General features: G+C 68.2%; 47 protein-coding genes, 1 tRNA gene and 1 pseudogene (1 of these 49 running past the window's edge). 28 read left to right on the plus strand and 21 right to left on the minus strand.

What is annotated here, in order from left to right; genetic code table 11:
* On the plus strand, window positions 1–1589 hold a 1589-nt coding region (locus BM249_RS04380), incomplete at its 5' end, for a VapE domain-containing protein (RefSeq protein ID WP_091969376.1).
* A gap of 695 nt (window positions 1590–2284) precedes the next feature.
* Window positions 2285–2725: a ribonuclease H family protein gene (locus BM249_RS04385; protein WP_091969378.1), complete on the plus strand. Its 441-nt coding sequence runs from the start codon at window positions 2285–2287 to the stop codon at window positions 2723–2725.
* A 192-nt stretch (window positions 2726–2917) separates the two neighbouring features.
* Here the strand turns inward: BM249_RS04385 and BM249_RS04390 are convergent, their stop codons facing one another.
* The 4 genes from BM249_RS04390 to BM249_RS04405 form a co-directional block, all read right to left on the minus strand.
* Window positions 2918–4126 carry a diguanylate cyclase domain-containing protein gene (locus BM249_RS04390; RefSeq protein ID WP_091969381.1) on the minus strand — a complete coding sequence of 403 codons (1209 nt, stop codon included), beginning with the start codon at window positions 4124–4126 and terminating at the stop codon, window positions 2918–2920.
* Between the two features lie 295 nt (window positions 4127–4421).
* Window positions 4422–4964 (minus strand): DUF6894 family protein, encoded by a 543-nt coding sequence (locus tag BM249_RS22200; protein ID WP_425284789.1) that lies wholly within the window; start codon window positions 4962–4964, stop codon window positions 4422–4424.
* The gene (locus tag BM249_RS04400; protein ID WP_091969383.1) at window positions 4876–5745 is read right to left on the minus strand and encodes a DUF4336 domain-containing protein; all 870 of its coding nucleotides are present in this window, start codon (window positions 5743–5745) and stop codon (window positions 4876–4878) included. The genes BM249_RS22200 and BM249_RS04400 overlap by 89 nt, the downstream gene beginning before the upstream one ends.
* A 132-nt stretch (window positions 5746–5877) precedes the next feature.
* On the minus strand, window positions 5878–6267 hold the full coding sequence (locus BM249_RS04405) for a hypothetical protein (RefSeq protein ID WP_091969385.1): 390 nt from the start codon (window positions 6265–6267) through the stop codon (window positions 5878–5880).
* A 187-nt stretch (window positions 6268–6454) separates the two neighbouring features.
* Here BM249_RS04405 and BM249_RS04410 point away from each other — a divergent pair, with 187 nt between their 5' ends.
* The 5 genes from BM249_RS04410 (at window position 6455) to BM249_RS04430 (ending at window position 9764) form a co-directional block, all read left to right on the plus strand.
* The gene (locus BM249_RS04410) at window positions 6455–7570 is read left to right on the plus strand and encodes a sensor histidine kinase (protein WP_091969703.1); all 1116 of its coding nucleotides are present in this window, start codon (window positions 6455–6457) and stop codon (window positions 7568–7570) included.
* The gene (locus BM249_RS04415; RefSeq protein ID WP_091969386.1) at window positions 7567–8031 is read left to right on the plus strand and encodes a response regulator; all 465 of its coding nucleotides are present in this window, start codon (window positions 7567–7569) and stop codon (window positions 8029–8031) included. The genes BM249_RS04410 and BM249_RS04415 overlap by 4 nt, the downstream gene beginning before the upstream one ends.
* 101 nt (window positions 8032–8132) lie before the next feature.
* Complete coding sequence (locus BM249_RS04420; RefSeq protein ID WP_091969388.1) at window positions 8133–8408, plus strand: hypothetical protein; 276 nt, start codon at window positions 8133–8135, stop codon at window positions 8406–8408.
* Window positions 8405–9220 (plus strand): class D beta-lactamase, encoded by an 816-nt coding sequence (blaOXA, locus tag BM249_RS04425; protein WP_091969390.1) that lies wholly within the window; start codon window positions 8405–8407, stop codon window positions 9218–9220. The genes BM249_RS04420 and blaOXA overlap by 4 nt, the downstream gene beginning before the upstream one ends.
* A gap of 100 nt (window positions 9221–9320) precedes the next feature.
* Entirely contained in the window at window positions 9321–9764 is a 444-nt protein-coding gene (locus BM249_RS04430) for a DUF3291 domain-containing protein (RefSeq protein WP_091969391.1), read from the plus strand.
* On the opposite strand, the gene BM249_RS04435 is transcribed toward BM249_RS04430, so the two are convergent.
* Together BM249_RS04435 and ispD are read right to left on the minus strand one after the other, a co-directional pair.
* Window positions 9736–10248 carry a CinA family protein gene (locus tag BM249_RS04435; protein ID WP_091969393.1) on the minus strand — a complete coding sequence of 171 codons (513 nt, stop codon included), beginning with the start codon at window positions 10246–10248 and terminating at the stop codon, window positions 9736–9738. The two genes, BM249_RS04430 and BM249_RS04435, sit on opposite strands and share 29 nt — an antisense overlap.
* Window positions 10245–11569, minus strand: a pseudogene (ispD, locus tag BM249_RS22170) (2-C-methyl-D-erythritol 4-phosphate cytidylyltransferase). The gene BM249_RS04435 and the pseudogene ispD overlap by 4 nt, the downstream one beginning before the upstream one ends.
* A 128-nt stretch (window positions 11570–11697) precedes the next feature.
* Here ispD and dusB point away from each other — a divergent pair.
* The 5 genes from dusB (at window position 11698) to BM249_RS04470 (ending at window position 17332) form a co-directional block, all read left to right on the plus strand.
* On the plus strand, window positions 11698–12744 hold the full coding sequence (dusB, locus tag BM249_RS04450; RefSeq protein WP_091969399.1) for a tRNA dihydrouridine synthase DusB: 1047 nt from the start codon (window positions 11698–11700) through the stop codon (window positions 12742–12744).
* Complete coding sequence (locus tag BM249_RS04455) at window positions 12741–13880, plus strand: two-component system sensor histidine kinase NtrB (protein WP_091969402.1); 1140 nt, start codon at window positions 12741–12743, stop codon at window positions 13878–13880. Before dusB ends, BM249_RS04455 begins: the two co-directional genes overlap by 4 nt.
* 9 nt (window positions 13881–13889) lie before the next feature.
* Window positions 13890–15353 carry a nitrogen regulation protein NR(I) gene (gene ntrC, locus BM249_RS04460; protein ID WP_091969404.1) on the plus strand — a complete coding sequence of 488 codons (1464 nt, stop codon included), beginning with the start codon at window positions 13890–13892 and terminating at the stop codon, window positions 15351–15353.
* Window positions 15354–15579: 226 nt separating this feature from the next.
* Window positions 15580–16953, plus strand: coding sequence for an adenylate/guanylate cyclase domain-containing protein (locus BM249_RS04465; RefSeq protein WP_091969405.1), 1374 nt, complete (start codon window positions 15580–15582; stop codon window positions 16951–16953).
* 121 nt (window positions 16954–17074) lie between these two features.
* Window positions 17075–17332, plus strand: a complete 258-nt coding sequence (locus tag BM249_RS04470) for a hypothetical protein (protein WP_091969406.1) — start codon at window positions 17075–17077, stop codon at window positions 17330–17332.
* 168 nt (window positions 17333–17500) lie between these two features.
* On the opposite strand, the gene oxlT is transcribed toward BM249_RS04470, so the two are convergent.
* The 3 genes from oxlT to BM249_RS04485 all read right to left on the minus strand — a co-directional run bounded on the left by oxlT (window position 17501) and on the right by BM249_RS04485 (window position 21419).
* Window positions 17501–18775: an oxalate/formate MFS antiporter gene (oxlT, locus tag BM249_RS04475; protein ID WP_091969407.1), complete on the minus strand. Its 1275-nt coding sequence runs from the start codon at window positions 18773–18775 to the stop codon at window positions 17501–17503.
* Window positions 18776–18915: 140 nt separating this feature from the next.
* Window positions 18916–19788 (minus strand): class I SAM-dependent methyltransferase, encoded by an 873-nt coding sequence (locus BM249_RS04480; RefSeq protein WP_091969408.1) that lies wholly within the window; start codon window positions 19786–19788, stop codon window positions 18916–18918.
* A gap of 32 nt (window positions 19789–19820) precedes the next feature.
* Window positions 19821–21419, minus strand: coding sequence for a gamma-glutamyltransferase family protein (locus tag BM249_RS04485; protein ID WP_091969409.1), 1599 nt, complete (start codon window positions 21417–21419; stop codon window positions 19821–19823).
* A 180-nt stretch (window positions 21420–21599) separates the two neighbouring features.
* On the opposite strand from BM249_RS04485, the gene BM249_RS04490 reads away from it, so the two are divergent.
* The 3 genes from BM249_RS04490 (at window position 21600) to hfq (ending at window position 25780) form a co-directional block, all read left to right on the plus strand.
* Window positions 21600–23972, plus strand: coding sequence for a sensor histidine kinase NtrY-like (locus BM249_RS04490; RefSeq protein ID WP_244528588.1), 2373 nt, complete (start codon window positions 21600–21602; stop codon window positions 23970–23972).
* The gene (gene ntrX / locus BM249_RS04495; RefSeq protein ID WP_091969410.1) at window positions 23969–25339 is read left to right on the plus strand and encodes a nitrogen assimilation response regulator NtrX; all 1371 of its coding nucleotides are present in this window, start codon (window positions 23969–23971) and stop codon (window positions 25337–25339) included. Before BM249_RS04490 ends, ntrX begins: the two co-directional genes overlap by 4 nt.
* 180 nt (window positions 25340–25519) lie before the next feature.
* Window positions 25520–25780, plus strand: coding sequence for an RNA chaperone Hfq (gene hfq / locus BM249_RS04500; protein ID WP_091969412.1), 261 nt, complete (start codon window positions 25520–25522; stop codon window positions 25778–25780).
* A gap of 321 nt (window positions 25781–26101) precedes the next feature.
* On the opposite strand, the gene BM249_RS04505 is transcribed toward hfq, so the two are convergent.
* Window positions 26102–28159, minus strand: coding sequence for a methyl-accepting chemotaxis protein (locus tag BM249_RS04505; protein ID WP_091969414.1), 2058 nt, complete (start codon window positions 28157–28159; stop codon window positions 26102–26104).
* A gap of 577 nt (window positions 28160–28736) precedes the next feature.
* Here BM249_RS04505 and uvrA point away from each other — a divergent pair.
* Complete coding sequence (uvrA, locus tag BM249_RS04510) at window positions 28737–31718, plus strand: excinuclease ABC subunit UvrA (RefSeq protein WP_091969416.1); 2982 nt, start codon at window positions 28737–28739, stop codon at window positions 31716–31718.
* 563 nt (window positions 31719–32281) lie between these two features.
* The gene (locus BM249_RS04515; RefSeq protein WP_091969418.1) at window positions 32282–33256 is read left to right on the plus strand and encodes a transporter family protein; all 975 of its coding nucleotides are present in this window, start codon (window positions 32282–32284) and stop codon (window positions 33254–33256) included.
* Between the two features lie 199 nt (window positions 33257–33455).
* Here the strand turns inward: BM249_RS04515 and hflX are convergent, their stop codons facing one another.
* From hflX to BM249_RS04540, 5 genes are all read right to left on the minus strand, one after another.
* Window positions 33456–34868: a GTPase HflX gene (hflX, locus tag BM249_RS04520; protein ID WP_091969420.1), complete on the minus strand. Its 1413-nt coding sequence runs from the start codon at window positions 34866–34868 to the stop codon at window positions 33456–33458.
* Between the two features lie 508 nt (window positions 34869–35376).
* Window positions 35377–37218, minus strand: a complete 1842-nt coding sequence (locus BM249_RS04525; RefSeq protein ID WP_091969422.1) for a hypothetical protein — start codon at window positions 37216–37218, stop codon at window positions 35377–35379.
* A gap of 115 nt (window positions 37219–37333) precedes the next feature.
* Complete coding sequence (gene flgK / locus BM249_RS04530) at window positions 37334–39160, minus strand: flagellar hook-associated protein FlgK (RefSeq protein ID WP_091969424.1); 1827 nt, start codon at window positions 39158–39160, stop codon at window positions 37334–37336.
* Between the two features lie 179 nt (window positions 39161–39339).
* Window positions 39340–40734, minus strand: coding sequence for a flagellar hook protein FlgE (locus tag BM249_RS04535; protein WP_091969426.1), 1395 nt, complete (start codon window positions 40732–40734; stop codon window positions 39340–39342).
* Between the two features lie 599 nt (window positions 40735–41333).
* Window positions 41334–41409, minus strand: a tRNA-Glu gene (locus BM249_RS04540).
* A gap of 157 nt (window positions 41410–41566) precedes the next feature.
* On the opposite strand from BM249_RS04540, the gene rlmB reads away from it, so the two are divergent.
* Window positions 41567–42364 (plus strand): 23S rRNA (guanosine(2251)-2'-O)-methyltransferase RlmB, encoded by a 798-nt coding sequence (rlmB, locus tag BM249_RS04545; RefSeq protein ID WP_177232320.1) that lies wholly within the window; start codon window positions 41567–41569, stop codon window positions 42362–42364.
* A 9-nt stretch (window positions 42365–42373) separates the two neighbouring features.
* Here rlmB and BM249_RS04550 read toward each other — a convergent pair whose 3' ends face one another.
* Window positions 42374–43915, minus strand: coding sequence for a CYTH and CHAD domain-containing protein (locus BM249_RS04550; RefSeq protein ID WP_091969428.1), 1542 nt, complete (start codon window positions 43913–43915; stop codon window positions 42374–42376).
* Between the two features lie 244 nt (window positions 43916–44159).
* Between BM249_RS04550 and BM249_RS04555 the strand changes: the two genes are divergently transcribed.
* The 9 genes from BM249_RS04555 (at window position 44160) to BM249_RS04595 (ending at window position 50087) form a co-directional block, all read left to right on the plus strand.
* Window positions 44160–44906, plus strand: a complete 747-nt coding sequence (locus BM249_RS04555; RefSeq protein WP_091969430.1) for a TlyA family RNA methyltransferase — start codon at window positions 44160–44162, stop codon at window positions 44904–44906.
* Window positions 44903–46168 carry a class I SAM-dependent RNA methyltransferase gene (locus BM249_RS04560; RefSeq protein ID WP_091969432.1) on the plus strand — a complete coding sequence of 422 codons (1266 nt, stop codon included), beginning with the start codon at window positions 44903–44905 and terminating at the stop codon, window positions 46166–46168. The genes BM249_RS04555 and BM249_RS04560 overlap by 4 nt, the downstream gene beginning before the upstream one ends.
* Window positions 46169–46209: 41 nt before the next feature.
* Complete coding sequence (locus BM249_RS04565; protein ID WP_091969434.1) at window positions 46210–46656, plus strand: hypothetical protein; 447 nt, start codon at window positions 46210–46212, stop codon at window positions 46654–46656.
* A gap of 132 nt (window positions 46657–46788) precedes the next feature.
* On the plus strand, window positions 46789–47487 hold the full coding sequence (locus BM249_RS04570) for a glutathione S-transferase family protein (protein ID WP_091969436.1): 699 nt from the start codon (window positions 46789–46791) through the stop codon (window positions 47485–47487).
* A gap of 286 nt (window positions 47488–47773) precedes the next feature.
* Complete coding sequence (locus BM249_RS21130; RefSeq protein WP_143103682.1) at window positions 47774–48157, plus strand: hypothetical protein; 384 nt, start codon at window positions 47774–47776, stop codon at window positions 48155–48157.
* Window positions 48154–48555 (plus strand): hypothetical protein, encoded by a 402-nt coding sequence (locus BM249_RS04580; protein ID WP_091969440.1) that lies wholly within the window; start codon window positions 48154–48156, stop codon window positions 48553–48555. The genes BM249_RS21130 and BM249_RS04580 overlap by 4 nt, the downstream gene beginning before the upstream one ends.
* A 24-nt stretch (window positions 48556–48579) precedes the next feature.
* Window positions 48580–48840, plus strand: a complete 261-nt coding sequence (locus BM249_RS04585) for a hypothetical protein (protein WP_091969442.1) — start codon at window positions 48580–48582, stop codon at window positions 48838–48840.
* Window positions 48841–48969: 129 nt separating this feature from the next.
* Window positions 48970–49485, plus strand: coding sequence for a DUF2934 domain-containing protein (locus tag BM249_RS04590; protein WP_091969444.1), 516 nt, complete (start codon window positions 48970–48972; stop codon window positions 49483–49485).
* 392 nt (window positions 49486–49877) lie between these two features.
* Entirely contained in the window at window positions 49878–50087 is a 210-nt protein-coding gene (locus tag BM249_RS04595) for a hypothetical protein (RefSeq protein WP_091969446.1), read from the plus strand.
* A 112-nt stretch (window positions 50088–50199) separates the two neighbouring features.
* On the opposite strand, the gene BM249_RS04600 is transcribed toward BM249_RS04595, so the two are convergent.
* From BM249_RS04600 to BM249_RS04610, 3 genes are read right to left on the minus strand one after another with little or no spacing between them, the layout of a single operon-like run.
* Window positions 50200–50505, minus strand: a complete 306-nt coding sequence (locus BM249_RS04600) for a hypothetical protein (RefSeq protein WP_091969448.1) — start codon at window positions 50503–50505, stop codon at window positions 50200–50202.
* On the minus strand, window positions 50502–50906 hold the full coding sequence (locus tag BM249_RS04605; RefSeq protein WP_177232321.1) for a hypothetical protein: 405 nt from the start codon (window positions 50904–50906) through the stop codon (window positions 50502–50504). Before BM249_RS04605 ends, BM249_RS04600 begins: the two co-directional genes overlap by 4 nt.
* A gap of 43 nt (window positions 50907–50949) precedes the next feature.
* Window positions 50950–51450 carry a peptide deformylase gene (locus BM249_RS04610; RefSeq protein WP_091969449.1) on the minus strand — a complete coding sequence of 167 codons (501 nt, stop codon included), beginning with the start codon at window positions 51448–51450 and terminating at the stop codon, window positions 50950–50952.
* Between the two features lie 105 nt (window positions 51451–51555).
* On the opposite strand from BM249_RS04610, the gene BM249_RS04615 reads away from it, so the two are divergent.
* Window positions 51556–51744, plus strand: a complete 189-nt coding sequence (locus BM249_RS04615; RefSeq protein ID WP_091969450.1) for a hypothetical protein — start codon at window positions 51556–51558, stop codon at window positions 51742–51744.
* 94 nt (window positions 51745–51838) lie between these two features.
* Here the strand turns inward: BM249_RS04615 and BM249_RS04620 are convergent, their stop codons facing one another.
* Both BM249_RS04620 and BM249_RS04625 read right to left on the minus strand, forming a co-directional pair.
* Window positions 51839–56218 (minus strand): translocation/assembly module TamB domain-containing protein, encoded by a 4380-nt coding sequence (locus BM249_RS04620; protein WP_091969451.1) that lies wholly within the window; start codon window positions 56216–56218, stop codon window positions 51839–51841.
* Window positions 56218–57671: the 3' portion of an autotransporter assembly complex protein TamA gene (locus BM249_RS04625; RefSeq protein ID WP_425284793.1), read on the minus strand. 478 nt of this gene lie beyond the right edge of the window; only the last 1454 of its 1932 coding nucleotides appear in the window; its start codon lies beyond the right edge, outside the window; the stop codon is at window positions 56218–56220. The genes BM249_RS04620 and BM249_RS04625 overlap by 1 nt, the downstream gene beginning before the upstream one ends.

Here is a 57671-nt window from a genome sequence, read left to right on the forward strand (position 1 = left end):
CACCGGCGTCCTCTGCCTCGCAGCCGCCCTCGATTGGCTCAAGCGATGACACGCCCTACAAGGCCCACCTGGACGACCTGTCGATGAAGATTATCCAGGGCATCACGATTGATCAGCCGCTTTCGGTCGATGACATTGTCGAAGGCATGATCCCGAACCATCCGGAGAACCGTCGTTTCCGGGACAAGATTTGCAAAGCAGCGAAGCTCGATCGGCGCGAGTTCGATCAGGCGGTGCACCGGAAGGAAGTCCGAAGCCAGCTTGGGACCGTGCCGAAGACGGCCTCCGATCTCGTCGCTGCGATCGCTTCCATCGAGCAGATCGGATGCCGCTGCAACGGTACGATCTTCAGGTCCGGTCCCACGAAGGTGCGATCTCCACAGGGGGATATGATCTTGATCACGGATGAGCACCGAACGGACCAACAAATGGTGACCTTCGCTCACATCGTGGGCGGTAGGACGATTCGCTTTTCGGAGTACCTTCGGGACGTCCGCCTGAAGCGCGACGCACTCGGCCTTTCGTTCTCGGACACGCAGATCAGCGATGCGGCCGACCACTGGTACGGCGAGACGAAGCGCCAGCGCCTCTTTGCCCTTTACAGCGAGATCGCTGGTCCTCTGGACAGCCCCATGGTCCAGGAAAATGCCGAAACGGCGCTGCTGGACCTTGCCAAGCACTGCTTCGACACCACGGATACGTCTCCCGAGTTCGTCGCAGCGATGCTCAAGAAGTTCATCTGGCAGGTGAAGCGCAAGCTGAAGGGCCTTCCGGTGACGGACCACCTGATGGTGGTTCTGCTCGGACCGCAGGGCTCAGGCAAATCAACGTTCATCCGCGCGATGTGCTCCGTCCTCGCGGAAGTGATGGCCATGGTCGATTTCAAGATGATTTCCGACGATCGGAACATCGACATCTGGGGTAATTTCATCATGTTCATCGATGAGATGGGCTACGCCACGAAGACCGATGTTGACGTCGTCAAGAACATCATCACCTCGGAGACGCTGGCCCGCCGTCCGATGAGGACGAACACGGTGGACACCGTTGCACAGAACGCGACCTTCATCGGTGCCTCGAACAAGGAGCTTCGCGAACTCGTTCGCGATCCGACCGGCGCTCGACGCTTCGTGGGGCTGCGGTTCCGTGCCGACGCTGCTTGGGCGTTGATCAACCACACCGCGTGGGCCGACCTGTGGCGCGCGGTGGATGCTGATGCGGAAGACCCGGCGGCGTTCTTCAGGGAGGAGTTGAAGGCGCAGCAGGAACTGAGCCGCTTCCGTTCTCCGGTCGAATCTTGGGCTGACCAGTTCGAGCGCCGTAACGTCGAGACCTGCCTTTGGGACGGCAACGCCGTTCGCGCGTCGGACCTCTACCTTGCCTTCCGGGCGTATGGAGAGGTCTTCCACCCTGGCAAGCCCACCAGCATGACCGAATGGGGAACCGAGATGACCCGCCTCATGGAAAACCAAGGGTCTGCCCGGCTGTTCGAGAAGTTCCGGAATGCTCGGGGTAACTGCTATCGGCACCTTCCGAGCGTGAACTTCAAGAAGATGGTGCTGATTAGCGGAGCGGCAGCCCAGGGCTGAAGTTCACTGGCGCGGGGTCGAGGGTGGCCCCGCGTTTCCCCTTCCCAGGGAGGCGGGTGGCGCCGGTTTCGATGTAGGGATGTAGGGTCTGTAGACCTATTTCGTTCCTATAGAAAAAGCGCATCCTTGAAGGCAGCCCGATAGTGGATTGGGCTGCACCCGCCTACACACCCTACACGCCCCACGCAGGGGGCACGACCGACCTTCTCTCCGATCGGCGGAGTGGCATGGCCGAGCCGAGGTTCTCGGCTCGGCAGTGGCACTTCGACGCCAGCGGGTAGGCGCGCTCCTCGCGCCTACCCCTCGAACGTCCTTAGTTGGCCATCAAGAGTTTCATCGCGCTCGGCGACGGTCATCATCCCGACGATGGAGCGAGGATGTCCAGAACGGCCGGGGCCGGACGTTTGTCTGGATCGCAGACCCCTGTGACCACCTCCGTCTCCGAGCAGCACAGCGCCTTCGGACCCTAAATTCAGCTAACTAGCTGAAGGAACGATGGAATTTATCGACCCGCAAGGAAAGCCTGAAGATTAAAATCTTGCGGCCGCAAGGCTGTGCGGGTTCGAGTCCCGCCGTCCGCACCAACCCATTGAAATCGTGAACGGTGCCAGTAAGATGCTGGCACACAGGTGTTTTTCGGCGCCCCTCGCTACAAAGGGCGCTACAAATGGTCGTTCCGATGACCTCCCTCAGCCGTGCCCCCCAACGGGGACTGGTTCGCCCGTAAGGGCATCCCGAAGGACGTTCGCGAAGCCTACGGGGCCATCCTCGTGAACACCCGCACAGGCCTGAGAAGGTCGTCAAAGGGTTGTGAGGCCAACACCACGAACAACCGGATGGAGCTGACAGCGGCCATCGCGGGCCTGGGAGCCCTCAGCCCCGGTGCCGTCGTCACCATGCTGGGAGACAGTCAGTACGTCATCAAAGGCGTGACCGAATGGCTTCCAGGGTGGAAGGCCAAGGGCAGGAAGGCAGCCGGGGGAAAGCCAGTGGCGAACAAGGAGCTATGGCAGGCACTGGAGATGGCCGTAGCGCGTCACGAGAGGGTTGAGTGGGTGTGGGTGAAGGGGCACGCTGGGCACGAGCTGAACGAGCGCGTGGACGGGATCGCGAGCGGGGAAGCTGAACGGGTCTAATGAAGCAGTGGCTCCCAGGCTGGAAGGAGAAGAGGCGGCGCGCAGCGAGCAAGAAGCTGGTCCAGAACGCGGACCTCCGGGGGAAACTCGATGCCGCAGCGAAGAACCATGAGAGTGCCCGCTGGGTGGTCGGTGAGCGGACTGGGTGGCCAAACCAGCACGCGAAACCACCATTGGGCAGATAGGCCAGTGTCATGCCGTCAGAGGCAGAGCCTGCTGGGATTGAACAGGTTTGGCACGCCGCATGTGCATCTTGCGCGCGTACATAGCCGTGTCTGCTGCGGCGATCAGGGACGCTGCCGAGGTGCCATCCTCCGCACTGAAGGCACTTCCGACACTGCCGCCAATCCGGTGCTGTTGCAAACCCGGCAGGCTGATGCTCTCTAGTGCCGCCTCAACCCGAGCAGCCAGGACATCCAGCGCAGAGCGGTCGGAACAGTCCTCGACAAGGATGACGAACTCATCTCCCCCAAGCCGGGCGGCTGTATCCCCCGGACGCATCGTGGCACGAAGGCGGTAGGCAACCTCCATCAGCACACGATCCCCCATGGCGTGACCCAGTTCGTCGTTGATCGCCTTGAACCCATTGAGGTCGAGGTAAAGGACGCCGACAGCTCCGGGACGTTGGGCAAGTGCTTCCTCAAGGCGGGAGAGCAGTTCTACGCGGTTCAGCAAGCCCGTCAGCGCATCGTGGCTCGACACGTGAGAGAGATGCACGCTTTGACGACGACCACGCCGCGCATCGCGAACCGCTAGAAGCAGGCAGAAGGCGATGGGGGGCATCACCACGCACGCCGCGCCGAGCCAAAGCCCAACATTCCGTTCTGCGATGCTTCTTGTCCGAAGAAGGTTCCGGTCGATGATGGTTTGCTCCGCCTCAAGAAGATGACGCATCTCCTGACGGATATTATCCATTACCCGCTTGCCGTTTTCCTTCACCACCAACTGGAGAGCTGGCTCAAACCCTTGCTGACGGCGGACTTCTACAGTCTTCCTCAGCAATGCAATCCTCACATGCGCCTTTTCTGTGATTGATATCACAGTCACCATGCCCAGATTGGACCCCACATATTCCGCCTGAAGGTTGGCAAAGGTTCTGTCGACCATTTGAAGGGCGCGATCATACGGCTCAAGGTAGTCGGTGCGTCCTGTTAGGAGAAAGCCGCGCTGTCCTGTTTCCGCATCCTGTAGAACAGAAAGCGCCTCGGTGAGGCGACGGGCGCGTACGTTTGCACGCAAAAGGGTTTCAGTCGCGGTCTGCGAGGTGTCCAACTGAACGTAAAGGCCGTAACTGCCCACCCCGCACAGCACCGCCAGCAGGATAGCGACAAGCGCTATTTTCGCTTCCAGATAGTGGACAAAGCTAGGCAACTTGCAAACCACCGTTTCGTGCAGGCGCACACAAGTGATCCGTTTGCAGCATCGCCCTTAATTTCTATGGAACTCCGAAAATCAACGCTTGAAAGAGTTAATCATAGCTTATCAGTCAGGCGAAACCTGAGCGATCTCAAAGCGGTGGCGGCGGCCTACGAGTGGCACACTCAACCCGAGTGGGCTTTGGGTGACGGATAATCTAACAGGCACTGGTGATGGAGATTGGTGGAACGGCCGAGGTCGATCTCACCGCGTCCGTAGCGTCGTCTTCACTGTTGAGGCATCCTTACGTGAGATCACCACGGACCAAAGCGTTTACCCCTCAAACCTGAGATGCACCAGCTAGGCGAGATGCTTCAAGCATGGCCGACGTTTCTACCACTTGGAAGCCAAGACGGAAGAGGATGAGGCCCCGCTCGTCTGGCACCTCCATGCGCCAGTCTTCGCCAACGGCGATACGCACTGGATATTCCCTCAACAGTGCGCCACACAACTCTGTTGCTTCTAAACGGACAACTTCACAGCTCTCTAGCTCGCTGCCCTCTTCGTCTTTTCTCGCGACACTATCCAGCGCATGACCTACGATGGCATCCGCAACGCTGTCATTGATCCTCGCAGCCCGTGCGAGGGTCTTGAAGCGGTGCCTCCACGCATGGGACGGGTCTCGCCAACCGCTACAAAGGCCACTACAAAGGGCCGTGAGAGCAGCCGAAAAACACCAATTTTTCAATGAATTGCACTGGTATGACGGGTCTCCCGCCGTCCGCACCATCTCCTCAACGCCGCTTCCCCGCATAGGCCAGAGCCGCGATGACGCCCACGAGGGCGAGGCTCGCCATCGCTGCCGTGGAGTGCGGCAACGCATAGGTCGGGCGGTTCGCGGACGAGCCGCGCCGGGCTTTCGAGCCCTCCGGGCCGATGAGCCATCTCAGTGACCGCCGTAACTCACCCGTCGCATCGCGGTCGAACCATTGTCCGTGCGCGAAAATCACCCGCTCGGGCGCGAAGGCCACGAGGCGGCGCGCGGCCTCGGCCGTGGCGGAGCGGTTCAGGCGCAAGAGGAGGCGGAGGTAGAGCGGGGCCTTGCCGTCCGGGGCGACGATGCCGAGGAGGCGGGCGAGGGCGCGGGCCGGGAGCGGCAGGAGGTCGGCCTCGAGGTTGATGACGAGGTCGGTCAGGATCAGGGTCCGGCTCGGCCGGTGGAACAGCGCCACCTCCTTGAACACAGGTCCGGCGACGAGGACACCGGCGATCTCGTCGCCCCATGAGCGGGGGGCGCCATCCCCGAGTTCGGCATCGATCCGCACGCTGGAGCGGCGAACCTGACCCCGGTCCTTCAGGCCCGGCACCGCCCAGGTGATGGCGTTGGGGCAGGCGGCCTGCCAGTCGCGCAGATACATCCAATGGCCGACGCTCGGGGCGACGAGATGCCCGATGCGTCCGAGGCGTTCGAGGGCCCGCCGAAGGCCCGGCTCATAGGAAATCGGCGCGTGCAGCAACAATTCGCCGCCCGCGAGGCGCAGCACGGTCATGCGCAGGGGCAGAGGTAGGCCGCCCGCCTGGAGCGGCGGCGCGTCGACGATCCAGACACCGTCGGCGATGGGTTTGAGGACGTTGAGGGGAGGATAGCTGATCGCGTGCGTCATGCCGGGGCTCCGTCCGTCCGCGAAGGGGTCGAGGAGAGAACGTGCGCCCCATCGGTGAGGTCCCAAGGCATGTCCCAAAACGAAAAGGGCCGCCTCGCGGCGACCCCTCGTCGTGCTTCGATGTTCTTCGGCTCAGTAGCCGTAACCGTAATAACCACCGCCATAGCCATAGGCCGGAGCATAGCCGTAGCCGACGGCGCGCGGACCACCGTAGGAATAGCCACCATAGGCTGGGTAGCCGTAGCCGCCGTAAGCCCCGTAGGAATTCGCCGCGATGGCGCCCGCCGCGAGGCCCGCGATGCCGAGGCCGACGATGGCGCCGGTACCGATGCCGCGACGTCCGTAGCCACGACCGTACCCATAGCCGTGGCGTCCATAACCCGCGCCATAGGCGCGACCATAGCCGCCGTAGCCATACCCGCCGTGACCGTAGCCGTAGCCGTAGCCGCGGGCTTCGGCCGGGGCGGAGGCGAGAATGCCAAGGCCGAGAACGGCCGTCGAGACGAGTGCGAGGGTCCGCATTCGGTAACTCCTGCAGTTGTGATGATTGTCTCGATAACCGCCCGAGCCGCAGACCGTTCCGTTAACGACGGCTGGCTACGATCACGGGATCGGGAGCGCAGGCCTCGATTCGACAGGCACGCCATAGGAGGCGGAAGCGCTTCGGTGTAAGCCCTTTTCGCAACGCTACATGGAAAGGATCACCGCCGTGCCGCATTCCCGGCAACCCTTGCGATCGTCGGCCGAGGCGGCCGCCTCGCTGGCGACCCTGCGCCGGGGGAATCAGCTGTTCGAGACGGAGCGCCGCCTCAACGCGGTTCTGAACAACGCGTCGGTATCGATCTTCCTCATGGATGACCGGCAGCACTGCATCTACATGAACCGGGCGGCGGAGCAGCTCACGGGCTTCACCCTGACGGAAGTGCTGGAGCGCGATTGCCCGCTTCACGACATCGTGCACCACACCTATCCGGACGGACGTCCGTTTCCCCTGTCGGAATGCGCCATCGACCGGGCTTTCCCACAGAACAACCACGAGCGGGGCGAGGAGGTGTTCGTTCACGCCGACGGGCATTTCTATCCCGTGGGCTTCACCGCGAGCCCGATCCGGGACGATGAGGCCAACATCATCGGCACCATCATCGAGGTGCGGGACATCAGTGAGGAGAAGGCGGCGGCCGAGCGGCAGCGCCTCCTCCTCAACGAGTTGAACCACCGGGTGAAGAATACGCTGGCGACGGTGCAATCCATCGCCGCCCAGACTTTTCGGGGTCAGACCGACGCGGCGGCGCGGAGCGTGTTCGATGCCCGGATGGTGGCCCTGTCCACGGCCCACAACGTCTTGGTGGCCGACAATTGGGAGAGCGCCAGCCTGCGCAGCGTGACCGAGCGCGTGCTGGCGCCGCATCTCCTCGCCGAGATCGACCCGCACCGGTTCCGGATCGCGGGGCCGGACGCTCGCCTGCATCCGAAGGTCGCCGTCACCCTATCGATGGCCCTGCACGAACTCATGACCAACGCGGCGAAGTACGGTGCCCTTTCGGTGCCCGAGGGCCACGTGTCGATCACCTGGACCCTCGCGCCCTTGGACGATGGGCGGCAGCGTCTCGACCTCACCTGGGAGGAGAACGGGGGGCCCGAGGTCACCCCTCCCTCGCGGAAGGGGTTCGGCTCACGGCTCATCGAACGTCAGCTGCCCATGGAATTCGATGGCACGGCGGAAATCGATTACCGCCGCGCGGGGCTGGTGTGCAGGCTCGAGATACCCCTGATCGCGTTGGGTTGGATGGGACAGGAACTGATCGCCGGGCAGGCGAGCCTATGACGATGCTCAACGGACGGCGGGTGCTCCTCGTCGAGGACGAAAGTCTGGTGGCCATGCTGGCCGAGGACATGCTGACGGATCTCGGCTGCGAGGTCGTCATCGCCATGCGCCTCGACAAGGCCCTCGATCTCGCGCGCACGGGGACGTTCGACGCCGCCGTGCTCGATGTGAACCTCGGGGATGCCCGCAGCTATCCCGTGGCGGACGTGCTGTTCGAGCGCGCCCTGCCGTTCCTGTTCGCCACCGGCTACGGTGTTCAGGGGCTGGAGCCGGTCTATCAGGACGTCCCGGTGCTGCAGAAGCCCTACCAGCAGCGTCCGATGCAGCATCTGCTTTGCCGTCTGCTCGCCTGCGAGACGCCGCCCCGGAAGCGGACCGATCCCTTGCGGAGTCTCGGCTGCGCCTGTGTCGCGCAGACATCGCCCTCCGCCCCGACGTTTCGTGCGGATACGCCGATCTGAAATCTCGACCGGGACCGGCGCTTCCTTCCGTCGCCGGATCGCCCCCTGTCAGGATCGGCGACGATTGCTATCCTCCCGGGCTTGAAACCACGGGATACACCATGAGCGTCACCCTCCTGGGGGTTACGACCCTCGCGTTCCTGTTTCCCGCCCCGGCGGAACGGCCGGCTTTGCCCGACCCTCCGCGCGGGACCGGATGGGCCATCGCCGCCGTGGCGGTGTTCCTCGGTCTCGTCACCCTGGTACCCTTGAGCCTCGCCCTCGCCGACAAGTGGATGATGGAGGCCCATGCCGCCGAGTGCCGGGCAAAGGGGGGGCGCATCGTCCACGCCTCGGCCGATGGCCGCGCCTATCGCTGCGAACCGGCGACGCCATGAGATTTCACCGCCTCGTCCTAGCCGCCCTCGCCGGGCTGGCAGCCCCGGCCCCACTCGCGGCCCGAACGCTCTGCACCCTGGTGACGGATGCCGCCAACGGCGCGGTGTTGCGGGAGGAGGGCGATTGCCGGACACGGGTGACGCCGGCCTCGACGTTCAAGATTCCCCTGGCGGTGATCGGCTTCGAGGCGGGCGTGCTCACCGACGCCCACATGCCGGTCTTCGACTTCAAGCCGGGCTATCCCGATTGGGGCGGCCCAGCCTGGCACGCGCCCACCGACCCGACGCGCTGGCTCGCCTATTCCGTGGTCTGGTATTCGCAGATCGTGGCGCACCGCCTCGGCCGCGCCAAGCTCCAAGCCGAGACCGCCCGCCTCGGCTTCGGCAACGCCGATTTCTCCGGCGATCCGGGGCAGGATAACGGCCTCGACCGGGCCTGGATCATGTCGTCGCTCAAAGTCTCGCCGACCGAACAGGTCGCCTTCCTGCGCCGCCTCGCCACCCGAACCCTGCCGGTCTCGGCCCATACCCTCGACGAAACCTTGAAGATCGTGACCATGAGCCCCGCCGGGGACGGCTGGACCCTGCACGGCAAGACCGGCACGGCGTTCCCACGCAGGGCCGACGGCGATTTCGACGAGGCCCGCGCCTATGGCTGGTATGTCGGCTGGGCGGAGAAGGACGGCTGGACCCTGGTGTTCGCTCGCCTCGATCAGGACGAGGTCAAACTGCCGGTCCCCGGAGGCACGCGGGTCCGGGCGGAATTCATGGCAGGCTGGCCGGCGCTCGCGCGGTCCCTGGGGTATCCCTGATTCTTCCATTGAACAGAGAAAAACTTCTTCACGACACGTTCTGCGTGCGACCAAGGCGAAGGTTTGGGTTGGCCCTCGCCTCAAAGATCGAAATTCGTTCATGACCTTCATCAGCGTTACACGGCTGCGCCTGCGGTCGATCCGCCATCTGCCGGGCTTCGCATGGTTCGCCGTCCGATCCCGCAATCAAGCCAGCGGCGCCGCCGGCTTTCGCGGTGGAGCGGTCCTCGCCGACCGCCGCTGGACGTTCTGGACCGTCACGGCCTGGGACAATCGCGACAGCATGCGGGACTACATGACGACGGGGCCGCATCGCAGCGTCATGCCGCGTCTGGCGGCTTGGTGCGACGAGGCCTCCATCGTGCACTGGGATCAGGCACACGCAGAGCTTCCAACCTGGGCAGAGGCCGACCGGCGTATGCGAACCGAGGGGCGCCCCTCGAAGGTGCATCGGCCCGGCGAACACCATGCGGCCCTGAGCTTCCCCCCGCCCCGTGAAACCGGGGCGGCGCCGATCATGCCAGCGGGGCGCGCGAAGGCTTAGCGGATTCTAACAGCCCCAGGGCATCCGCGACCGCACGCCGCCGGATCTCGGCCCGGTCCAAGTCGCCATAGCGGCGTTCCAGATGCCGCGTCGGTTCCCCCGTCGCCGCGAGGCCGAAATGTACGAGCCCCACAGGCTTCTCGGTACTGCCGCCGCCCGGACCCGCGATACCGGTGATCGCCGCCGCCACGGTCGCGCGAGACCGGTCCAATGCGCCCTCAGCCATGGCACGGGCCGTGGCTTCGCTGACGGCGCCGTAGGCATCGATGAGTTCGAGCGGCACGCCGAGGCAGTCGGATTTCGCCGCGTTCGAATAGGTGACGAAGCCGCGCTCAAAGACGGCGGAGGAGCCCGGCACGGCGGTGATCAGCCCGGCGACGAGGCCGCCGGTGCAGGATTCCGCCGTCGCGATGGTGACGCCCGCCGCCGCGCAGGCGGCGACCAGCCGCTCCGCACGCGCCAGGAGGGCGGGATCGTCGATCACGAACGGCGCTCGGAGGTCTCGGCGGCGGTGTCGATTTCGATCTCGGGCAGGCGCACGGTGGCGGCGGCCTGGGCGGCCAGGCCCTCGGCGCGACCGACGAAGCCGAGCTTCTCCGTGGTGGTGGCCTTGATGGAGACGGACGAGAGCGGCACGCCAGCGATCTCGGCGATGCGGGCACGGATCGCCTCGCGGTGGGCGCCGATGCGGGGAGCTTCGGCCAGGACGGTGATGTCGAGGTGATCGATTCTACCGCCGCGTGCCCGCACCAACTCGCAGGCATGCGCGAGGAAGCGGTCGGACGACGCGCCGCGCCACTGCTCGTCGGAGGGCGGGAAATGGGTTCCGATATCGCCGTCCGCGATGGCGCCCAACAGGGCGTCCGTCAGGGCGTGCAGGGCAACGTCACCGTCCGAATGGGCGAGCACGCCCCGGTCGGCGGGAATGCGGATGCCGCCGAGCCAGACATGGTCGCCTTCCGTGAAGGCATGAACGTCGAAGCCGGTACCGAGGCGGGTGAGGTAGCTGGTCATGGGGGCTCCAGTTTTGGGGGCTCCAGCCGGGCCGGTCTCGCGGGAACGGACGTTCCTTACGCGGGGACGGCCCCGGAGAAATCACGGTCGGCGTCGATGAGGTCGGAGGGTTGGGTGATCTTGCGGTTGCGCGGGTCGCCATCGAACACCACCACGGGGAGGCCGGCCCATTCGGCGAGCGCCCCGTCGTCGGTGAAACCGTCGAGCCCCGCCGCGCCCGCCGCGCGGTGGGCATCGAGGAGGCTCCGGAAGGCGAAGGCCTGGGGCGTCTGAACCGCGCGCAAGTGTGCCCGGTCGGGCGTTTCCACCACACGGCCGATGCCCGGCGCCACGGCCTCGACGCGCTTGACCGTATCGGTGACGGCGATGCCCGGCACCGCCGCGCCGTAATCGTTGCCAGCCGCCAATGCCCGGTCGATGAGGGCGGTGTCGACATGCGGCCGGGCCGCGTCGTGGACGAGGACGAGATCGGGCGCCGAAGTCGTCAGGGCTTCGAGGCCGGCCCGCACGGAAAGCTGGCGCGTGGCGCCGCCCGGCACCGGCGTCCGCAGCTTGGCACGGGCGGCGGGCGTCAAGTCGGCGACGCATTCGTGGTAGAACGATTCGGCGTCCGGCGCGATCACGGGCTGGATGGCGGCGATGCCGTCATGGGCCGCCAGGGCCGCGAGGGTCCGCGTCAAGACAGCCTGCCCGCCGACGCGCCGATATTGCTTGGGCACGTCGCCGCCGATGCGGATTCCGCGACCGGCCGCGACCACCACTGCCGCCGCCTGAAACGCGGTGCCGGACATCGTAACGCTCCCGCGCGAGGGTGGGGTCCCGAATTGGACCGAGCCCTGCGTTTAAGCGGGGCATAGCCTGAAATCAAATCGCGTCGGGCGCTTGCGCCCGACGCGGTTTTGTCTATTCGTTGAGCACAATGGTCGATGATGATTATTTGAGCGTTCTGCGCTCGCCCCGAACGGAAGCGTACGCCGCTGGATCGCGGCCGACGCCGGTTCTCCTCGCGCCCCTCTCCGGCGTCACCGACGTCCATATGCGGCGCATCGCGCGACGCTGCGGCGCCAGCGCCGTCGTATCCGAGATGGTGGCGGCGGCGGAGTTCGCGCGCGGCAGCGTCGAAGCCACCTTGCGGGCCGAGGGCGGCGGGGTCGATCCCCACGTGGTCCAACTCGCCGGCTGCGCACCCGAGCCCATGGCCGAGGCCGCGCGCCTCGCGCAAGGCGCCGGCGCGGCGATCATCGACATCAACATGGGCTGCCCGGCCAAAGCCGTGACCGGCGGCGCCGCGGGTTCGGCGCTCATGCGCGACCTCGAGGGGGCCACCCGCATCCTCGCCGCCGTGCGCAACGCGGTCTCCATCCCGGTGACCGTGAAGATGCGCCTCGGCTGGGATCATGCCAGCCTCAACGCCGCCGAACTCGCGCGGCGGGCGGAAGGTCTCGGCCTCGACGCCGTCACCGTCCACGGTCGCACCCGGCAGCAATTCTACAAGGACAGTGCCGATTGGGGCGCCATCCGCGCGGTGGTGGAGGCGGTGTCGATCCCCGTCATCGCCAACGGCGACGTCACCACCCTCGAAGAGGCCCGCACCTGCCTCGCGCGCTCGGGTGCCGCCGGGGTGATGATCGGTCGCGCCGCCGTGGGCCGCCCCTGGCTCGTCGGCGTCATCGCGGCCGGGCTCGCCGGTCGCGACGCCCCGAGCTTGCGCGCGGCCGACAAGGCGGCGCTCGCCATCGCGCATTACGAGGGGCTGCTCGCCCTCTACGGAATCCGCATGGGTGTGCGCCACGCCCGCAAGCATCTCGCCGCCTATGCGGAAGCCGGCGGTGGCCTATCGGCGGAGGCCCGCACGCGGCTCCTCACCACCACGGACCCCGCCCTGGTGGTCGCCCTCCTGGCGGCGGCCTTCGATGCGGACGCATGGGATCGGCAGGCGATGGAACGGCGAGGGGAGGCGGCATGACGGGCCGGGACGAGTTCGACGCGCCGCCCAAGGGCGCCCCCACGAGCGCGGCGGTCATCAACGCCCTGCCGCTGCCGGTGCTCACCATCGGGGCGGACGACCATATCCTGCACGTGAACCATGCGGCCGAACTGTTCTTCGACCATTCGGCGCGGCTGATGCAGCGGCGGCGCTTGACCGATATCATTCCGTTCGCCTCGCCGATCTCGGCCCTGGTGGCGGAGGTGCGTCGGCGCCGCGCCAGCGTCAGCGAATACGGGGTCGAACTCGTGCAGCCGCGCTCGGGGCAGGAGCGCAGCGTCGACGTGTTCGCGACGCCCCTCGGAGACGATGCCGGCCCGGTGGTCCTCATGCTCCAAGAGCGCACCATCGCCGACAAGATGACCCGGCAACTCACCCACCGGGGAGCGGCCCGCTCCATGGTGGCGCTCGGCGCCATGCTGGCCCACGAGATCAAGAACCCGCTGGCCGGCATCCGGGGGGCCGCCCAGCTCCTCGAGCAATCGGCCAACGACGAGGATCGTCTCCTCACACGCCTCATCTGCGACGAATCCGACCGGATCGTCCGCATCGTCGAGCGCATGGAGCTGTTCGGCGACGAGCGCCCCGTGGAGCGCACCGCCGTCAACGTCCACGGCGTCCTCGATCAGGTGAAGCGCTCGGCCCAGTCGGGCTTCGCCCGTCACATTCGCTTCGTCGAAACCTACGATCCGTCCCTGCCGCCCGTGCGGGCCAACCGCGACCAATTGATTCAGGTGATCCTCAACCTTGTGAAGAACGCCGCCGAGGCTATCGGGGCCGATACGGTCGACGGCGAGATCACCCTCTCGACGGCCTTCCGCACGGGTCTGCGCCTGCAGATTCCGGGCTCGCGCGAGCGTGTCAGCCTCCCCATCGAGGTCGCGGTGCGCGACAACGGTCCAGGCGTCACCGCCGACCTGCTGCCCGACCTGTTCGACCCGTTCGTCACCACCAAGGCGCAGGGCTCCGGCCTGGGACTTGCCTTGGTGGCCAAGATCGTCGGCGATCACGGCGGCATCGTGGAATGCGATCCCGCCCCGCGCCGCACCACCTTCCGCATCCTCCTTCCCATGTCGAGCGCCCGCGACGGGCGCGAATCCAGCGCGGAGCTGTAGAGCAGCCTCATGCCCAACGGCCACATCATCGTCGCGGACGACGACGCCGCCATCCGCACCGTGCTCAATCAGGCGCTGTCGCGGGCTGGCTACGAGGTCCGCTCCACCGGCAACTGCGCCACCCTCTGGCGCTGGGTGGCGCAGGGGGAGGGCGACCTCGTCATCACCGACGTGATGATGCCCGACGAAAACGTGTTTGACCTCCTGCCCCGCATCAAGCGGGTGCGGCCGGAACTGCCGATCATCGTCATGAGCGCGCAGAACACCTTCATGACGGCGATCCGCGCCTCCGAGCGGGGCGCCTACGAGTACCTGCCGAAACCCTTCGACCTGAAGGAGCTCATCGCCATCGTCGGGCGGGCCCTGTCGCGGCCGCGCGGCACGCCGGCCCCCGGGGCGGACCCCGGCAACGAGGACATCCCCCTCGTCGGGCGCTCCCCCGCCATGCAGGAAATCTACCGGGCGCTCGCCCGCCTGATGCCTACGGATCTCACGGTGATGATCACGGGCGAGTCCGGCACCGGCAAGGAACTCGTCGCCCGCGCGCTCCACGATTACGGCCGGCGCCGCTCCGGGCCGTTCGTGCCCGTCAACATGGCGGCGATTCCCCGCGACCTCATCGAGTCCGAGCTGTTCGGCCACGAAAAGGGCGCCTTCACGGGCGCCCTGACCCGCTCCGCCGGTCGGTTCGAGCAGGCCGAAGGCGGCACCCTGTTCCTCGACGAGATCGGCGACATGCCGATGGAGGCCCAGACCCGCCTCCTGCGGGTGCTGCAGCAGGGCGAGTACACCACCGTGGGCGGCCGGGTGCCGATCAAGACCAACGTCCGCATCATCGCGGCCACCAACAAGGACCTCAGGGTCTCGATCCAGCAGGGGATCTTCCGCGAGGATCTGTTCTTCCGCCTGAACGTGGTGCCACTGCGCCTGCCCGCGCTCCGCGAGCGCTCCGAGGACGTGCCCGATCTCATCCGGCACTTCTTCGTCCTCGTCGAACGCGAGGGCCTGAGCCGCAAGGAACTCGACGGCGAGGCCATGGAGCGGCTGAAGCGCTACCGCTGGCCCGGCAACGTCCGCGAACTCGAGAACCTCGTCCGGCGCCTCGCCGCCCTCTACCCGCAAGAAACTATCACGGGGCCGGTCATCGAGGCCGAACTCGACACCCTGCCCCTGGCGCCGAGTGCGCCGGCCAATGGGGCCGCTCCGCGCAAGGCCGGGGCCGAGGGCGAGAGCCTGTCGGGCGCCGTCGAGCGGCACCTCGCGGACTATTTCAGCAACTACCGCGATACCCTGCCGCCGCCGGGCCTGTATCACCGTATCCTGCGCGAGATCGAAGGCCCGCTCATCGGGGCGGCCTTGGCCGCCACGCGCGGCAACCAGATCCGCGCGGCGGAACTGCTCGGCGTCAACCGCAACACCCTGCGTAAGAAGGTGCGGGACCTCGACCTGCAGGTGTTTCGCAATTCGCGCTGAGGCTGTGGCCGGCGTTCGGGCAACGATGCCGTGATCGCGTATCCGCGTCGGGATGATCGACCCGCGCGGACGCGTTCATAACAGGTCGGGTCGAAGGGGCTTTACCGCTCCCTTTCGTATCGGCACGGGTCGGCCCCATATGGGGGATGGTGCTTCGGCGCCACGCCTCCGGCCCGGCTCGAACCCGTGCCGGGGGCTGCCCCCCGACTTCTCCATCTGGAGCCTCATGCGTCTTCCCACACGCCGCCGCCCGGTCCAGGGCGACCAAACCGTCATGCGGCTGGCGCAGAGCGCCTCCGGGCGGCGTTCCCTCGTGCTCCACCTCGTCATCGTGCTGGTGCTGCTCGCCACCGCCCAGGGGTTCGACGGCTCGACCCACACGGTCAATCACTGGATCGTCCTCGTCATCTACGCCGTGTGCTCCATCTGCCTCGGCATCGCCGATTGGCGGGAGGCCTATCGCGGCCAGCGCCTGGAATACGGCGGCACCGATCCGGAAACCTCGGCCGACCCCGAATGGCTCGCCTGGACGGCGACGCTGCTGAATGCCGGTGTCGCCCTGTTCCTCGTGGTCGAGCACATGCTCGTCGGCGCCGTGGAGACCGGGGAGACCGCCACGGCGGTAAGCCGGCTTCCCGCTTTCCTGCTCCTGCTCCAGACGGGCCTGAGCATGCGGGTCCTCCACACGGCGGTGTTCGCCTGCCTCGTCAGCCTCGCCTGGGGCGGAACCATCCTCCTCGTCCTCGTCGACCCCGACAGCGCGCTCCTCGGCCCGCACGTCACCCTCGCGGAGGAGGTCCCGGGCCTCCTCACCTTCATGGCCGCGAGTCTCGTGGTCATAGACGGCGTGCGGCGCCTACGCTCGGCCGTGACCACCGCCCTGCGGATGGAACGGGAGCGCACGGCCCTGGCGCGGTTCGTGCCCACCCGCGTCGTCGGCGACTTGGAGAGCCCCGGCGTCGAGACGGTGCGCTCGCGCCATGCCTGCCTGTTCGCCCTCGACCTGCGCGGCTTTTCCGCCTTCACCCGTGCCCATGCGCAGGAGGAGGTGGTCCGCGCCCTCCTCGACGTCCGCGCCCTGACCCACGAGACGGTGACGGAGCATGGCGGCATCGTCGACAAGTACGTGGGCGACGGCATCCTGGCACAGTTCGTCACCGGGCGGCCGCAGGCCCAGGCCCATGCCGCCCTCGCCTGTGGCCGCGCCATTCTCATGCGCCTCGCCACCCTGAATGAAGAGCGTGCCCGCGAAGGCCGGCCGATCCTGCGGATCACCATGGCGCTGCATTGCGGCGAAGTGCTGGTCGGGGTGTTCGACGACGGTCACCGCGCCGAATTCACCGTACTCGGACAGGCGATGAACACACTTGCGCGGATCGAGTCTCAGGCCAAGGCCCAGAACCTGAGGCTCGCGGTCTCCAACACCTTCCTGCAGCTCCTCGGCCCGGCGGTCCGCTCGGAACTGACCCTGACGCCGATGCCGCCTTCCGACTGCGAGGACACCCGCGATCTCACGCTCTTCGCCGTGAGCTGGCCGGAGGCGCAGCGTCAGCCCCAGCGCGTTCCGGCGGCCTGGGGCAGTGGCATCGGTGGGTTGTAATCCCGCATGTCGCGTGCGGGGCGACACGTCGTGCCGGGAAAAGGCACCCTATATCAGTATCACAGAGAGACAAACGCACCGGATTGCCGGCGCGGACTGATTAAGGGACAAAGACAAAGCCATGACGAACCGTATCGCTACCCTCGCCACCGCCCTCGTTCTTGGCGTTGCTTCCATCTCGTCGGCCATGGCCTTCGAGCGGCCGGCCCGCTACACGGGCTTTGCCAACGACATCGAAACGACGGGCACGATCGACGTCGCGCCGCAGTCGCGGTCGCCCTATAGCTGCCCGATGAGCTCGGCCGCCGAGGGCAACGCCAACCAGCAGAACTTCCCCGTGCAGCAATACGGCCAGACCTCGGGCGGGAACCGCTGCTGATCGGATCCGCGCGGGAAGCCCCTCGCCGCTGAAAGTCTTCCCTCAACGCCACCGGGGCCGCCTTCCAGGGCTCTGCTGAGCCCCAAGGGCACCGGCGATCATCGAATCGGAAACGGCGGGGCGCGAGCCCCGCCGTTTCGTCATGAGAAATCGAAAAGGGCGCGCCGCTCAAGCCAGGGCGGGCTTGCCAAGGGGCGCCGGGGCACGGCCAAGCCCGAGCCATTCCTGCCGCATGGGTCGCAGGACGAACCAGGCAAGGGCCGCCGTGACGAGATCGAGGCCGATGGCGATGCCGAAGACCGGAATCCACGAGCCCTGCGCGGCGTAGATCATCGCCGCCACGGGGCCGCCGAGGAGCGAACCGACGCCCTGCGCCATGTAGAGGAAGCCGTAATTCGTGGTGGCGTGCTTCGTCCCGAACGTGTCGGTGAGGAGCGAGGGGAACAGGGAGAAGATTTCGCCCCAGGCGAAGAACACCACGCCCGACAGGAGCGCGAAGGCATAGGCGTTCTCGCGGAACACCAGCATCAGCGCGATGGCGCCGGCCTCCGCTGCGAACGCGATCGCCATGGTCTTCTCGCGACCGATCCGGTCCGACACCCAGCCGAAGAAGGGCCGGGTGAGGCCGTTGGTGATCCGGTCGAAGGTCAGGGCAAAGGGCAGGGCGGCAAAGCCGAACACCAGGGCGTCGGCGACGCCGAAGTCGCGGGCGAAAGAGGCGAACTGCGCCACCACCATGAGCCCGCCCGTCGACATCATCGTCATCATGACGAACATGAGCCAGAACAGGGGCGTGCGCAGCATCTCCTTCGGGGCGGTGTCGCGGGTGCAGGTCGAGAGGTTGCGGGCCGGGGCCGGCAGAACCTCGCCGGGGCGCGGCGCGCGCAGCCCCAAGGCCGCCAGCACGCCGACGAGGCCGAGGACGAGGCCGAAGGTGGTCAGCGTCTCGCGGTAGCCCGACGCCGCCATCATGTTGGTGATCGGGAAGGTGGTGAGCAGGGCCCCCATGCCGTAGCCCGCTGCCACGACGCCGACGGCAAAGCCGCGCCGATCGGGAAACCACTTCACCATCAAGCCGACGATCCCGACATAGACGATGCCGGTGCCGAGCCCACAGAACAGGCCGTAGGTGGCGTAGAGCCCCCAGAGGGTATCGACCCGGGCGGCCAGCACCCAGCCGAGGCCCGACAGGGCGGCGCCGAGCGCGATCATCACCTTCGGGCTGAACCGCTCGATGAGATAGCCCTGCACCGGCGAGAAGAACGTCTGCAGCACGATGACGAGGGTGAACGTCACCTGGATGGCGGCGAGCGTCGCCCCCGTGGTCGCCATCAGGGGTTTCGTGAAGAGTGTCCAAACGTATTGCGGACTCGAGATCGCCATCATGGCGAGGAGGCCGAGGCCGAGTTGCAACCAGCGGTGTCGAGAGACGTTCGTATCCATAATACACTCCTGAACCGGAGTGCCTTACGCATCGCCCGTGCCAACCTCTTCACGACCGTCACGATTGCTTCGCGCGCTCCATACGTTCCTTGGGCGGGCGCGCGAAAGCGTCTGCGCTGCTCACCGATCGGGCAATGGGATCATCGGGTGGCGGTGACGAGCCAGCAGGCGGCATCGAGCCGCACGACGCCGTCTTGCGCCCGTGCCTCGAACGCGTGCTGAACGCGGGCGAAAGCCTGGGCACGAATCTCCGGCGCCTGGTCGCGCACGAGGCGGGAGGCGGGACCGAGGTCGAGGGAGAAGGTGGCTGCTTCCTCGGCCGCCGCGCGGGCATCGCCGGTTTCCGAGCGGCCGAGCATCAAGGCTTCATCGACCGCCGCGAAGGCGATGTCGCGAAAGCCGGCGGCGGCGAGGATGTCCGCCAACCGTTCGGCCGCGGCGAACCGGAACGGGCCGGGGGCATCGGGCGGCGTCGGCGCGGGCTCGGGCACTAGGGACTGGACGAGGTCGAGGGGGTGGGCGATCCAGGCGTTCTCAGGCAGCGTCCGCCAGCACAGGACCGCGAGGCGGCCGCCCTCGCGAAGGGCGCCGAGCAGGTTGGCGAAAGCGGCAAGCGAGTCGTCGAAGAACATGATCCCGAAGCGGGAGATCACCCGGTCGAAGGTGCCGGGTGCGAAGGCGTGGGTCTGAGCGTCGGCCTCGACGAGATCGATGGCCGCGCCCCCTGCCGGACGGGCGGCAACCCGTTCCGCCGTCACCGCCAGCAGGGGCGCGGACACGTCGGCGGCGGTGACGCGGCCGGTCGGCCCCACCGCCTCGGCGGCCCGCAGGGTGGTGGCTCCGGCGCCGCAGCCGATATCGAGGACGATGTCACCGGACTGGAGATCGGCCCGCCCGAACAACCGTTCGGTGAGGGGCGTGAACACCGCGTCGAAGGTCGCCTGATGCCTGGCCCATCGCCGCCCGGCCTCGCCGTTCCAGTATTCGGCCTGGGTGAGGTCGGGTGCGGCCATGGGTGTTCCTTCCGGTGTCGAGCCCCCCGCTTCTACAGCCCTTCCGAGCCGCCGTCCGAGCGCGGATCGTGCACGGCCTCGATGCGACCGTTGCCGGGGTGACGCACCAGCATGCCGGCATGGCCCAAAGAGTCGATGTAGGCGCCGCCGAGTTCCTCGACCTCATGCCCGAGGGATCGCAGGGCCGCGATGCAGGCCGGATCGAAACGGTCCTCCACCTTCACGGTGAGGGATTCCGCCCCCCAGGTCCGCCCGTAGAGCAGGCGCGGCGCATCCACCGCCGCCGCCGGGCTCATGCCGTAATCGGCATACCGCGCAAAGATCTGGGCCTGGAACTGGGGCTGGCCGTCGCCGCCCATGGACCCGTAGGCCATCACCCGGCCGTCATCGAACGCGGCCAGCGCCGGGATCAGGGTATGGAACGGGCGCCGCCCCGGCTCCAGGGGATTCACGGCGTTCGGATCGAGGGAGAACGACGTGCCCCGGTTCTGCCAGTGGATGCCGGTCTTCGGCAGCACCAGGCCGGAGCCGTACTCCCAATAGATCGACTGAATGTAGGAGACGGCGAGCCCGTCGCCGTCGATGGCGCCCATCCAGACGGTGTCGCCCTCGCCGGGGTTGCGCAGGGGCACGGTGGCGGCGCGCGCCATATCGATGGCGGCGGCCTCGCGGTCGAGGCGGGCGGCGTCGAGGAAGGCTTGCGGATCGACGGTGAGCCGGTCGAAATCCGTGACGATGCGGTCGCGGACGGCGAAGGCCCGTTTCGTCGCCTCGATGAGCCCGTGATAATGCGCCGTGCTCTCGGGCCGATCGATCTTCAGACGGTCGAACAGGCCGAGGATGAGGAGCGCGGCGATCCCCTGGGTCGGGGGCGGGAAGTTGTAGAGGGTGGCGTCCCGCCGGCGCAGGGTGAGGGGCTTTCGCTCGCGCGGCGCGTAGGCTTCGAGATCGGCCCGGGTCACGGGCGATCCGAGCCGGTCGAGGTCGGCGGCGATCTCACGGCCGAGATCGCCCCGGTAGAAATCGTCGAGCCCGGCATGGGCGAGTTGCGCCAGGGTATCGGCCAGGGTCGGCAGGCGCCGGATCGCCCCGGCCGCGTAGGGCTTGCCGTTGTCGAGAAACGTTGCCGCGAAGTTCGGCTGATCGTGGAGGGTGTCGATCTCCTTCGGGACATAGCGGGCCTCCGAGGGCGAGACCGCGACACCGTCCCGGGCGTGCCGGATGGCGTCGGCGAGGAGCACGTCGAGGGGCAGGCGGCCGCCGAGCGCCTTCGCGAGGTCGAGGGCGAGGCGCCAGCCGCCGATGGCACCGGCCACGGTCAGGGCCGCGTCGGGACCACGCGACGGCAACACGTCGTAGTCCTTCTCCCGGTAGCGCCGAATGGTCGCGTGGGCGCCGGCCGGGCCGCAGGCCTCGATGCCGCGCACCCGGCCGCTGCGCTCGCGCACGAGCCAGAACCCGTCGCCGCCGATGCCGTTCATGTGCGGGTAGACCACCGCGATGGTGGCCGCCATGGCCGCCATGGCCTCGATGGCGTTGCCGCCCTGCGCCAGGACGTGCTGCCCGGCCTGGGCCGCGAGCCGATGGGGTGCCGCCACGGCGGCGTGCGCGAAGACGGGTGTGTCGAGCATGGGGGTCTCTGAGCAGGGTGAGTTAAGAATAATGTATTCTTCGGGAGGGTCGAGGGCGGCGGATGCAACGCAGATGCCGGATCGATGGGGTCTCTTGAGGCGACGGAAGGGCGCCGGTGAACCGAACCCGTTGCCCTATTCGTATTAATTTCGCCACACTGTTGTGGCGTTGCATCAGCCATGCCGTGGCTGCAGCGTTTCCGCCCTTCGAGGGTCCATGACAAGGTGTCCGGGGAAACCGGAGCGCCGCCGAAGGCGGATGCCGACCCTATCTCGGGTGCCGAACTGGCCTCCCTGAAACCGCCGCCGCGCGGACCCGGCTGGGTCGGCGCCCTTGTGGTGGTCACGGCCCTCGTCTCGGCCATCGCCACCTTCCTCATCCTCGCCGGGGTGATTCGGGTGACGCCAACGCCGACCGTCGGTCTGACGCTGCTCGGCATCAACGTCGCCCTCGTGCTCGGCCTCATCGTCGTCATCGCCTGGGAGGCGCGGGTCTTCCTGCACGCGCGGCGGGCCAACGCGGCGGTGGCGCGGCTGCACACCCGTATCGTTGGCCTGTTCTCCCTCATCGCCATCCTGCCCACCGTGCTGCTCGCCGTGGTGGCGGCGGTGACCATCGACCGGGGCCTGTCGCTCGGCTTCACCGACCGGGTGCGCGACGTGGTGCTGAAATCCGTCGAGGTGGCCGACGCCTATCAGGAGAACCAGTGCCAGTCGCTCGCCCGCGAGATCCGCATTCTCGCCGACGACCTGACCCGGGCACGGCCGAATTTCGACGTGAACCGGCAATGGTTCGAGAGCTTCCTCACCACTCGCGCCACGGCCTTGGGCCTGCCCGTCGCCGAGATCATGCGCGGCCCCGACACCGTGGTGGCGCGAGCCCAGATCGATCCCCTGAAGGACCGGCGCCTGCCTTCCGCCGCCGCCTTCGACGACGCGGCGAAATCCACCGATCCCATCTGCCTCGTCCCGAGCGAGGGCCGGATCTTCGCCGCCCTCCTGCGGATGCCCGCCTATGACGGGGCCGTGCTCCTCGTGCAGCGCGAGGTCAGCCAACTCGCCATCGAGTTCCCAGGCGTGTCGCGGGCGGCGGCGGCAGAATACCTCACCTACGATTCCCTGAAGCGCTCGATCCAGCTCAGCTTCGCCTCGGTGTTCGTGCTCATCGCCCTCATCGCCCTGCTCTCGGCGGTGTGGTTCGGGCTGAACTTCGCCAACCGCTTCGTGGCGCCGATCCGCCGCCTCATCAACGCCGCCGATCAGGTGGCGTCGGGCAACTTCTACGCCCAGGTCCCCGCCCACAAGAGCGACGGCGACCTCGCGCACCTGTCCGAGAGCTTCAACAAAATGACGCAGGAGCTGCGCCGCCAGCACGACGGGCTGACGGCGGCGAGCGACCTCATCGACCGGCGCCGCCGGTTCACGGAGGCCGTGCTGTCCGGCGTCTCGCCCGGCGTCATCGGGGTCGATGCCGGGGGACGGGTCACCATCGCCAACCCATCCGTGGAGCGCACCCTCGGGTTGGCGGCGAACGCCATCGTGGGTCAGCCCCTGGTACAGGCCGTGCCCGAACTCGCCCCCCTGTTCCCCGAGGGCGGCGAGGGCCGCCAGCGCGCCCTACAGCAGCAGATCCAGCTCACCCGCGACGGGCGCGATCGCACGGTGACGGTCCGGGTCACGAGTGAGCAGGCGCAGGGCGGGGCGCGGGGCTTCGTGGTGACCCTCGACGACATCACCGACCTCGTCTCGGCCCAGCGCACCTCGGCCTGGGCCGATGTCGCCCGCCGCATCGCCCACGAGATCAAGAACCCGTTGACGCCGATCCAACTCTCGGCCGAGCGCATCCGGCGCAAGTACGGCAAGGTGATCGTCGCGGACAAGGACGTGTTCGACCAGTGCACGGCGACGATCATCCGTCAGGTCGACGAGATCAAGCGCATGGTCGACGAGTTCTCGTCCTTCGCCAGGATGCCGAAGCCAGCCATCGCTCAGAACGACCTCAGCGAGATCACGCGCCAGAACCTGTTCATGATGCGCGTCGCGCATCCGGACCTGGACTTCACCTTCACGGAAGCCGGAGCCGAGAAGGTTGTGGCCGCCTTCGATATCCGCCTGCTGTCGCAGGCCATCACCAACATCCTCAAGAACGCCGTGGAAGCCGTGCAGGCCGTGCCGGAAGCCGATCTCGGCAAGGGTAAGGTCGACGTCCGCCTCGTCCTTGAGGAGGGCTTCGCCGTCATCGAGGTCACGGACAACGGTAAGGGATTTCCCGCCGAGGGGCGCCAGCGCCTGCTCGAGCCCTATATGACCACCCGCGAAGGCGGTACGGGCCTCGGTCTGGCCATCGTCAGTAAGGTGCTGGAAGAGCATGGCGGCGGGATCGAACTGAACGACAACCCCGAGGGACGGGGCGGCCGCGTGCGGATGCGCGTTCCTCAGGTTCCACAGGATCAGCCCTCGCAGGGGCACACGACGCCGGAGGGCAACTCCTCCGCGCGGGATGAGAAGGGTGCCGCGCGGACGGCGCCCCCAATCGCGGAGATGCAGTCATGAGCGCCGATATCCTGATCGTCGACGACGAGGCCGACATCCGCGACCTCGTCGCCGGCATCCTCGACGACGAGGGTCACCGCACCCGCACGGCCGGCGGCTCCGACGAGGCGCTCGCGGCCATCGAGTCGCGCCGGCCCCACCTCGTGTTCCTCGACATCTGGCTGCAGGGCTCGCGCCTCGACGGGCTGCAGGTGCTCGACCAGATCAAGGCCGGCCACCCCGATCTTCCCGTGGTGATGATCTCGGGCCACGGCAACATCGAGACGGCGGTGGCGGCCATCAAGGCGGGGGCCTACGATTTCATCGAGAAGCCGTTCAAGGCCGACCGGCTCATCTTGGTGGCCGAGCGCGCCCTCGAAGCGTCGCGCCTCAAGCGCGAAGTGCGCGACCTCAAGACCCGCTCGGGCCAGGCGAGCCGCATCGTCGGCGCCTCGGTGGTGTGCAACCAGCTGCGCCAGACCGTGGAGCGCGTCGCCCCCACGAACGCCCGAGTGATGATCCTGGGCGCGCCGGGCTCCGGCAAGGAACTCTCGGCCCGGACGCTGCACGCCACCTCGACCCGGGCCAACGGCCCGTTCGTGGTGATCAACGCCGCCACCATCACGCCCGATACCATGGAGGCCGAGCTGTTCGGCGTCGAGGCGGGGGAGGGGCGGGCGCGCCGGGTCGGCGCCCTGGAGGAGGCCCATGGCGGCTCCCTCTACATCGACGAAGTCGCCGACATGCCGCGAGAGACCCAGAACCGCATCCTGCGGGTTCTCGTCGATCAGAACTTCCAGCGGGTGGGCGGTACCACCCGGGTCCACGTCGATGTCCGCATCATCTCGTCCTCGTCCCGCGATCTGGCGGAGGAGATCGCGGCGGGCCGGTTCCGCGAGGACCTGTTCCACCGCCTCTCCGTGGTGCCGATCCGGGTGCCGTCCTTGTCCGAGCGCCGCGAGGACGTGCCGGAGCTCATCGCGTTCTTCATGGAGCAGATCTCGGCCGCCACGGGCCTGCCGCGCCGGCGCATCGCCGAGGACGCCATGGCGGTGCTCCAGTCGCACGACTGGCCCGGCAATGTGCGCCAGCTGCGCAACAACGTCGAACGCTTGATGATCCTCACCCACACGGACCCGGAGCAGGAGGTCACCTCCGAGATGCTCCCCACCGAGATCGGCGCCCTGGTGCCGACGACCCCCAACGGATCGGGCGGCGAGAAGCTCATGAGTCTCGCCCTGCGCGAAGCCCGCGAGATCTTCGAGCGCGAGTATCTCATAGCTCAGATCGCCCGGTTCTCCGGCAACATCTCCCGCACGGCCGAATTCATCGGCATGGAGCGCTCGGCCCTGCACCGAAAGCTCAAATCCCTCGGCATTGGCCCCTGACCAGTGGAACGACGAAAGGGCGGGCCAAGCGTGCCAAGAAGCGCTTGCAAGGGCGCGACAATGCACGTGTAATGGACTTCGCACGGCGGTTCGGACCAAGTGGTCGATTCGGCCGCAGCGCAACCGACTGATGAGAACCCGTCACGCACGACGGGCGGCAGTGGATCAAGGATAAGAACAATGGCGGGCGAACGCGCTCAGAACCTACAGGACACGTTCCTGAACCACGTTCGCAAGAACAAGATCCCGCTCACCATCTTCCTCGTCAATGGCGTCAAGCTACAGGGCGTGGTGACGTGGTTCGACAATTTCTGCGTGCTGCTGCGCCGGGACGGTCATTCCCAGCTCGTCTACAAGCACGCCATCTCGACCATCATGCCGGGCCATCCCGTGCAGCTGTTCGAGCCGGACGAGACCGCCCCGGACAAACCGGGCGCGTAAACCGAGCGCCCGTGGGATTTCATCCTCGACGGGCAGCCTGCCGACATGAGGTCTCGGCGGCGGGACCTCCGAGCAAGCCCCTTGCCGCGAAGACGCGCGTCGCCAGAGAACACCCGAAAGCCCATGGCGGGCCCCCACCGTCGAGGAGGGGGCATCCGGGCCGATGCGGCCAACGCCGTTCTGCGATCTCAGGCCGAAAGCGGGGCGGAGACTGGCACCGTCGACATCGCCTCGACACGGGAGAGCGCGCCCTGAAGGGCGGCCGCTCCACCGCAGCGAGAACGCGCCGTCCCCGATGCGCGGGCTCCAGCCTGTGCCCCCTCAGGCCGCCCGAACCGTGGCGAGGAACCCGTCGACCTCGTCACGCAAGGCCGCCGCCTGCCGGGCGAGGTCGCTCGCGGCCGTGAGGACCTGATCCGAGCCCGTGCGGGCGGAGTCCGCCGCCGCGCTCACGCCGGCGATGTGGGTCGACACTCGGCGGGTGCCTTCCGACGTGTGCACCGTGGTCCGGGCGATCTCGCGAGTGGCGGCGTCCTGCTGCTGCACCGCCGCGGCGATGTCTTGCGACAGGGTGCTGAGACGCTGGATCACCTTCGTGATGCCCCCGATGGTCTCGACCGAGGCCGCCGTCGACCCCGTGATCTCCGCGACCTTGGCGGCGATCTCGTCCGTGGCCCGGGTGGTCTGGTTGGCGAGTTCCTTCACCTCAGCCGCCACCACGGCGAAACCCCGGCCCGCCTCGCCGGCCCGCGCCGCCTCGATGGTGGCATTGAGGGCGAGCAGATTGGTCTGGCTGGCGATACTGGAAATCAGGCCGACGATCTCCGCGATGCTGCCGGCGGCGCCGGCGAGTCGACGGATATCGTCACCCATGCGGGCGGTGTCGCGCTCGGCCTCGCCCGCCACGGTGGCCGACATCTCGACGCGGCTGCCGATCTCGCGCACGGAGGCGCTCAGTTCCTCCGTCGCCGCCGCCACGGTGTCGGCGCTGGCGGCGGCCTCTCCCGAGGTCTGCGCCACGGCGCCGCTGAGGCGCGAGGTTTCGCTGGAGGTCTGCGACAGGGCGTGGGCGGCGGCCTCCAGCTGCGTCGAGGCGGCCGACACCGCCGCGACGATACGGCCGGCGCGGGCCTCGAACCCGTCGGCGAGGCCGAGCATCGCCTGACGGCGCTCGGTGGAAGCCGCCTGGGCCAGCTCGTCGGCCTCGGCGCGGATACGCCGGCGCTCCGCGAGGCTGTCGCTGAAGGTCGCAGCCGCCGCCGCGATGGCCCGGACCTCGCGGGCGCCGCCCGTGGGGAGCGCACCCGCGCTTCGGCCCTGCCCGATGGCCGTGAGGGCGTCGGCGATCCGCGACAGGGGTCGCGCGATGGCGGTGCCGAACCCGAAGGCGACGAGGCAGGACAGGGCCAGGGTCGCGAGGCTGGCGGCGACCCACAGGGTGACGGCGCGCTCCGCTCCCGACCGCGCGGCGGCGGCCGCGTGGGCGAGGTCTTCCGCCAACCGATCCTCGATACCCTTCAGGGCGTCGATGCGTTGGGTTGCGACGCCGAACCAGGCCGGTGCGTCGGTGAAGCGCAAGGGCTGACCCGGGATCGTCGTGAGCACGATCCCACGCAGGCGCTCGACCTCGCGGGCCGCAGGGCTCGCCGCCACGGTATCGAGGAGCGCGATCTGGGCCGGTTCGGCGGAGAGGCGGAACAACCCCTCGTGGGTGGCCTGACCGGCCCCGAGGGCGGCGAGGCGCGACAGGCCCGCGAGGTCGAGCTGGCCCGCCCCGAAGATCCCGGACGCCGTGGCCCGTTCCTGCCCGGCGAGTTCCTTGAGGGACAGGAACGCCGAGTAAGCCGACGCCCGTGTGATGAGGGCGGGATCGACGACGATGCCGGACAGCTCGCGCACGAGGTCGAGGGCCTTGCCGATCATACCCGTATAGACGGCGAGATTCTCGGGCGGGGTCCGGGTCAGGCCGTCCACGGCCTTGCGGTGCGCCGCCAACCCGTCAAGGGCGGCCGTGAGGGCCGCGCCCCGCGCGGTCAGGTTCGCGTCGCTGCCCGCCTTCGACGCCGCCGCCGCATAGGCATCCATCAGCTGCGTCCGGCTCGCGTCGGTGCGCAGGCGCTGGGCATCGAGTTCCGGCCGGAAGCGGGTGCCCTTCGAACCGAGGAACAGGCTCGACGCGCCCCGCTCGCGCTGGACTTCATGAACAAAGCCCCCGACCTGCCCTCCAAGATCGAGCAGGGCTTCGACCGCGACCATCCGGCCGCGCTCGGCCATCCGCTCCGAGATCGCCAGACCGGCCACGACGGCGAAAGCGAGGCAGGGGGCGAGGGCGACGAGGAGGATACGGCCCCGGAGGGACGCGAGGGCATTGCGAAGCATCGAGGAAAGCCTGCCTGGATCCGGAAGCCCGTCACCCTCGTCCGTAAGTGTAAACGCATCGTTTCCGCGTAAAAACATGCCTATCATTTGCGCATTTTCGGATATTTTCTGAGCATTCGCCGTTCCGAACAAGCGATTTCTTTTGGTAATGATCGGAGAGTTTCAGCGACATAGCGGAAACAATCTTGGACCGCCTCAGCGCCGTGCGCCGACATCTTTTGAGAGAAATTTCAAAGCGCATCGAATGCTCTGCGGTGCGGCGCGCGGACGGCTTAGCCAACGCAGTTTCCAAGTCCCGGGCGAGGATGCGTGCTCGACAGATGGTCGGTACCCGACCCGGCCCCGGCCGAATGGCCGTCCCAAACCGCAATCTTGTCGCTGTACTTACTTTGTTCTAGGAACGGTCTCGGTGCTCGGCACGACCGTTCGGGGATCCCTCCCCCCGGAGCATTCGTCGCCGGGGTGTGCACGGCACCTTGCCCCGGGGGCCTCGCCGCCCGACATGCGGGGCTACCCGACCGGACCTTGCCCAAACGGATCTTGGGCTCCCGCCGCGAGCCGACTTCGAAGAGACCCCATGGCCAAAGCCAAAGCCGCCGCCCGGCAAGCCAGCGCGGAAGCCATCGAGGCGGACATCGAGAAGCTGTTCGACGGGGTCCGCGAGTCCCGCGTCATCTCCGTTCGGGGCGCCCGGGAGCACAATCTCAAGAACGTCGATCTCACGATCCCCCGCGACCGGCTGGTGGTGTTCACGGGGCTCTCGGGCTCCGGCAAGTCGTCGCTCGCCTTCGACACGATCTACGCCGAGGGCCAGCGCCGCTACGTCGAATCCCTCTCGGCCTATGCCCGTCAGTTCCTGGAGATGATGGGTAAGCCCGATGTCGACCAGATCGACGGGCTGTCGCCGGCCATCTCCATCGAGCAGAAGACCACGTCGAAGAACCCGCGTTCCACCGTCGGCACCGTGACGGAGATCTACGACTATATGCGCCTCCTCTGGGCGCGCGTCGGCATCCCGTACTCGCCCGTCACCGGCCTGCCCATCGAGAGCCAGACGGTGAGCCAGATGGTCGACCGGGTGCTGGCCCTCCCCGAGAAGAGCCGGCTCTACCTGCTCGCCCCCGTGGTGCGGGGCCGCAAGGGCGAGTATCGCAAGGAAATCGCCGAGTTCCAGAAGAAGGGCTTCCAGCGCCTGCGCATCGACGGTGAGTATTATGCCATCGACGACGTGCCGGTGCTCGACAAGAAGCTGAAGCACGACATCGACGTGGTGGTGGACCGCGTCGTCGTGCGGCCCGACATCGCTGCCCGGCTCGCCGATTCGTTCGAGACCGCCCTCGACCTCGCCGACGGCATCGCGGTCATCGAATTCGCCGATGCGCCCGAAGGCGAAGAAGCGCGCGAAAAAATCACGTTCTCGTCGCGCTTCGCCTGTCCCACCTCGGGTTTCACCATCGCGGAGATCGAGCCGCGCCTGTTCTCGTTCAACAACCCGTTCGGCGCCTGTCCGACCTGCGGCGGCATCGGCCACGAGATGCGGATCGACCCGGAACTCGTGATCTCCGACGTGACGCTCAGCCTGAAGCGCGGCGCCGTCGGCCCCTGGGCGAAATCGACCTCGCCCTATTACGGCCAGACCCTCGATGCCCTGGCGCGACACTACAAATTCAAGACGACGGTACCCTGGGCCGAGTTGCCCGAGGCGGCGCGCAGCGTCATCCTTCATGGGACGGGCAAGGACTCGGTCCGCTTCGCCTACGACGACGGCATGCGCGCCTACGAGGTCAACAAGCCGTTCGAAGGTGTGATCCCGAACCTGGAACGGCGTTACAAGGAGACGGAGAGCGACACGTCGCGGGAAGAGATCGCGCGGTTCATGAGCGCGACACCCTGCGCCACCTGCCAGGGCAAGCGCCTCAAGCTCGAAGCCCTCTGCGTCAAGGTCGCCCTGCAGGATATCGGCGAGATCACCGCCCTGTCCGTGCGCGAGGCCCACCGCTGGTTCTCGGACCTGCCGGAGAAACTCACGGACAAGCAGAACGAGATCGCGACCCGCATCCTGAAGGAGATCCGCGACCGCCTCACCTTCCTGATCGATGTCGGCCTCGACTACCTCACCCTGGCGCGGGGCTCGGGCTCGCTGTCGGGCGGCGAGAGCCAGCGCATTCGCCTCGCGTCGCAGATCGGCTCCGGGCTGACGGGCGTGCTCTACGTGCTCGACGAGCCCTCCATCGGCCTGCACCAGCGCGACAACGAGCGTCTGCTGGGCACCCTCAAGCGCCTGCGCGACCTCGGCAACTCGGTGATCGTCGTCGAGCACGACGAGGACGCGATCCTGCAGGCGGATTACGTGGTCGATGTCGGTCCCGGTGCCGGCATCCACGGCGGCCAGATCATCGCCCAGGGTACGCCCGAGGAGGTGCTGAAGAACCCCGCCTCCCTCACGGCGAAGTACCTCACCGGCGAGATGAGTGTGCGGGTGCCGACCGCCCGGCGCAAGCCGAAGAAGGGGACGCTCAAGCTCATCGGCGCACGCGGCAACAACCTCAAGAACGTCTCGGTGGACATCCCGCTCGGCACCTTCACGTGCGTGTCAGGGGTGTCGGGCGGGGGCAAGTCCACCCTGGTCATCGACACCCTGTACAAATCGGTGGCCAAGACCCTCAATGGCGCCCTGGAACACCCCGCCCCGTTCGAGCGGATCGAGGGTTTGGAGAATCTCGACAAGGTCATCGACATCGACCAATCGCCCATCGGTCGCACGCCGCGCTCGAACCCGGCGACCTATACGGGCGCCTTCACGCCGATCCGCGACTGGTTCGCCGGACTTCCCGAGGCCAAGGCCAGGGGCTACCAGGCCGGGCGCTTCTCGTTCAACGTCAAGGGCGGGCGCTGCGAGGCGTGCTCGGGCGACGGCGTCATCAAGATCGAGATGCACTTCCTACCCGACGTGTACGTCACCTGCGACGTATGCAAGGGCCGGCGCTACGACCGCGAAACCCTGGAGGTGAAGTACCGCGACCGCTCCATCGCAGATGTCCTCGACATGACGGTGGAGGAGGCCGCCGAGCTGTTCAAGGCGGTGCCGACCATCCGGGAGAAGATGGAGACCCTGGCCCGCGTCGGCCTCGGCTACGTCAAGGTCGGCCAGCAGGCCACCACCCTGTCGGGCGGCGAGGCCCAGCGGGTGAAGCTGTCGAAGGAACTCTCGAAGCGCGCCACGGGCCGCACTCTCTACATCCTCGACGAGCCGACCACGGGCCTGCACTTCCACGATGTCGCCAAGCTCATGGAGGTGCTTCACGAGCTCGTGGACCAGGGCAACACCGTGGTGGTGATCGAGCACAACCTTGAGGTCATCAAGACCGCCGACTGGGTCATCGACATGGGGCCGGAGGGCGGCGACGGCGGTGGCATGGTGGTGGCCGCGGGCACGCCGGAGCAGATCGCCCAATCGAAGAAGAGCCATACCGGCCGCTTCCTGCGCGATGTTCTGGCGCGCCGGCCCGCCGCGCCCGCGCCGCCCACGACCGCCAAGGGCCGCAAGACGACCGTCTAGACCGAAACCGGGACGGCCATTCGGACCTCGTGGTCCGGCGCGCGCGGGGACGATTCGCCGGCCCTCGCCGTGTCGGGGTCCCGATGGCGGGGTTCCGTCACGCCGCCAGGCTCCGGAATCGGAAAAATCGGATTTCGCAGCGCGAGACCACTTCCAGGCGTGGCGAACCAAAGGTTAACGCCTGCGCAATCGCCCAGCGTGAATTTCCGTTTTCTCCCGAAACGCGGCCACCATCCAACCACCTGTCGCACCAGCGTTATCGTTCCGGTCGGTCGAGATGAGGTCGCGTGACCGCAGCCACAAAGGTTAACAAGCCGCACTGTTGCACCGCAGCCAGATTGCGACTTTTGCGCAACGGTCAGTTTGGAACTGCCCCGTTTCAGTGCAACGCCCTGTCATTTCGAGGCGAGGTGTAGAATAGTTCCCCTCGTTGAGACCGAATTCGGGCCGCAAGGGGGGCCTTCCAAACCAACGGGAACACGCCGCTCCAAAAGCGGCGGACCGGCAGAATGGTGCGGAAGGCTACGCGGCGCCCGCCTGAAATCCTTGGGAAGGACTGACACATGATCAAGAACTGGCTCGCCGCCGGAGCGGTGGCGCTTTCGGTCGGCATGTCCGCCACCGCCGCCTTCGCCCAGACGACCACGGTTCCCGGCGAGCAGGTTGGCCTCGCCACCGGCGCCCCGCTGCCGGAGGGCATCTACGCCCTCAACACCTTCGTCTACCGCAGCAACGAGAACACCGGCCCCGGCGCCGTCGACGTCGGCGTCAACATTCCGGTGCTCGTGTGGTCGACCCCGTTCGTTCCGCTCGGCGGCCGCGTCGAGCTGCTCGTCGCCCCCCCGACCGTGTTCGCCTTCGGCAAGAACAGCGGTGTAAACGGCGCCCGTGACCTGTCGATCAACGTCGGTACCTTCGTCGGCGGCATCTGGGCCTTCGACCTCGGCAACAACTTCGGCGTCAGCTTGCTCGGCGGTGTCTACCTCAACGAGCTGAACGCCGGCCGTGGCGTCCTCGTCAGCAACGGCGGCCAGCTCCTCGGCGCCCCCGTCCTGGGGCAGCTCGCCTCCAACACCTACCGCATGGGCGTCGCCGCCAGCTACACCGGCGACGGCTGGAATCTCACCGCCAACCTGACCGCGAACATCTACGATTCGCCGGCCTCGTTCGGTGGCACCAACACCTTCGGCTTCGGCAACACCCGTGGTCCGTTCAACATCTCCGACTCGCTCAACCTCGACCTGACCGCGACCAAGAAGTTCGGCAAGTTCGAGATCGGCGCCATCGGTTACGGCACCTACAACTTCGACATCAGCCAGTTCAGCCTCGCCCGCGGCAACCGCGGCAGCTTCTCGGTCGGTGGTCTCATCGGCTACGACTTCGGACCCGTGACCGCCCAGGCCTACGTCGCCACCACGGTCGCCAACGCCGTGCGCGGCACCGACACGGTCGAAGGCTGGTTCCGCCTGATCGTTCCGCTGTACTCGCCCACCGCCGTCGCCGCCGTCGCTCCGGCCCCGATCATCCGCAAGTACTGATCCGATATCCGCGAGCCTTCGGGCTCGCGGTTCTCGCGACGAAAGAAGCCGCGCTTCCCGAGGGAGGCGCGGCTTCTTTCGTTCAAACATGGGTTCGAAGGGCCAGCCCTTCCCGTGTCCAGGGCGGAGCCCCGAAATGTCGGCCTCCGGCCGCCCCCCGCCGAAGGGATGATCCCTTCGGCATCCCACGATCGAAGCGTCAGCCGGCCCGGTTGAGGCGGCGGGCACCCGCGAAGCGGTTGAGGAAGCGCGGCTCCTTTTCCGGGGCGATGCGGAAGGCGAGGTGCATAGTGCCACCCTCTTCCTCGCGGCGATCCAGGACTTCACCGTTCTCGTAGAGCCAGTGCAGCCCTGCCCCGTCCTCCGGCGGCAGCACCACCGCGAAGGTCGAGCGCTGGCGGGCGATGCGGGCCTCGATCCGCCCCGTCAGGGCACTGAGCCCCTCGCCGGTCAAGGCCGAGACGAGGATCGGGGCGTCGCTGTCCCGGTCCGTGCGACCCTGGGCGCTGAGGTTGAGCAGGCGAGTGCGCTCGCCCTCGTCGAGGAGATCTGCCTTGTTCCAGACTTCGATGATCCGGGCGGCGGTGGTTTCGATACCGAGTTCGCGTAACACCGACCCGACATCCTCGGCCTGGGCCTCGCTGTCGCCGTGCGAGACGTCGCGGACGTGCAGTAGAATATCGGCTTCGATCACATCCTCCAGGGTGGCCCGGAAGGCCGCGATGAGGGAGGTTGGCAACTCCGAAATGAAGCCCACGGTGTCGGAGAGAATCACGGTCTCGCCGTGCGGTAGCTTCGTCGCCCGCGCCGTCGGGTCGAGGGTGGCGAACAGCATGTCCTGCGCCATCACCTGCGCCTTGGTGAGGGCATTGAACAGGGTCGACTTACCGGCGTTGGTGTAGCCCACCAGCGCCACGATGGGGTAAGGCACCCGCGCCCGGCCTTGGCGGTGCAGGCCGCGCGTGCGGGTGACGCCGTCGAGTTCGCGCTCGATCTTCGTCATTCGCTCCTGGATCATCCGCCGGTCGGCCTCGATCTGGGTCTCGCCCGGACCGCCGAGGAAGCCGAAGCCACCGCGCTGGCGCTCCAAGTGGGTCCAGGACCGGACGAGGCGGCTGCGCTGGTAGGCGAGGTGGGCGTGCTCGACCTGCAGGGTGCCCTCGCGGGTGGAGGCGCGCCGCCCGAAGATTTCGAGGATGAGTCCGGTGCGGTCGATGACCTTGCAGCCGAACGCCTTTTCGAGGTTGCGCTGCTGCACCGGCGACAGGGCGCAATCCATCACCACCAGGCCAATCTCGCGGGCCTTGATGAGGCCGGCGAGTTCCTCGACCCGGCCCTTGCCGAGATAGGTCGACGGCCGGATACGCTGGACCGGAGCGAAGATCGTCTCGATCACATCGAGCTCGATGGCCGCCGCGAGCCCCGCCGCCTCGTCGAGGCGCGCCTCGTTCGAGCGCAGGCTTTCGGCGGTGTTCGGCCCGCCGGCCCCGCGCTGGGCCACCCGCCCGAGATACGGCCCGACCACGAGGGTATGGGTCGAAGCCGCGATGTCGCCCTCGGGAGCGGCCATCGCCTGGAGCCGGGCTTCGCCGGGCGTCATGGTTTGCGTCATTGCGTGCGTGTCAGACCCTGTCCGTTTGATCTTGGGACATTGGGTTCTGCAGAGTGCCTGACAAGGGCGAGGACTGGTGGCGTCGCGAATTGTCCGACGCCGAACGCTCGGAGCCGCGCATCAAGGCCGACAGGCCGAGTTCCGCCCGATCGTGGATCTCGGCAAACGCGCAAGCAGGCTGCCGAAATGAATAAGGTCTGCACCATCGGTGGCCGCGCCCAACCCACGCCGCCCGTGGCGCTGCCGTTCGGCCCATTTGCCCGGGGGCTTGATCCCCAAGATCGCGCCGATCGGTGCAGCCTGAGCATGACGCCAGATCGGCGGACGAACGGCGGTATCAACCAGGGAATCAATGCGACGAAGCGGGCGTGCAGGTGCAGCATGGGCCTCCCGGCAAGGGACGCCATCAGCCTATCCATCACGCCCGCTTCGTCACCGGGCACGCTCGAGGGGATCACGATCCAACACGCGCCCTCGATTGCCCAGACTTCGATACCCGCCGTTCCTCTTACAGATAGTTGACCAGCGACAGCTTCGACAGCATCGACGTGACTTGGTAGCTGGCCTGAAGCTGGCTCTGCACCGAGAGGATCTTGGTCGCGACCTCTTCCGTCGAGATCAACTGGGTTCCGTCGATGGTGTTCTGCAGCTGAGCCCGGAGGGCGCCGTTCTGCGTTTTGGCATTGCCGATCTGGGCCGAAGCGAGGCTGAGTTCGGCGGCCACCTGACTGATCCCCTGATCGTCCTGAGCCGGCTTGAACAGGGCCGTGACCTGGTCGGCCATGGCCGAGTAGCGGTTGCGCTCGTTCAGGGCCTGAGTCCTGTCGGCAGCGGAAAGCGTCGTGTCGCTCAAGCTCTTCGTGCTGGCGTATTCCTCGCTCGCCAGAATGGCGACGCCGGTGATCGCATTGCGGATCCCGGCCTCGTTGGCCTGCGCACCGATATCGACGGAGAGGCCGGAACTGACCCGGGCCGTGGCCGTCCCACGCGGGTCGGTGAGGCTCTCGTCTCCCTTGTACCAGATCACGGTCCTGCCGGCTGCGTTGCTGACGAAGCCGCCATTGGCCGTATCGACGCGCCGGGGCGCGAAAGCGGCGGACTTCGTGCCGGCGAAGAAGTCCTTCGCGGCCAGAACGGCGGATGAAGCCGAAAGGGTCGTCGCGGCGCTGCCCCCGACCGTTTTCTGAAGCGCGGCCTGAAGGTTGGTCGCCGTGGCGGCCGCGTCGGCGCCGATGACGAACACCGAGGGATCGCTGCCGTCGGATGTCGTCCGAGCCGTCAGGGTGAGGGTCGTCTTGGTGCCGTCGCGCAGGCCGAGGGTCACCGTGACGGTGTCGCCGTCGTTCGGGTTCTGGTTCACCGTCAGGGAGGTGCTGGCAGCCGCCCCGCCCGTGAAGGACACGGCGACGCCGGGCGGATTCTGGCTCTGCACGGCCGCGATCTGGCTCGTCCCGAGCGCCGTTTTCAGGGCGGTGGCGCTCGCAGCTGGGCTCGCGCCGATGACGAATTCGTTGGCCGCTCCCGTCGCGACGGTCCTGGCGGTGTAATCGACCAGGAGTTGACTGCCATCAGCCTGGTTGACGCTCACCCGGATCACGTCGCCGTCCTTCGGCTGCGCGGCGAACGTCAGGGCTGTCGTCGGCGCAGCCGCGGCAGTGTCGACCGTGCTGCTGATGGCGGTGGTGTTAGAGCTCGTGACAGCCCCGAGGATGAAGCCGAAATTTGCGCGGTTAGCCGTGCTTCCCCCCTCCGACATCGTAATCTTCGTCGCTGGCGTTCCCGTTGGGGCCGGGATGAGGAGGTTGCCCGTTCCGGCAGTGCCATCCGCCAGCTTGCGCTCGGCGACCACCGTCTTGAGCCCGGCGCCGGTGTCGTCACCGTTCAGGATCGAAGTCGACGAAGCGACCGGCGGTGCATCGGTGGCACGGCCGCCGAAGAGGTAAGTGCCGTTGTAGTTCTGATTCAGGGTGTCGACGAAGAGATCGAGGTTGCTCGCGGCCATCAGGCGGGTGGTGTTGCGCGCCGACGGCGAGCTCGTATTCGCCATTCCATTGGCGATGCTCGTGGAGAGTGTCGACGTGGTCGTCGCCAGGGTCTGCAGGCTCTTCGAACCCAGGTTGATGCGATTGGAGGCCGTGGTGATGTTGTCGCCGTACCCTTCGAGGCGGGCCACCTGGGCGTTCGCGTTCAGGCTCAGGGTCCGGGACGCGCCGAGACCGCCATAGGTCTCCGCCGTGCGGCCCGAGGCCATCTGCGTGGTCAGCGCATCGAGGCTGCTCTTGCTCGCGAGCAGGCGCTGCGCGTTCAAGGCCGTGTTGTAATTACCGGCCGCGAAAGGAGGAATCGTCATGGGCGCGATCTCGGAGGGGGAGAGGGTTCGGCGATAAGCGAGGACGATGGCGGACGCGTTGCCCGGGAGAGCATTGTCCGCGGAACAGGATGCCGGCTCGGCGAAAGAAAACGCTCTAGATCCGCATGAGGGTGTCGAGCATGTCACGGGCGGCGGTGAGCACTCGGGCGTTGGCGCCGTAGGCGGTCTGAAGCTGGATCAGATTCGCCATTTCCTCGTCGATCTTGACCCCGGACTCGTTCGCGTAGCGGCCGCGAGCGGTCGAGAGGGCGATCTGCTGGCCCTGATCGAGGCTCTGGCTCGCGGCGGCATTCGCCCCCTGGGTGTCAACGACGCGCTGGGTGAAATTCGCCAGGGTGGTGGTCAGGGGCGCGCGGACACCGCCGATACCCACCGCCGCCGAGAATGTGCGGCTGCTGGTGGTGAGCCCATCGAGAATGCGCTGCGGGCGTGTCGGATCGCTCGACTCCGTCGTGGACGATGCCACGACGAAGGCGCTGTTATCGGCCTTGACCGCCGCGTTGAGGGCAATGCGCTGAGCGAAACCCGTCAGCTGCGAGCCCGTGTCGAAATCGCCGGTGTAGAGTTCACCGTTCCTGCCGGAATCGACGAACAGGGCGAACTCGGTATCGCCGGTCTTCGTGTCGGCGGCATTGGCCGGAACCGTGGTGGTGACGCCGACCGTGGTGACGGCCGGGTTCGGCGCGGCGGCGGCGCGGGTGATCGTGAGTTTTCCGTTGGTGACCGTGACCGCGTAGTTCGCGCCGAGCGCCGTGCCGATGGCGGTCTGCATGTCGGCGTCGGTCCCGAGCTTGAAGCTCAGGGGCAGGGCCGTGCTGGAATCGACATCGCCGGACTGGATTCTCGGGGCGCCGGTGCTCGAGGCGACGAGGACGAGTTTCGTCCCATCGGCGAGGGAAAGGGCGATGCGGTTGCCGCTCTTCAACCCCGAGATGTCGATGCCCGTGCCGCCCGCAGCACTCACGGTGCGGTCCGTGGTGGACTGCGCCAAGCCGGCCGCCAACTCGTCGACCTGACGCTGGGCCTCGACGAGGGTCACGTCGCGGGCGTTCACCGCGGCCGCGAGGGAACCGGAGCGCAGGGCGTTGGCGGCGATGAGATCGATCCGCGCGCCGCCGGGCGTCACCGCCGTGATGGTGCCGATGGTGCGCTTGGTGGGATCTTCCGAATAGACGGTGAGAGGACTCAGGGCCGCGGCGCCGTCGAACTGGAGGCTGGCCGGTGTGGTGTGATCGACGAGCGTGAGGCCGGACTGGGTCATCACCGTGACGGAGCCATCGTTCTGCTCCACCGCCTGCACATCCATGTACTGGGACAGATCGTTGATGGCCTGGTCGCGCTGGTCGAGGAGGTCGGGGTTTCCGCCATTGGCCTTCGCAGCCATGATCTTGAGGTTGAGCTGGGCGATGTTCTTCAGGATGCCATCGGCGGCCGTCACATCGTTGCCGAGCTGCGTCTCCATGCCCGTGCGCAGGGCCTGGATACCGTTCGAGATGGTAACGAGGCTGCCCGCGAGGGCGGCGGCATTGTTCGCCACCGCGGTACGCACGGAACTCACGCGGGGATCGTCCGTGAGGGTCTGGACGGATTTGACGTAGCTGTTGAGGAGCCCGTCGAGGGAGGAGCTCGAACCGGGGATGCCGAACAGGGAATCGATCTGCGTCGCCACGTTGGCGGTGATGCCCGTATAGGCCGCGCCCGAGGTCTCCAGGCGAAGCTGTTTCAACGAGGTGGCATTGAGCACACGCGTCACCGCGCTGGTGCTCACGTTTGGCGCCTGCGCTTGGCTCACCGTCGATTGGATGCGCTTGTTGTAGCCGGGGGTGTTGACGTTAGCGATGTTCTGCGACGCCAGCCCGATCTGGGATTGGACGGCCTGCAGGCCGGTCGTGGCGGTGTTGATCGCGCTGGTGATCGACATCGGTTCGAGCCTTTTCGTCTCGCGAGATCCTCGCAGGGCTCGCGAGGCATCGGCCCGGAGCCGCCGCGCGGCCCCGTCCTGATCTGCCCGATGAAAGGCGATCGAACGGGGTCACGGGGGCGATGCTTCCGGAGGGTTTGGTGTGGGATCGGTTATTCGATCACTCTAGCCTGATAACCTTAACGAATGATGTTAATCAGGTCGCTCATCATGGTCTGAGCCGTCGACATCACGCGGGTGTTGGCCGAGTAAGCCTGCTGCGTGACGATCATTTTCGAGAACTCGCCGGCCACGTCGGTGTTCGACTGCTCGAGCTGTCCGCCGGCCACGATGGTGCCGTTCAGGCCGGTCGTCGGCTCACCGGACGCCAGGGTCGCGGAAAAGTTGCCGGTGGTGTCGGCCTTCAGAGCGTTGGGGTTCTTGAATTGGGCGACGCCGGCCTGGGCGACGATGGCGGAATTGCCGTTTGAGTAGGTGCCGATGATCTTGCCCTCGGTCGAAACCGAAAGCGAGGTCAAGCTCCCGGAAGCATAACCGTCCTGAACAGCGGTATCGGTACGGATGGCACCGTCCGTTGCCGAATATTGGGTCAAAGCATTCTTGTAGATGTTGAGCGCAACACTGTCGTTCACCTTGACGCCGTCAATGGTCAGGTTGTTGATCCGGGGATCGAGCGGCGGCGCCAGGATGCCGTCCGTGAATTTGAAATCGATGCCGACATTGGTCCAAGCCGTCGCCGCCGACTCGTCAACACCCGCCGTCGAGGTATCGTCCGTGTCCGGAACCTTGGAATTGCTGAGGTAATACAGGTTCCACGTGTCGGGCGTGGTGCCGTTCTGATTCGCGATCTTCGCCCAGCGCAGCTGAACCGTCGTGGGGGCGCCGGTGATGCTGTAGGCCGTTATCTCGCCACCGGAGAGCGTCTTCGTGGCGAACTCTTTCTGGTCGGCACCCGAGATCTTCGAGTAGTCGGTGATGGCGGCGCCGTGGAGCTTGAGCAGGAGGGAACCGTCCGAATCACCCCCAGAGGAATTCTTGGTCTTCGGCACCTGAGGCAGGTTGGCCGCATAGGTGACGCTCGAGGTGGCCTTGGCCGGGAGGGAAGCGGTGGAGATGTTGATGGGGCCGCTGCCGGTGCTCTGACCGGTGCGGGGATCGTAGTTCTGGCCCGTGAGGTAACCGCCCGAGCCGTTGACGAGGTAGCCGAGAGAATCGAGCTGGAAATCGCCGCGGCGGGTGTAGCGCGGCGTGGGCGAGAGGGTGGGCTGGCCAACGGCGTCGCCGGTCTTGGTCTGAACCGTGAAGAAGCCCTGACCGCTCAGCGCCATGTTGGTGGAGACGCCGGAGGCCAGCAGGCCGCCCTGGATATTGTTGGTGAGGCGCGAGAAGGCGCCGACCGTGCCGGAAACCTGCTGGTTCACGGGCTGCTCGCCGACCATGTCGACGAAGTTCGTGTCGACACGCTTGAACCCGGTGGTCTGGGAGTTGGCGATGTTGCCCGAGATGTTGTTGAGGGAATAGGACTGGGCCTGGAGGCCCGAGACGGCGGTCTGCAACGCGTTGAAGATATCCATGGTCTGCTCTCTGAGCCTCCGGTTAAGGTCGAGCAGAGATCAGCAACCGCCGTGCCGCGCGGGTTATCGAGAAATCTCAAGACCTTAGCTTTGAGGGGGCCGGTCCCGATCCGTCGCGACCCGGCAGGTTCTGCCGCCTCCCCGGCGGTTTGTGCCGTCCATGCGGGGAGTGTAGGTCCGCGGAGGTGCGACGCGCCGTCCCCGGAGCCTTGCGATGGATCGCGCCCGCCCGACCCAGGACTCACCCCGGGGCTCGGCGCCTGACGATGGGTCGCGACGCGTTCAAGTCTGTTGATGATGGGTCGGCCGGCGGGCTTCTACGGGGAATCCAGGGGCGCCGCGCGATCAGAGCCTCGACAAGCCGAAGCCGCCGGGTCCCGGGCCGCCCCCCACGGTACCATCCGACGACCGCTCAGCCCGATCCGATGCAAGCTCGGCCCAGCCGAGTTGAGCGCGCGCCGCGACGATGGTCCGACCCCGTTGAAGCAACAGTCGGTGGGTCAGCGCGCAGCACGATAGAAATGAGAGGATTCGAAGGCTCTCGAAGCAGGAGCCTCTACACGCAGGCCTTGATGCCAATGCAGATTGTGCTGCCGTAATGGCGCGCCCTACGGGAATCGAACCCGTGTTTTCGCCGTGAAAGGGCGACGTCCTGGACCGCTAGACGAAGGGCGCTGGTCGGAGCGAGGTCTCTATAGGCGGGATCGCCGGCGGGGGCAACGGGCTTTTGGGGAGAAGTTTGCGGCTTGACGAAAGGGCCGGTGGCCGGTTTGTCCCGGAGCACCGGGGCGGGGGTTTCCCGCACCTCCCCAGAGACGGCGGACAGCACCCCATGACCACGCGACGCGACGGCCCGCCGGGCCGGCAGACGAGACGGCCCGGCCCCCAGGGCGACCGCTTCCGGCCCCGGCCGAACGGCCCCGAGGGCGACCGCGTGGTGCTCTACGGCTGGCATCCCGTCGCCCAGGCGCTGGCCAACGACGGCCGCCGCCTGCACCGGCTGCTCGCCACGGAGAACGCCATGCTGCGTTTGACGGAGGAAATCGGCCAGTTGCGCATCGATCCAGAACTCGTGCGGCCGAGCGCCATCAACGCGCTGCTTGGTCCGGACGCCGTGCACCAGGGCCTCTACCTCGAAGCCGATCCGCTGCCCGGCCCGGACTTGGATGACCTGCCCGACGACGCGCTTCTCCTCGCCCTCGATCAGATCACCGATCCGCACAATGTCGGCGCCATCGTTCGCACGGCCGCGGCCTTCGGGGTGGCGGGCATCGTCACCACGGCGCGCCACTCCCCGAGCGCCACGGGCGTGCTCGCGAAATCCGCTTCGGGCGGCCTGGAACACGTCCCCCTCGTCATCGTGCGCAACCTCTCGGAGGCGCTGATCGACCTCGGCGAACGCGGTTTCACCCGCATCGGCCTCGATTCGGAAGCCGACACCGACCTCGATACCATCGGGCCGAAGCGCCCGGCCGTGATCGTGCTGGGGGCCGAGGGCAAGGGCCTGCGCCAGCGCACCCGAGAGAATTGCGACGTGCTGGCGCGGATCCCGTTCAGGGGCGAAATCCGCAGCATCAACGTGTCGAACGCGGCCGCCATCACCCTCTACGCCCTCAGCGTCGGACGCTGAGGGCCGGCCTCACCGCCAGAACGGCTTGAGGTCGACGAGGTCGCCATGGGCTTCCGCCGCCTTGGCCAGCAGGGCCTTGGTCGCGGCCTCGGTGTCGGCGGCCGTGAGGCCGGCGGCGAACAGGGCTTGGGCCGGCACGGCGGACGCATCGTGGGCGAGCCCGGACAGCACCTCGTGCGCCGTCGCCATGTCGTTGAGGGCGCCGAGGTGATCCTGCAGGTCCGACAGGGCCGCGACGAACGCCTTGTGGCGCTTGTGCGGCTTGCCCTCGGCATAGAGGCTGGCGAAGAACTCGGCGCCGTAACGCAGCTTCTTGCCCTCGATGCGCACGCGGTGCCGGGCCTCCGCGTCGATCCGGTCGAGGTGGCGGCCGCGCTTGCGGATGCGGCGGCGGGCCTTGTCGAGGATGTCGGCGGCGAACTCCTCGGCCGGGGCGTCGCGGACCGGGACGTTCCCTTCGCTCCGCCACGCGCCCGTCTCGATCCAGGCGGCGATGTCGAGGACGAGGCTGCGCCAAGCCGGCGATTCCAGGGTGGCGATGACGGCATCGTGGGCCCGGTCGCGCTCGGCCTCGAGCCGGGTTCGCAGATCGCGCAGGCCCGCTTCGTCGGGTCGCTTCTCCATCTCGGCCGGCAGGGTGGTTTCCAGGAAGACGTCGAGGTTGCGCGCCCGCCCGAACGGTTCGGTGACGCGTTTGATCTCATCACGCAGGTTCGCCGTCGCCGGGTCGCCCGCCAGGATCGGCTTGAACAACGTGATGGCCGAGCGCAGGCGCCGCAGGGCGACGCGGATCTGGTGCAGGCCCTCCGGATGGCGGCGATGCAGGAACACGTCCTCGTTCAGGCGCAGGTGATGCAGGCAGGCGCCGGCGATGGCCCGGAACGCCTCGCCCGCCGTCGCCTCGGGCGCGAGGCGGACGGCGCCGGACTTGCTCGCCTTGCGCAGGGTCCCGTCGAGGAGGCTCCAGCCGCGCGCGCTCTTGCTCAGGGCGCCGAGGCGCAAGGGCACGGTCTCGGAGAGTGCTTGAGCGAGGCCGAACAGGTCGCCGGGCTTGCCCTCTCCGAGTTCGAGTTCGAGCTCGCACAGGGGCACGTCGCCCTGCTTCGTCTCGATCCGCCCCTGGTCGAGGGTCGCCGAGATGAGGGACTCGCCGTGGAGCACGAGGCGGGTGGTGCGCTCCACCACGGTGGTGATGACGGGCCGGAGATCGGAATCGGGCAGGTCTGCCAGGAGGGCGGCCACGGGCGCATCGCCGAGGCGCTCAAGGTCCGGCCGGTCCCCGGCGATGTCGGTTTCCCATTCCGCCCGGTCGAACAGGCCGGCGCCGCCGCCGGCGGCCTTCACGGTCTGGATGCGACGGTCGCCCTCGCGGCGCACCCGAAGGGTCAGACCGGCCTTGCGCAGATCGCCCTTGACCGTATCGAAATAGGTCGAGGTCAGAACCGCCGTGTCGGGTGTCCCGTCCGCCCGGAGCAAGGGATGATTCGCGAGGGTGGGGAGGTCGGCGACCTCGCAATCCAGCTTCAACTCGATCTCGCGCGGCGTGGTCATGCTCTGTCCTGTTGTCGCGGCCGGCTTCGGGAGAACGGCCGCTGGGTGCGACCTCAAAGCCGTCCTCCGGCGTCCGTTCCCGAGTGGGGCGATCCCAGCCTCCGAGTCATGACACGGCCAAGCCTATCGACGCGACTCGAAACTGCCGTGTTTTTCGTTCGCGGACGCCGCGTTGTGGTGTAGCGAGGGCGGGCCGTGCCGGCGAGGCGCGTTGCAGGACGGCGAGGAATTTCGAGTTACGGGCATGACGCGGGACCGGATCAGGGCCGATCGCCTTCTGGTCGAGCGCGGCCATTTCGAGAGCCGGGCGCGGGCGCAGGACGCCATCGCGGCCGGCCTCGTGCGTGCCGACGGCCGCGTGGTGGCCCGCGCCTCCGACCTCCTGGGGCCAGAAGCGACCATCGAGGCGCAGGCGCCCCATCCCTTCGTGTCGCGCGGCGGGCTCAAGCTCGTCGCCGCCCTCGACGCCTTCGGATTCGATCCGGCCGGACTCACCTGCCTCGATGTCGGCGCCTCGACGGGCGGCTTCACCGATGCGCTCCTCGGGCGCGGCGCCGCCCGGGTTTATGCCGTCGATGTCGGGCGCGACCAGTTGCACGCCTCCCTGCGCGGCCATCCGCGCGTGACGAGCCTGGAAGGGCTCGATGCCCGCGACCTCGATGCGGCGACCATTCCGGTGGCGCCGATGCTGGTGAGCATCGACGTGAGCTTCATTTCCCTGCGCCTCGTGATCCCGACCGTCGCGGCGCTGATGGGGGAGGGCGCGGCGCTGGCGGCCCTCGTCAAACCGCAATTCGAAGCCGGGCGCGACCGGATCGGGCGCGGCGGCATCGTGCGCGACGCCGCGGTTCACGAGGCGGTCTGCACCGAGATCCGGGATTTCATCGCGCAGGCCGGCTTCAGGATTCTCGACCTCATCCCGTCCCCCGTCACCGGTGGCGACGGCAATCGCGAGTTCCTCCTCGGGGCCCGCCGGAAAGCAGTTCCATGACCGATTCTCCCGCCGACACCGTCACCATCGCCAAGGTCGGCGCCCGTGGCGACGGCATGGCCACGGACGGCACAGCGGTCGCCCTCACCCTGCCGGGCGAGCGCGTCGCCATCCGCCGGGAGGGCGGACGCGGACAGTTGCTCGCCATCGAAGCCGCCTCGCCGGAGCGGATCGACCCGTTCTGCCGGTATTTCGGAACCTGCGGCGGCTGCGCCGTCCAGCACTGGGCGCCCGAGCCCTACGCCGCCTGGAAGCGGGGCCTTGTCGGCCAAGCCCTATCGCAGGCCGGTCTCGACGCCGAGCCCGAGCCGCTCCAGGACGCCCACGGCGCCGGACGGCGCCGCCTGACCCTGCATGTCCGGGCCGGGGAGGAGGGGGCCCGCGCCGGGCTCATGGCAGCGCGCAGCCACGACCTCGTCGCCATTGATCATTGCCCGATCACGGTGCCGATGCTGCATCGGGCGCCGAACGTGGCGACGGCGCTCAGCGCGCCCCTCGGCCACGGCCGCAAGCCCCTCGACGTTGCCTTCACCGCCACGGATGCCGGGCTCGACGTCGATATCAGGGGGCACGGCCCCATCGCGGATGGCGTGCGCGCCGTCCTCGTGCGCCTCGCCGGCGACCTCGACCTCGCGCGCCTGTCGCTCCACGGCGAGACCCTGGTGGAGCGCCGGCAGCCCGTGATCGAGAGCGACGGCATCCGCCTGGCGCCCCCACCGGGCGGCTTCCTGCAGGCGACGCAGGCCGGGGAGGCGGCCCTGACGGCGGCGGTGCTGGCCGCCCTCGACAAGAAGACGAAGCGGGTGGTCGATCTGTTCGCCGGCAGCGGCCCGTTCAGCTTGGCGCTCGCCAAACGTTGCGACGTCCACGCCGTGGAGGGTGAGGCGGCGGCGCTGGCGAGCCTCGACCGGGCCGTGCGGGCCACGCCGTCCCTGCGCCGCGTCACCACGGAGCGGCGCGATCTGTTCCGGCGCCCGCTGCTCGCCCTCGAACTGGACGCCTACGACGCGGCGGTGTTCGATCCGCCCCGGGCCGGAGCGCAGGCGCAGGCGGCCCGCCTCGCCGAGAGCAAGGTGCCCCTGGTGATCGGCGTCGCCTGCGATTCCGGCACCTTCGCGCGCGATGCCGCGACCCTGGTGGCGGGCGGTTACCGGCTGGAGAGCGTCACCCCCGTGGACCAGTTCAAGTATTCGGGCCATGTCGAGGTTGTGGGGGTGTTTCGCCGGACGATCCTGCGCCGACGCCGGGCCTCCCTGGCGTGAGTCCCCTCGACAACCACCGGCCGCCCGCTAACTGAATTCGCATGCGCATTCCGTTGACGATCCTCGGCCTGTCCCTCGCCCTCGCGACGCCCGTGCGGGCGGATCCGTGCGGTGATCTCATCGCGCGAGTGACGGCGGCGACGGGCGCGACCCTTGTCCGCCGCACCGCCGACTTCGCGGAGTTCTCGGCCCAGGACGGTATCGGCCTGACCCTGGCCTGCGGCGATCTTTCGGCCACGGGCGCCCAGTTCAAGGGATCGACCCTGCCGGAGGGCTATTTCGCGCTGTTCGGCAAGGCCGGGCAGGCCGTCAACGGCCTACCCGCCGAGACCATCGCGGAGGCCGGTCGCACGGCGCGGAGGAACGCCGAAACCAAGCGCCACAGCCAGATCGACCTCGGCAAGGCCCTCGTCACCTGCTCGTTGTCGAGCATGAATGGTGCCCCCGTCACCATCTGCGCCGCCATCGACAAGGGCGACCGCACCTGACAATCGCCCGATGCCGCACCGCTTCGCCCGGAGCCCAACAGGCGCACGGGCGTTGTAAGCGGCCCCGCGAGCGGCTCCGGCGCCGCCTCGACCGATCAGGCTCGAAAGCCAGCCCCCATTCCGGACCCAGCGATGACGGCCAAGCCCCGCCTCTTCACCTCGCCCTCCGCCTTCCCGAACCCCCAGCGGGTGCGGCTGTTCCTGCACGAGAAGGGCATCGCCGACGGGTTCGAGGAACACATCTACGACATGGCTCCCGGCGGCGAGCAGCGGCAATGGCGCCACCTCAAGATGAATCCGTGGGGTGAGACCCCGACCCTGCGCCTCACCGACGGCACGATCCTGTCGGAGACCTCCGCCATCGTACGGTATCTCGATCAGGCGCTGCCCGGCCGGCGCATCATGGGCGAAACGCCCATGGAGCAGGGCCTCGACGCCATGTGGGACAACCGTATCTGGGTCCACATCCTCTACCGCATCACCACCATGTTCCACGTCCTGCACCAAGGGCTCGGGCCGAAGCTCGAACTGACGCACAACCCGGCCTGGGGCGAACATTGCCGGAAGGAGGCGCTGTCCCATGCCGGGCTCGTGAACCGGCATCTCGCGGATGGCCGCGACTGGATGCTTGGCGGCGCGGCGCCGACCTTCTCGGACATCACCCTGGCGACGGCGATCGCCTTCTCGAAGTTCCCCGTGAACGCGACCCCCCTGGACGAGCGGTTCGAACACCTCGACGCGTTCTGGCGGCGCTGGCAGCAGCGGCCGGCCTTCCAGGCGGCCTATGCCGATCGCAACAGTGGCGTCGCGGAACTCGACGCGCCACAGTGAACCGGGGCGGCTCCGCCGAACCTGCGGGGTCCCATCCTCACGAGCGCATCGTGAAGACCATGTAGCCGGAATAGGTGACGGCCGCGGCCATCCAGAGCCAGATTGTGGTGTCCATGATCCGGGGTTAGGTACATGCTGCAGCGCGGTCGATTGGGCGGAAAGCCGCTGCGGCGTGGCGCTCTCCGCTCGACCCCGTTCGAAATCGGACGTTTCGCTCGCGTCCTCAAGGTGTTGTTAACCCTGTGGCGGCGATCGTCGCGCCGCAACGCAGCCGACCGGGGAGCCGATGCGCCGTTCGATCCTCGCCTGCCTCGTGGCGTTCGCCTGCGGCCCGACGGTCGCGGTTCCGCCCTCCGAAGCGCAAGAATCGTTGGCGCAGTCGCCGCTGCTGCTGCGAATCCGGCCGTTCGGCGAAACGCCGACCGACCTCGGCGCCGGATCGGGACCGAGGTCGGACGACGAGGCCCGTGAGGCCAGGGCGCGCAGCGAAGCGGTCTGGGCGCGGGCCGAGCGCCGCTCCCGCATCGCCATCGCGTCGGTCTGCACCGGCTGCCTTTCCCCGGTCCGCCCCGTCGCGGACCGACAGGCCGACAGTCCCGGTGGGGCGGCCCCGCCCGCCCCACCGTCGCCCATCCCACCCTCGCCCATCGCACAGACAGGTACTCCATGACGCAGTCCCACCCGACCAGCGGTCCCGTCGCCGATCCGGCCTGCCCGGTCTCCCTCGATCTCCTCGGCGAGGTCTACCGTGCGGAGGCGGAAGACCTGCCGGAGCTTCTGGCGACCATCGCCGAGCCGACCCGCTCGAAGCTCGCGGTCTATCTCTACGGCAAGAGCCACATGCACCAGCTCGGCCTCACGGTGGCCCGGGCCTGCGAGCGCGAGGACCTCGTGCGCGTGGCGGGCGAGATCGGGTCGGTGGTCTACGGTCAGTCGCGGATGAAGCCCGCCCGCGCCCCCGTGCAGACGGAAGCGGCGGCGCCCGCCCGCAAGATCAGCCTCGCGGGCGGACCGCCCAAGAAGATCAGCCTCGGCGGCTCCGCCGCCAAGGGCCGGTCGTTCGACTGATCCGGCGGCACGCGGAGAGACGGCATGTTCGGTTCGTGGTGGAAGCTCGGCGTCGACGCGACCCTGCTGGCGATGGAATCCCAGCAGGTCATCGGCCTACGACTGGCCAAGCTCGCCGCGGGCGGGCAGGCCGCCGAGACCGAGGCGCACCGGATGGTGAGCGAGAAGATCGCCGCCGCGCACGAGGCCGCCCTGCTCATGGCGATGGGCGGCTCCACCGCCAAGGTCGTGGCCGGCTATCGCCGCAAGGTGAGGGCCAACGCGCGTCGGCTGGCCAAGGGGTAGCCGGCGCTTCGCACCGAATGTGATGGTGGGCGCACGGTCGGACGGGCGGGGTTCGCCGCGCCGGGGAGGATTAACCATCCCTTAACCATGCGCTTCCATCGTCGACCTCGATCTTTCGAGGAGACCGCGATGCATCCATTCGAGCAACAGGTGCGTGAACGTGCCTACTACATCTGGGAAGGCGAGGGCCGTGTGTTCGGCCACGCCACCGAACACTGGCTCCGTGCCGAGACCGAGCTGCGAGCCGGCCAGCGGCTCGACCTCCAGCCCGTGGCGGAGACCGCCCTGGCTCCGAGCCCCTCCCGCGCCCTGAAGACGAAGACCGGGCGCAGTGCCGCCAAGGCCGTGGCCGCCACGGTGGATGCCGCCAAGGATGCAGCCGCGTCGCCGAAGGCTCCGGCCGCCAAGGCGCCCCGGTCTGCCGCGAAGTCGACCCGGGCGACGACGACCGAGGCCCCCGCCGCGAAGGTCGCGGCGGGCAAGACCGCGACGGCCAAGACTACGACAGCCAAATCATCCAAGACCGCGACCGCAAAGATTGCGACGACCGAGACCAAGGCCGCTACTCCGAAGCGCTCCGCCGCCAAGCCGGCCGCATCCCGTCCGACGGCCATGGGGATCGAGGCCGGTATCGTCATGCACTGACGGCAACCCACACCCGCGCCTCCCCGAAGCCCGTCATCCCCCCGGATGGCGGGTTTCGCCGTTTCCGGGTGGCCCCCGGAACCTTCGCCGGAGATCGGCGTTGGATCGCCGCGAAGAATGCGAACCACCGCCTTCCGACCCGATTTCAAGAGCGTGAGGATCAGGAATTTCGACGGCGATCAGGCGAGAACCCACGGATCGAATTTGGACCGCGTCCGGCGGCATCGGCCCCGGCCCGGGATATCCACCGAATTGATGCAGCCCCGTCCTCGGATGGGCGAAATCCCACGCCGGCTATGGATAGGCGGCAAAAAGGGGGTGGCGCCTCCCGGGAACATGGCGTAGCGAGCCGCGCGGGATAAGCCTGATCACAGCGACGGATTCGCAAACCCATGCTTCAGTCGGCCCTTTCGAGCGATACCAACACGTTTCCCTGTGAGCAGGCGACGCTTCAGGATCAAATCGACGCGGCCGTTCGGGACCGCTCCACGCCCATCAGTCGCCTGTTGCGCCTGATGTCTGCCCTCGACGCCGACACCACCGCCAACCAGAACCTGCGCCACCAGCTGCGCGCCCGTATCGGCGCTCCCCTGAACGCCTGATCGCCGGCCGCGCGTCTTTTCGCCGAATCAAATTTCGGTTCGGCGAACATTGATGCGTTTCGACGAGGAGAAGAAGCCGCGTGCCGCCCTTCCTGGGCGCGTGGCTTCGTCGTCAGGGCAGGACCCAGGCGCAGTGTCCCTCGTCCCGTATGGTGAGGCATTCGAACGGGGCACCGCCCACCATCGCCCGATGTTCGGCCAACCCGACACGGTCGCGCGGCACCAGCCGACAGGCCGGATGCCGGGGCAACCGCGCCGCCGCGCTGGCGTAATCGGACGCACCGTCGCCCATGAGCAGGCGAAGACCGACCAGGGTCTCGCACACCACCACGGCTTGCCCGCCCGGTTCCGCGACGGCCGTGCCACCTCCGCCGAGGAGCAGGCCGACGCTGGCGACGAGGCGGGCGGTACGGTTCATCGGGAAACCTTGTCTGAGGCGGATTTGTCCTTAGTGCCCTTGGCCGCCTCCGCCTGCCCCCGGCGCGGCGCACGCGGCGTCACCGCCCCCGCCACGGTCCATTGGCACACGCTGGTGGAACGCACGGCGACGCAGTCATAGGCGCTGCCGTTGAGGGCGGCATGATCCACCAGGGCCGTCACCGCATCCTTGCCGAGCACGGCGCAGCCGAGGTGCTCCGCTTTGCTGTCGGACAAGCGGGCCGCCGCCTTCGCCGGATCGGCCTTGCTCTCCCGCAGGAGGATGCGAAGGTTCGCTAGGGACGGGCAGCCGATCACGGCTGGCGTAGCGGGCGCCGCGTGGGCCGGCAGGGCGGCGCCCCCGAGGAGAGTGGCCAGGACCATCGGAAGAACGAACCGCATTCCGCTTTCGTATCACGGGCGGAATCGCTGCGGAACCTGTGCCTCAGCCGCCGCGCTTCAGCTTGTCGTAGCGCCTCACCGCCCGTTCCCGCCGCAGGCGGGACAGCCGGTCGATCCAGAAGATGCCGTCGAGTTGATCGACCTCGTGCTGAAGGCACGCGGCACGGAACCCCGCCGCGCTCTCCTCCCGCACGACGCCGTCGAGGTCTTGGAAGCGCAGGCGCACCTGGGTGGCGCGCTCGACCCGATCGGTGACGCCCGGCATCGAGACGCTGCCCTCCATCTGCGGCGCCCGCTCGGCCGATGCCCAGACGATTTCGGGATTCACGTAGATGGTGGCGGGCTCGTCGGGCTCGAGGCGAACCACCATGACCCGCTTCAGACTGCCGAGATGCGGCAGGGTGAGCCCGAGGGCCGAGACCGCCTTCAGGGCCTCGAACAACGCATCGGCCTCCTGTCGCAGGGCCGCGTCGAAGCCCTCGACGGGCGCGGCCGGCAGGCGCAGGCGCGGATCGGGGAAGAACAGGAGGGATCGGGCGGACACGGGCTGTCTCCGGTGGCAGCGGGTTCTGATGGGGTCTGGCGCGAGCCTTGCGATGCGTCAGGTCAGCCGCCGTCGGGCGGCTTCCTTCAACCCATGGGAGACCGAATGGCGCGGAACAGACACGATGCAAAGTCCCTGGTCGCAACCGATGCCCAGCGTGGCCTCAACGAACGTGCCGAACTCATCCTGGTCGGACTGACGAGTCTCCTCGGGTTGCTCTGGGCCATCGTGCTGGTGACACGCTTCCATGCCCCCTTGAGCGGCGTCGGGCAGTCCCTCTGGCTCCTGCGCTGATCGCGTGACATCCGATCGGTCCCCGACGCCGCTCGGGGACCGACGATCCGGCGCTTGCTGATCCAGTGGCCGCGTCAATCAGGCGGAGGCCGGATCAGTATTCCCACTCGGCGCCGACGCCGACGGCGGTGCGGCCGTCGCTGCCGGCCTCGCCCTGGATCTTGATTCGGCGGGTGACGTCGTAATCGATGGTCGCCGCCGTATCGGCGGGCTTCGCGCCGGCCTTCACTCCGACGCTGAGCTTGTCGCTGAGGTAGCGCGAGGCGCCGACCGCCGGTCCGCCGCTGGCCCCCGTGGAAATGTCGAGGCTGTCGAGGCCGAGGCCCTTGCGGGCCTCCTCGAACACATCGACACCGCCGCCGCCCCCGGAGAACTGAGCCACCGCCTGGGCGAGTTGCAGCGCCTGGAACGGCGACAAACCGCCGGACGCCTTCTTGAAGAGGAGACGTGACAGGACCTCGTCCTGCGGCAGGGACGGGTCCGATGTGATGGTGAAGGCCGGCTGGCCCGCCGGGCCGGTGACGGCGATGCGGGCCGTGATCTCGGCGGCCTTGGTCTCGGCGAGGAAATCGAAGTCGGGCTGGGTGATCTCGCCGCCGAAGGTGAGACGGCCCCGGGTGAAGTCGAGGCGCTGCCCGACGACGCTGAGGCGGCCACGGCGCAACTCGAAATCTCCCGTCGCCACGGGATCCCGCGACGAGCCGGTGAGGCGCAAGGCGCCCCCGAGCTCGGCATCGATGCCGCGTCCCCGCACGAAGATGCGGTTCGGGGCGTTCACGGCGACATCCAAAATGGCGTCGAAGGGGGCGGCGGCCTTGCCCGAGCCTTTCCCCCGCCGACGTCCGACCGCCGCGACGGCGGCCTTGCGGTTCGCGCGGGCGGCGAGGCGGACGTGCAGTTCCGGCGGGGTATTGACGTGGCGCACGCCCTCCAGGGGCTTCACGCTGGCGGGCAGGCGATCCGGCACCGAAACGTCGACGGAGATGAGATCGACGCGGCCCGTGACCTTCGGGGTGCGGGCGAGGGGGCCGCTCAAGGCGAGGTTGAGGCTCGCCACCGCCGTCATGAGGGGGCTCGACACCAGTTCGGCCCGCTCGGCCGTGAGCTTCAGGCTTCCGGGAAACCCGGAAGCCGGCTGCAGGGCGACGCGTCCATCGGCCCGAACGGTGCCGCCGTTGCGGGTCGCCGCCGTCAAGCGCTCGACCACCAGGGTGTCGCCGCGCCCGGTGACGCGGCCCTCGATGTTCGTCAGGCGGATGCCCTGGAGCGGATCGGTGAACGACCCGCCCGTGAGGGTGGCGGCGCCCTCGGCGCGGGGGGCCGCGAGGGTGCCGGAGACTCCGGCGTCGAGGGCGATGCGCCCGGTGACGCGCTGGCCGCCGACACTGAGCAGGGAATTCGCCAACGCCGCTTCGAGGGTGCCGCGCAACTTGAGGGCGATGTTACCTCCGGCCGCCACCGGCACCGATCCCGAAACGGTCATCTCGGCGCCGCGCCCGGCCGAGACTCGGCCGTCGATCCCAGCACGACCGTCCGACAGGGTGCCGCTCGCCTTGGCGTCGATGGGCGGCAGACCGGCTTTGCGGGTCTCCGGCGTGACCAGGCGGGCAAGGGTGAGGGCGTAATGCCCCTCCGGCCGCGCCGAGGTTCCACGCAGATCGGCCTCCCCATCGAGGGTGCCCGAGAGGGCGAGACCGGGCGAGGCGATGCGGGCCAAGGCCAGGGGCACGGCCTTGAGTCCGAGTTTCAGGTCGAGGCGATCCCCGGCGCGGCCCGACAGGCTGACCCTCCCGGACCCGGCGGCAACCACGAGGTTGTCGATGACGGCGCCGCCCTCCGCCAGGGTGATGGTGGCGGGGCCGGCGAGCGCGAGGCGGTCGCCGCCTCGCGCGGCGGAGAAGCGGGCGAGTTCGATCCGGGTCCGCTCGGCCGGGACGAGGCGGGCGGCACCGTCGAGGTCGAAACCCCGGGCCTTGGCGGTCAAGGTGATGTCGCTGGCGCTCGGCGTGCCGACGGCGACGAGGCGGACAGTATCGAGGGTTTCGCCGGACGCCACGAGGCGGTCGGCGTTGACGCGCCCGTCGATCACCGGATGGGCCAGGAGGTCGCGTCCGGTGAGATCGGCGTCGAGGCGGGCGAGGCCGATACTGCCCGCCCGCAGGGACGCGCCCTTGGCGCGAACCACGGCATCCTGGCGCCCGCCCGCCCGCGAAAGGGTCACGGCGGCATCGAGATTGCCGCCGAGCGGCGTCAGGGCCAGGGGTGTGAGGTCGTCGAGATTCGCCGCCGAGACGGCGAGGTTCCCCTCCGTAAGGAACGAGGCGACATCCGTCCGGGCATTGCCCGCGATGGTCGCGGAGCCGAGGGCGAAGGCGAGGCGGTCGAGGACCCAGTCCCGCGCCTGCCGGGCGAGGTGAGCATCGGCGCGCAGGGTCTTGCCGGCGACGTCGCCGGTGAGGCGCACCGTACCGTCGAGGGCGCCGGCGAGATCGCGAAGGGCCGTTTCCAGACGGAGGTCGCGGATGGGGCGCCCCTGCGCCCGCAGGTTGTCGGCCGTCACCGTGGCGGTGAGGTCGGGCTTCTCCAGGGTCCCAGTCAGGCGCCCGTCGAGGAGGGCGCGGCCCGACAGGGCCGCGTCCACCACGGACAGATTCTTCAGATCAACCAGCAGCTTGGCGTCAGCGAGGCGGGCCGTCGCCTGCCCGTCGAGGCGGGCGACCATCTCGGCCCCCTCCAGCCGGGCGCCCTCGAAACTGTAGCCATCATAGACCTGGACGAGGCGCCCGGTGAAATGCGGGCTGCGGCCGAGCAGCCCGTCGAGGGCCGGCACCGACAGGGCGAGGTTCTCGGCCTTGGCCTCGACATCGGCGGTAACGGCCTTACGGGCCGGATCGCCGCCGAGCTTCGCCTGCGCGCGGAGGCTGCCGGCCAGGGGCCGGCCGGCGACGTCCGAGAAGGCGGCAAGATCGGAGAGCGCCGCCGCGACGGTTCCCGTCAGGGTATTCTGGCCGACACTGCCCGCATAGGTCGCCCGCGCCGTCGGCCCGTCGATCTCGAACCGGGCGATGTCGAGGATTCCCGTGGGCTGCACCGTCCCCCGGAGGGTGAGGGCGGCCCGCGATCCGATGGCGCGGCGCAGGGCCGGATCGGCGAGGGCGATGCCCTCGACCTTGGCGTCGGCATCGAGGGAGAAGCGGGCCGCTTGGCGGTCGGGGCCGGTGGGAAGCATGGCGAGGGTCGCTTCCACCCGGTCGAAGCTGTTCCCCGCGGAGCGCAACCCGGCGGCCTTCAGCACGCCGTTCACGGCCGGGTGGGCGATGGGTCCCTTGAGGCTGCCGTCGAACACGAGGCTGTCGAGTTCGGAATCCTGCGCCTTGGTGGTGCCCCCCTCCGTCGGAACGGCGCGGGCCGCGATGGTGAAATCGGCGATCCGGTCGGCCGTCAGGGTCCCGCGCGCCTCCAGGCGCGCCGTGCGCGAGGTGAGGTCGAGGCGGTCGATGCCGAAGGCGCCCGTGTCGGAAAAGCGCAGGCCACCTTCGAGCTTCGTCGTGCCGGCGAACACCGCCGCCGCCGGGCCGGGCAACAGCGCCTCGATGCGCGACGCGAGGTCGAGGGCGAGGCGACGGTCGGTGCCGATGCGCGAGATGCGGGCCGAGCCCTTGGCGCCGAGTTCGGGGCCGGCATCGAAATCGAGGCGGGCATTCCAGGCATCGAGGGTGCCGCGCCCGTCGAGGTCGAGGTTGATGGCCGGCGTTCCGGGAAGATTCGCGGCCTTCGACAGTAGGCCGCCCGCGGGCTCCACCAGGGTGGTTTTGAGGTCCAGGGTCTCGCCCTTCGGGACGAACAGGAGCCGGGCGGCGAAATCACCGGCCGCGTCGAGGCGTCGGACCTTAAGGTCGAGGTCAAGCCCCTCGGACGGCGCCCCGAGCTTCGCCTTGCCGTCCGCCGTCAAGCGCGCGGGCTGCCCGGCCAGGAGCTCGCCGAGGACGAGTTCGGCGAGCTTGAACGCCTTCACCTCGACCTTCACCGGCAGGTCGGGCAGCAGGGAGCCGTCCGGCTCCGCCTTGGCGGAGACGGGGGCGGGCAGGGGACGGCGCAGGACTTCGAGGCGCCCGATATCCAGACTGTCGATCTCCAGGCGGCCCGAGAACAGGGCGAGGCGGCGCCAGACGAGACGTGCCTTGTCGAGCTTCAGCCAGACGCCGTTGGCATCGCTGATCGCCACGTCGCGGATCGTTGCGTCGGACGACAAGGCGCCGTCCACGGCCCCAATGGCGACCTGCGAGCCGGGCGTGGACAGGGCCTTCGACAGCAGGCCGCCGAGCACGGACTTTTCGGCTTCGTCGGCGTGGGTGGGGATCGCGGGACCCACGAGGGCGAGGGCGACCGCCAGGGCAACGGCGGCGCGGGCTTTTCCCCGTCCCGGAGCGTGGGAAGAGGTCAGTGCGCGTCCGAACTTCGCGAAAAACTCCATCAGAACGACTGCCCCAGGCTGATGTAGAGGGCCACGGGGCGCTCGCGGTTGCCCTTGATACGGTCCAACGGGAAGGCGACGTCGACACGGATCGGGCCGATGCCGGTATAGTAGCGCAGACCCAGACCCGCCGCGTAGCGGATGCGTTCCTTGAAGTCGGGCAGGCTCGATGCGAAGGCGGTGCCGGCGTCGAAGAACGGCACAACCCCGATGGTGTCCGTGACCTTGATGCGCGCCTCGAACGAGGCTTCCAGCAGGCTGCGCCCGCCGACGGGCAGGTTGAACGGTCCGCGCGGACCGAGCGTCCGGTAGGGGAACCCGCGCACGGAACCGCCGCCGCCGGCGAAGAACCGGATATTGGCGGGAATCTCGTCGAGATTCGCCCCCGAGATCGAGCCGAAACCGAGGCGGCCGGCGAGGATATAGCGGGCCTCGTCGTCGAGGGCGTAGTAGGTCGAGCCCTGCGCCTTGGCGACGAAGATCGACGGATCCGAGCCGAGGAAGCCCGCATAGGGCGTCGCCGAGGCGATGACGCGGAAGCCCTTGGTCGGGTCGAGGAGGTTGTCGGTGGAATCGTAAGACACCGAAACGGGCAGACCGATGAGCCGATAATCGATCTTGCCAAGGGCGTCCTGCGAGCGACCGGCCTGCCCGTCGACGCCGATCTGGGCGAAGAAGGTGTCGGAGAAGCGGTGGCGCAGACCGATGGTGCCGCCGGCCACGTCGCTGACATAGGATTGCTGGGCCTCGCGCCCGGCGAACAGGTTGGCCACGAGGTCGTTGCGGGTGCCCCAAAGGGCGGGCTTCACGAAGGTGGCCGAGAGGCGGCCGCCGAGCCCGCTGGAATCGATGCCAGCAAGCTTGCGCTGCGTCGCGTAGAGATCGTTGCCGAGGTAGTAGATGTCCGCGTCGAGCCGCAGGGTCTCGCCGCCGCCGAACAGGTTGCGGTTGGCGTAGTAGGCCCGGATGCCCGGGCCGTCGACGGTGGAGTAGCGGGCGGCGACGCCGATGAGGTTGCGGTCGCGCTCGGTGACGTCGACGAAGATCGGCAGGTTGCCGACAGGATCGAGGGCTTCGCCCTCGCGAACGCGGATGGACCCGAGGGCCTCGACCTTGGCCACGGAGCGGCGGATGTCGGCGATGGCCTGGGGCGAATACGGGTCGCCTGGCTCGGTGTAGATGAACGAGCGCACCACCGCCGGGTCGAGGCCCTCGGTGCCCCGCACCGTCACCTCGCCGAGGCCCGCGATGGGTCCGGGCTCGATGGTGTAGCCCACCGTCATGGTGTGGGCGGTGTCGTCCACCACGGGGTCGCGCGCCACCGCCTTGGCGAAGGGATGGCCCAGCGCCCGGAAGCGATCGACGATCCTGGCCTCCCGCGCCAGCACCGTGGCCGAGCGTGCCGGTACGTCATCGTCCACGCGGGTGAAGCGCGGGGGCAGCACCTCCTCGG

This window comes from Methylobacterium gossipiicola (genome assembly GCF_900113485.1).
Lineage (GTDB): Bacteria > Pseudomonadota > Alphaproteobacteria > Rhizobiales > Beijerinckiaceae > Methylobacterium > Methylobacterium gossipiicola.

Coding starts and splice junctions, on each gene's coding strand:
- BM249_RS22200 (WP_425284789.1), bottom strand. CDS start 4,964: ATGCGTTGCCGCACTCCACGGCAGCGATGGCGAGCCTCGCCCTCGTGG.
- BM249_RS04400 (WP_091969383.1), bottom strand. CDS start 5,745: ATGACGCACGCGATCAGCTATCCTCCCCTCAACGTCCTCAAACCCATC.
- BM249_RS04405 (WP_091969385.1), bottom strand. CDS start 6,267: ATGCGGACCCTCGCACTCGTCTCGACGGCCGTTCTCGGCCTTGGCATT.
- BM249_RS04415 (WP_091969386.1), top strand. CDS start 7,567: ATGACGATGCTCAACGGACGGCGGGTGCTCCTCGTCGAGGACGAAAGT.
- BM249_RS04420 (WP_091969388.1), top strand. CDS start 8,133: ATGAGCGTCACCCTCCTGGGGGTTACGACCCTCGCGTTCCTGTTTCCC.
- blaOXA (WP_091969390.1), top strand. CDS start 8,405: ATGAGATTTCACCGCCTCGTCCTAGCCGCCCTCGCCGGGCTGGCAGCC.
- BM249_RS04430 (WP_091969391.1), top strand. CDS start 9,321: ATGACCTTCATCAGCGTTACACGGCTGCGCCTGCGGTCGATCCGCCAT.
- dusB (WP_091969399.1), top strand. CDS start 11,698: ATGGTCGATGATGATTATTTGAGCGTTCTGCGCTCGCCCCGAACGGAA.
- BM249_RS04455 (WP_091969402.1), top strand. CDS start 12,741: ATGACGGGCCGGGACGAGTTCGACGCGCCGCCCAAGGGCGCCCCCACG.
- ntrC (WP_091969404.1), top strand. CDS start 13,890: ATGCCCAACGGCCACATCATCGTCGCGGACGACGACGCCGCCATCCGC.
- BM249_RS04465 (WP_091969405.1), top strand. CDS start 15,580: ATGCGTCTTCCCACACGCCGCCGCCCGGTCCAGGGCGACCAAACCGTC.
- BM249_RS04470 (WP_091969406.1), top strand. CDS start 17,075: ATGACGAACCGTATCGCTACCCTCGCCACCGCCCTCGTTCTTGGCGTT.
- oxlT (WP_091969407.1), bottom strand. CDS start 18,775: ATGGATACGAACGTCTCTCGACACCGCTGGTTGCAACTCGGCCTCGGC.
- BM249_RS04480 (WP_091969408.1), bottom strand. CDS start 19,788: ATGGCCGCACCCGACCTCACCCAGGCCGAATACTGGAACGGCGAGGCC.
- BM249_RS04485 (WP_091969409.1), bottom strand. CDS start 21,419: ATGCTCGACACACCCGTCTTCGCGCACGCCGCCGTGGCGGCACCCCAT.
- BM249_RS04490 (WP_244528588.1), top strand. CDS start 21,600: ATGCCGTGGCTGCAGCGTTTCCGCCCTTCGAGGGTCCATGACAAGGTG.
- ntrX (WP_091969410.1), top strand. CDS start 23,969: ATGAGCGCCGATATCCTGATCGTCGACGACGAGGCCGACATCCGCGAC.
- hfq (WP_091969412.1), top strand. CDS start 25,520: ATGGCGGGCGAACGCGCTCAGAACCTACAGGACACGTTCCTGAACCAC.
- BM249_RS04505 (WP_091969414.1), bottom strand. CDS start 28,159: ATGCTTCGCAATGCCCTCGCGTCCCTCCGGGGCCGTATCCTCCTCGTC.
- uvrA (WP_091969416.1), top strand. CDS start 28,737: ATGGCCAAAGCCAAAGCCGCCGCCCGGCAAGCCAGCGCGGAAGCCATC.
- BM249_RS04515 (WP_091969418.1), top strand. CDS start 32,282: ATGATCAAGAACTGGCTCGCCGCCGGAGCGGTGGCGCTTTCGGTCGGC.
- hflX (WP_091969420.1), bottom strand. CDS start 34,868: ATGACGCAAACCATGACGCCCGGCGAAGCCCGGCTCCAGGCGATGGCC.
- BM249_RS04525 (WP_091969422.1), bottom strand. CDS start 37,218: ATGACGATTCCTCCTTTCGCGGCCGGTAATTACAACACGGCCTTGAAC.
- flgK (WP_091969424.1), bottom strand. CDS start 39,160: ATGTCGATCACCAGCGCGATCAACACCGCCACGACCGGCCTGCAGGCC.
- BM249_RS04535 (WP_091969426.1), bottom strand. CDS start 40,734: ATGGATATCTTCAACGCGTTGCAGACCGCCGTCTCGGGCCTCCAGGCC.
- rlmB (WP_177232320.1), top strand. CDS start 41,567: ATGACCACGCGACGCGACGGCCCGCCGGGCCGGCAGACGAGACGGCCC.
- BM249_RS04550 (WP_091969428.1), bottom strand. CDS start 43,915: ATGACCACGCCGCGCGAGATCGAGTTGAAGCTGGATTGCGAGGTCGCC.
- BM249_RS04555 (WP_091969430.1), top strand. CDS start 44,160: ATGACGCGGGACCGGATCAGGGCCGATCGCCTTCTGGTCGAGCGCGGC.
- BM249_RS04560 (WP_091969432.1), top strand. CDS start 44,903: ATGACCGATTCTCCCGCCGACACCGTCACCATCGCCAAGGTCGGCGCC.
- BM249_RS04565 (WP_091969434.1), top strand. CDS start 46,210: ATGCGCATTCCGTTGACGATCCTCGGCCTGTCCCTCGCCCTCGCGACG.
- BM249_RS04570 (WP_091969436.1), top strand. CDS start 46,789: ATGACGGCCAAGCCCCGCCTCTTCACCTCGCCCTCCGCCTTCCCGAAC.
- BM249_RS21130 (WP_143103682.1), top strand. CDS start 47,774: ATGCGCCGTTCGATCCTCGCCTGCCTCGTGGCGTTCGCCTGCGGCCCG.
- BM249_RS04580 (WP_091969440.1), top strand. CDS start 48,154: ATGACGCAGTCCCACCCGACCAGCGGTCCCGTCGCCGATCCGGCCTGC.
- BM249_RS04585 (WP_091969442.1), top strand. CDS start 48,580: ATGTTCGGTTCGTGGTGGAAGCTCGGCGTCGACGCGACCCTGCTGGCG.
- BM249_RS04590 (WP_091969444.1), top strand. CDS start 48,970: ATGCATCCATTCGAGCAACAGGTGCGTGAACGTGCCTACTACATCTGG.
- BM249_RS04595 (WP_091969446.1), top strand. CDS start 49,878: ATGCTTCAGTCGGCCCTTTCGAGCGATACCAACACGTTTCCCTGTGAG.
- BM249_RS04600 (WP_091969448.1), bottom strand. CDS start 50,505: ATGAACCGTACCGCCCGCCTCGTCGCCAGCGTCGGCCTGCTCCTCGGC.
- BM249_RS04605 (WP_177232321.1), bottom strand. CDS start 50,906: ATGCGGTTCGTTCTTCCGATGGTCCTGGCCACTCTCCTCGGGGGCGCC.
- BM249_RS04615 (WP_091969450.1), top strand. CDS start 51,556: ATGGCGCGGAACAGACACGATGCAAAGTCCCTGGTCGCAACCGATGCC.
- BM249_RS04620 (WP_091969451.1), bottom strand. CDS start 56,218: ATGGAGTTTTTCGCGAAGTTCGGACGCGCACTGACCTCTTCCCACGCT.